General features: G+C 59.3%; 47 protein-coding genes, 2 tRNA genes, 2 pseudogenes and 1 riboswitch (1 of these 52 only partly in view). Of the genes and pseudogenes, 39 read left to right on the forward strand and 12 right to left on the reverse strand.

Annotated elements, in window-relative coordinates; genetic code table 11:
• Positions 1-707, forward strand: partial view of an exodeoxyribonuclease V subunit alpha gene (gene recD, locus ACK5JN_RS03840; RefSeq protein ID WP_416868943.1) — the 3' portion only. It extends 1,132 nt beyond the left edge of the window; only the last 707 of its 1,839 coding nucleotides appear in the window; the start codon falls outside the window, past its left edge; it ends in the stop codon at positions 705-707.
• Between the two features lie 133 nt (positions 708-840).
• Here recD and argA read toward each other — a convergent pair whose 3' ends face one another.
• Positions 841-2,172 (reverse strand): amino-acid N-acetyltransferase, encoded by a 1,332-nt coding sequence (gene argA, locus ACK5JN_RS03845; RefSeq protein WP_416868944.1) that lies wholly within the window; start codon positions 2,170-2,172, stop codon positions 841-843.
• 230 nt (positions 2,173-2,402) lie between these two features.
• Between argA and amiC the strand changes: the two genes are divergently transcribed.
• Both amiC and cobD read left to right on the forward strand, forming a co-directional pair.
• A complete protein-coding gene (gene amiC / locus ACK5JN_RS03850) occupies positions 2,403-3,653 on the forward strand; it encodes an N-acetylmuramoyl-L-alanine amidase AmiC (RefSeq protein ID WP_416868945.1) in 1,251 nt (416 codons plus the stop codon).
• 6 nt (positions 3,654-3,659) lie between these two features.
• Positions 3,660-4,736: a threonine-phosphate decarboxylase CobD gene (gene cobD / locus ACK5JN_RS03855; protein WP_416868946.1), complete on the forward strand. Its 1,077-nt coding sequence runs from the start codon at positions 3,660-3,662 to the stop codon at positions 4,734-4,736.
• On the opposite strand, the gene ACK5JN_RS03860 is transcribed toward cobD, so the two are convergent.
• On the reverse strand, positions 4,721-5,590 hold the full coding sequence (locus ACK5JN_RS03860) for an L-threonine kinase (RefSeq protein ID WP_416868947.1): 870 nt from the start codon (positions 5,588-5,590) through the stop codon (positions 4,721-4,723). The genes cobD and ACK5JN_RS03860 overlap by 16 nt on opposite strands.
• Positions 5,591-5,724: 134 nt before the next feature.
• Positions 5,725-5,904, forward strand: a riboswitch (cobalamin riboswitch).
• A gap of 95 nt (positions 5,905-5,999) precedes the next feature.
• Here ACK5JN_RS03860 and ACK5JN_RS03865 point away from each other — a divergent pair.
• From ACK5JN_RS03865 to ACK5JN_RS03945, 17 genes are read left to right on the forward strand one after another with little or no spacing between them, the layout of a single operon-like run.
• The gene (locus tag ACK5JN_RS03865) at positions 6,000-7,373 is read left to right on the forward strand and encodes a cobyrinate a,c-diamide synthase (protein WP_416868948.1); all 1,374 of its coding nucleotides are present in this window, start codon (positions 6,000-6,002) and stop codon (positions 7,371-7,373) included.
• Positions 7,370-8,329: an adenosylcobinamide-phosphate synthase CbiB gene (gene cbiB / locus ACK5JN_RS03870; RefSeq protein WP_416868949.1), complete on the forward strand. Its 960-nt coding sequence runs from the start codon at positions 7,370-7,372 to the stop codon at positions 8,327-8,329. Before ACK5JN_RS03865 ends, cbiB begins: the two co-directional genes overlap by 4 nt.
• A 10-nt stretch (positions 8,330-8,339) precedes the next feature.
• Positions 8,340-8,975: a cobalt-precorrin-8 methylmutase gene (locus tag ACK5JN_RS03875; protein WP_416868950.1), complete on the forward strand. Its 636-nt coding sequence runs from the start codon at positions 8,340-8,342 to the stop codon at positions 8,973-8,975.
• Complete coding sequence (gene cbiD, locus ACK5JN_RS03880; protein ID WP_416868951.1) at positions 8,972-10,111, forward strand: cobalt-precorrin-5B (C(1))-methyltransferase CbiD; 1,140 nt, start codon at positions 8,972-8,974, stop codon at positions 10,109-10,111. Before ACK5JN_RS03875 ends, cbiD begins: the two co-directional genes overlap by 4 nt.
• On the forward strand, positions 10,105-10,710 hold the full coding sequence (locus ACK5JN_RS03885) for a cobalt-precorrin-7 (C(5))-methyltransferase (protein ID WP_416868952.1): 606 nt from the start codon (positions 10,105-10,107) through the stop codon (positions 10,708-10,710). Before cbiD ends, ACK5JN_RS03885 begins: the two co-directional genes overlap by 7 nt.
• Complete coding sequence (locus ACK5JN_RS03890; RefSeq protein WP_416868953.1) at positions 10,700-11,269, forward strand: decarboxylating cobalt-precorrin-6B (C(15))-methyltransferase; 570 nt, start codon at positions 10,700-10,702, stop codon at positions 11,267-11,269. Before ACK5JN_RS03885 ends, ACK5JN_RS03890 begins: the two co-directional genes overlap by 11 nt.
• Complete coding sequence (locus tag ACK5JN_RS03895; protein WP_416868954.1) at positions 11,262-12,035, forward strand: cobalt-precorrin-4 methyltransferase; 774 nt, start codon at positions 11,262-11,264, stop codon at positions 12,033-12,035. The genes ACK5JN_RS03890 and ACK5JN_RS03895 overlap by 8 nt, the downstream gene beginning before the upstream one ends.
• Positions 12,016-13,077 (forward strand): cobalt-precorrin 5A hydrolase, encoded by a 1,062-nt coding sequence (gene cbiG / locus ACK5JN_RS03900; protein ID WP_416868955.1) that lies wholly within the window; start codon positions 12,016-12,018, stop codon positions 13,075-13,077. Before ACK5JN_RS03895 ends, cbiG begins: the two co-directional genes overlap by 20 nt.
• Entirely contained in the window at positions 13,071-13,796 is a 726-nt protein-coding gene (locus tag ACK5JN_RS03905; protein ID WP_416868956.1) for a precorrin-3B C(17)-methyltransferase, read from the forward strand. The genes cbiG and ACK5JN_RS03905 overlap by 7 nt, the downstream gene beginning before the upstream one ends.
• Positions 13,793-14,587, forward strand: a complete 795-nt coding sequence (locus ACK5JN_RS03910; RefSeq protein ID WP_416868957.1) for a cobalt-precorrin-6A reductase — start codon at positions 13,793-13,795, stop codon at positions 14,585-14,587. Before ACK5JN_RS03905 ends, ACK5JN_RS03910 begins: the two co-directional genes overlap by 4 nt.
• A gap of 1 nt (position 14,588) precedes the next feature.
• Complete coding sequence (cbiK, locus tag ACK5JN_RS03915) at positions 14,589-15,368, forward strand: sirohydrochlorin cobaltochelatase (RefSeq protein ID WP_416868958.1); 780 nt, start codon at positions 14,589-14,591, stop codon at positions 15,366-15,368.
• Positions 15,365-16,078, forward strand: a complete 714-nt coding sequence (locus ACK5JN_RS03920) for a cobalt-factor II C(20)-methyltransferase (protein WP_416868959.1) — start codon at positions 15,365-15,367, stop codon at positions 16,076-16,078. Before cbiK ends, ACK5JN_RS03920 begins: the two co-directional genes overlap by 4 nt.
• Positions 16,075-16,812 carry a cobalt ECF transporter S component CbiM gene (gene cbiM / locus ACK5JN_RS03925; protein ID WP_416868960.1) on the forward strand — a complete coding sequence of 246 codons (738 nt, stop codon included), beginning with the start codon at positions 16,075-16,077 and terminating at the stop codon, positions 16,810-16,812. Before ACK5JN_RS03920 ends, cbiM begins: the two co-directional genes overlap by 4 nt.
• Before the next feature lies 1 nt (position 16,813).
• Entirely contained in the window at positions 16,814-17,095 is a 282-nt protein-coding gene (locus ACK5JN_RS03930) for an energy-coupling factor ABC transporter substrate-binding protein (protein ID WP_416868961.1), read from the forward strand.
• A complete protein-coding gene (locus ACK5JN_RS03935) occupies positions 17,082-17,759 on the forward strand; it encodes an energy-coupling factor ABC transporter transmembrane protein (RefSeq protein ID WP_416868990.1) in 678 nt (225 codons plus the stop codon). The genes ACK5JN_RS03930 and ACK5JN_RS03935 overlap by 14 nt, the downstream gene beginning before the upstream one ends.
• Positions 17,760-17,767: 8 nt before the next feature.
• Entirely contained in the window at positions 17,768-18,574 is an 807-nt protein-coding gene (locus tag ACK5JN_RS03940) for an energy-coupling factor ABC transporter ATP-binding protein (protein ID WP_416868962.1), read from the forward strand.
• Positions 18,571-20,088 carry a cobyric acid synthase gene (locus ACK5JN_RS03945; RefSeq protein WP_416868963.1) on the forward strand — a complete coding sequence of 506 codons (1,518 nt, stop codon included), beginning with the start codon at positions 18,571-18,573 and terminating at the stop codon, positions 20,086-20,088. Before ACK5JN_RS03940 ends, ACK5JN_RS03945 begins: the two co-directional genes overlap by 4 nt.
• Before the next feature lie 84 nt (positions 20,089-20,172).
• On the opposite strand, the gene ACK5JN_RS03950 is transcribed toward ACK5JN_RS03945, so the two are convergent.
• Both ACK5JN_RS03950 and ACK5JN_RS03955 read right to left on the reverse strand, forming a co-directional pair.
• Positions 20,173-20,249 (reverse strand) — tRNA-Met (locus ACK5JN_RS03950).
• Positions 20,250-20,293: 44 nt separating this feature from the next.
• A tRNA-Met gene (locus tag ACK5JN_RS03955) sits at positions 20,294-20,370 on the reverse strand.
• A gap of 208 nt (positions 20,371-20,578) precedes the next feature.
• Here ACK5JN_RS03955 and mltA point away from each other — a divergent pair.
• Together mltA and tcdA are read left to right on the forward strand one after the other, a co-directional pair.
• Complete coding sequence (gene mltA / locus ACK5JN_RS03960) at positions 20,579-21,676, forward strand: murein transglycosylase A (protein WP_416868964.1); 1,098 nt, start codon at positions 20,579-20,581, stop codon at positions 21,674-21,676.
• Positions 21,677-21,799: 123 nt separating this feature from the next.
• The gene (gene tcdA, locus ACK5JN_RS03965) at positions 21,800-22,612 is read left to right on the forward strand and encodes a tRNA cyclic N6-threonylcarbamoyladenosine(37) synthase TcdA (RefSeq protein WP_416868965.1); all 813 of its coding nucleotides are present in this window, start codon (positions 21,800-21,802) and stop codon (positions 22,610-22,612) included.
• Here tcdA and csdE read toward each other — a convergent pair.
• Both csdE and csdA read right to left on the reverse strand, forming a co-directional pair.
• The gene (gene csdE / locus ACK5JN_RS03970) at positions 22,597-23,046 is read right to left on the reverse strand and encodes a cysteine desulfurase sulfur acceptor subunit CsdE (RefSeq protein WP_416868966.1); all 450 of its coding nucleotides are present in this window, start codon (positions 23,044-23,046) and stop codon (positions 22,597-22,599) included. The two genes, tcdA and csdE, sit on opposite strands and share 16 nt — an antisense overlap.
• Complete coding sequence (csdA, locus tag ACK5JN_RS03975) at positions 23,046-24,251, reverse strand: cysteine desulfurase CsdA (RefSeq protein ID WP_416868967.1); 1,206 nt, start codon at positions 24,249-24,251, stop codon at positions 23,046-23,048. The genes csdE and csdA overlap by 1 nt, the downstream gene beginning before the upstream one ends.
• A gap of 191 nt (positions 24,252-24,442) precedes the next feature.
• Here csdA and ACK5JN_RS03980 point away from each other — a divergent pair, with 191 nt between their 5' ends.
• From ACK5JN_RS03980 to rlmM, 4 genes are all read left to right on the forward strand, one after another.
• Positions 24,443-24,670 carry a YgdI/YgdR family lipoprotein gene (locus tag ACK5JN_RS03980; protein ID WP_416868968.1) on the forward strand — a complete coding sequence of 76 codons (228 nt, stop codon included), beginning with the start codon at positions 24,443-24,445 and terminating at the stop codon, positions 24,668-24,670.
• Between the two features lie 352 nt (positions 24,671-25,022).
• On the forward strand, positions 25,023-25,940 hold the full coding sequence (gcvA, locus tag ACK5JN_RS03985) for a glycine cleavage system transcriptional regulator GcvA (RefSeq protein WP_064543054.1): 918 nt from the start codon (positions 25,023-25,025) through the stop codon (positions 25,938-25,940).
• 22 nt (positions 25,941-25,962) lie between these two features.
• A complete protein-coding gene (locus ACK5JN_RS03990) occupies positions 25,963-26,358 on the forward strand; it encodes a DUF423 domain-containing protein (protein WP_049850475.1) in 396 nt (131 codons plus the stop codon).
• The gene (gene rlmM, locus ACK5JN_RS03995) at positions 26,351-27,451 is read left to right on the forward strand and encodes a 23S rRNA (cytidine(2498)-2'-O)-methyltransferase RlmM (protein WP_416868969.1); all 1,101 of its coding nucleotides are present in this window, start codon (positions 26,351-26,353) and stop codon (positions 27,449-27,451) included. The genes ACK5JN_RS03990 and rlmM overlap by 8 nt, the downstream gene beginning before the upstream one ends.
• A gap of 71 nt (positions 27,452-27,522) precedes the next feature.
• Here the strand turns inward: rlmM and xni are convergent, their stop codons facing one another.
• From xni to queF, 5 genes are all read right to left on the reverse strand, one after another.
• Positions 27,523-28,278: a flap endonuclease Xni gene (gene xni, locus ACK5JN_RS04000; protein ID WP_416868970.1), complete on the reverse strand. Its 756-nt coding sequence runs from the start codon at positions 28,276-28,278 to the stop codon at positions 27,523-27,525.
• A gap of 114 nt (positions 28,279-28,392) precedes the next feature.
• The gene (locus ACK5JN_RS04005; RefSeq protein ID WP_416868971.1) at positions 28,393-29,760 is read right to left on the reverse strand and encodes an L-serine ammonia-lyase; all 1,368 of its coding nucleotides are present in this window, start codon (positions 29,758-29,760) and stop codon (positions 28,393-28,395) included.
• 53 nt (positions 29,761-29,813) lie between these two features.
• On the reverse strand, positions 29,814-31,103 hold the full coding sequence (locus tag ACK5JN_RS04010) for an HAAAP family serine/threonine permease (RefSeq protein ID WP_416868972.1): 1,290 nt from the start codon (positions 31,101-31,103) through the stop codon (positions 29,814-29,816).
• 502 nt (positions 31,104-31,605) lie between these two features.
• A complete protein-coding gene (gene ppnN / locus ACK5JN_RS04015; protein WP_416868973.1) occupies positions 31,606-32,970 on the reverse strand; it encodes a nucleotide 5'-monophosphate nucleosidase PpnN in 1,365 nt (454 codons plus the stop codon).
• Positions 32,971-33,087: 117 nt separating this feature from the next.
• A complete protein-coding gene (queF, locus tag ACK5JN_RS04020; protein WP_416868974.1) occupies positions 33,088-33,933 on the reverse strand; it encodes an NADPH-dependent 7-cyano-7-deazaguanine reductase QueF in 846 nt (281 codons plus the stop codon).
• Between the two features lie 69 nt (positions 33,934-34,002).
• Here queF and syd point away from each other — a divergent pair, with 69 nt between their 5' ends.
• From syd to ACK5JN_RS04060, 8 genes are all read left to right on the forward strand, one after another.
• A complete protein-coding gene (gene syd / locus ACK5JN_RS04025; protein ID WP_416868991.1) occupies positions 34,003-34,548 on the forward strand; it encodes a SecY-interacting protein in 546 nt (181 codons plus the stop codon).
• 633 nt (positions 34,549-35,181) lie between these two features.
• Positions 35,182-35,511 carry a YqcC family protein gene (locus ACK5JN_RS04030; RefSeq protein WP_416868975.1) on the forward strand — a complete coding sequence of 110 codons (330 nt, stop codon included), beginning with the start codon at positions 35,182-35,184 and terminating at the stop codon, positions 35,509-35,511.
• Positions 35,511-36,293: a tRNA pseudouridine(65) synthase TruC gene (truC, locus tag ACK5JN_RS04035; protein ID WP_416868976.1), complete on the forward strand. Its 783-nt coding sequence runs from the start codon at positions 35,511-35,513 to the stop codon at positions 36,291-36,293. The genes ACK5JN_RS04030 and truC overlap by 1 nt, the downstream gene beginning before the upstream one ends.
• Before the next feature lie 15 nt (positions 36,294-36,308).
• The gene (locus tag ACK5JN_RS04040; RefSeq protein ID WP_416868977.1) at positions 36,309-36,752 is read left to right on the forward strand and encodes a flavodoxin; all 444 of its coding nucleotides are present in this window, start codon (positions 36,309-36,311) and stop codon (positions 36,750-36,752) included.
• A gap of 472 nt (positions 36,753-37,224) precedes the next feature.
• The gene (gene gudP / locus ACK5JN_RS04045; RefSeq protein ID WP_416868978.1) at positions 37,225-38,580 is read left to right on the forward strand and encodes a galactarate/glucarate/glycerate transporter GudP; all 1,356 of its coding nucleotides are present in this window, start codon (positions 37,225-37,227) and stop codon (positions 38,578-38,580) included.
• Positions 38,580-39,920, forward strand: coding sequence for an enolase C-terminal domain-like protein (locus ACK5JN_RS04050; RefSeq protein ID WP_416868979.1), 1,341 nt, complete (start codon positions 38,580-38,582; stop codon positions 39,918-39,920). Before gudP ends, ACK5JN_RS04050 begins: the two co-directional genes overlap by 1 nt.
• Positions 39,921-39,939: 19 nt before the next feature.
• Positions 39,940-41,280: a glucarate dehydratase gene (gene gudD / locus ACK5JN_RS04055; protein ID WP_416868980.1), complete on the forward strand. Its 1,341-nt coding sequence runs from the start codon at positions 39,940-39,942 to the stop codon at positions 41,278-41,280.
• Positions 41,281-41,366: 86 nt separating this feature from the next.
• Complete coding sequence (locus ACK5JN_RS04060) at positions 41,367-42,506, forward strand: glycerate kinase (RefSeq protein WP_416868981.1); 1,140 nt, start codon at positions 41,367-41,369, stop codon at positions 42,504-42,506.
• A 79-nt stretch (positions 42,507-42,585) separates the two neighbouring features.
• On the opposite strand, the gene barA is transcribed toward ACK5JN_RS04060, so the two are convergent.
• On the reverse strand, positions 42,586-45,339 hold the full coding sequence (barA, locus tag ACK5JN_RS04065; protein ID WP_416868982.1) for a two-component sensor histidine kinase BarA: 2,754 nt from the start codon (positions 45,337-45,339) through the stop codon (positions 42,586-42,588).
• A gap of 56 nt (positions 45,340-45,395) precedes the next feature.
• Between barA and rlmD the strand changes: the two genes are divergently transcribed.
• The 5 genes and pseudogenes from rlmD to eno all read left to right on the forward strand — a co-directional run bounded on the left by rlmD (position 45,396) and on the right by eno (position 53,068).
• Positions 45,396-46,694: a 23S rRNA (uracil(1939)-C(5))-methyltransferase RlmD gene (gene rlmD / locus ACK5JN_RS04070; RefSeq protein ID WP_416868983.1), complete on the forward strand. Its 1,299-nt coding sequence runs from the start codon at positions 45,396-45,398 to the stop codon at positions 46,692-46,694.
• A 50-nt stretch (positions 46,695-46,744) separates the two neighbouring features.
• Positions 46,745-48,976 carry a GTP diphosphokinase gene (gene relA, locus ACK5JN_RS04075; RefSeq protein ID WP_416868984.1) on the forward strand — a complete coding sequence of 744 codons (2,232 nt, stop codon included), beginning with the start codon at positions 46,745-46,747 and terminating at the stop codon, positions 48,974-48,976.
• A gap of 61 nt (positions 48,977-49,037) precedes the next feature.
• Positions 49,038-49,829 carry a nucleoside triphosphate pyrophosphohydrolase gene (mazG, locus tag ACK5JN_RS04080; protein ID WP_416868985.1) on the forward strand — a complete coding sequence of 264 codons (792 nt, stop codon included), beginning with the start codon at positions 49,038-49,040 and terminating at the stop codon, positions 49,827-49,829.
• A gap of 223 nt (positions 49,830-50,052) precedes the next feature.
• Positions 50,053-51,690, forward strand: a pseudogene (gene pyrG / locus ACK5JN_RS04085) (glutamine hydrolyzing CTP synthase).
• Positions 51,691-51,769: 79 nt separating this feature from the next.
• A pseudogene (eno, locus tag ACK5JN_RS04090) lies at positions 51,770-53,068 on the forward strand (phosphopyruvate hydratase).
• Positions 53,069-53,140: the final 72 nt, after the last annotated feature.

Below are 53,140 nucleotides of genomic sequence, written 5' to 3' on the forward strand. Positions count from 1 at the left end.
TAAACCGGGGGGATAAAAAGGCCGTTGGCGAGGTATTTGCCCGTGGCTTTAGCGATATTGAACTCAAACCGCTGCGCGCCACCGACGACTATGCCGCCATGCTCGACGACGCGCGCGTCGGCTACGCGCATTATTTACAGCGTCTGCGCGAACAGGCCGACCCGGCCGAGGTGCTGGCGGCGTTCGGTGAATATCAACTGTTGTGCGCGCTGCGTGAGGGGCCGTGGGGCGTCAGCGGGCTGAATGCGCAGTTTGAACAGCTGCTGGCGCGGCATCGGCAGATTCAGCCGCAGCGCCATTCGCGCTGGTACGAAGGTCGCCCGGTGATGATTAGCCGCAACGACAGCGCCTTAGGGCTTTTTAACGGCGATATTGGCGTGGCGCTGGATCGCGGGCAGGGGATGCGCGTCTGGTTCCCGATGCCGGACGGCAGCATCAAGTCGGTACAGCCCAGTCGCCTGCCGGAGCACGATACCGCCTGGGCGATGACGGTGCACAAATCGCAGGGTTCCGAGTTTAGCCACGCGGCGCTGGTGCTGCCGACGCAGCTGGTGCCGGTGGTCAGCCGCGAGCTGGTCTACACCGCCATTACCCGCGCGAAGTCGCGGCTGTCGATGTATGCCGATGAAAACCTGCTGGCGCAGGCGATTGCTACCCGCACCGAACGGCGCAGCGGGCTGTCGGCGATATTTGCGGAGATGGCATAGCGGTAAGCGTGGGCACAATGTGCTCCCTCTCCCTTTGAAGGGAGAGGACTGGGGTGAGGGTTAGGGGCTCCGTGCAGGTATTCCCCTCACCCTAACCCTCTCCCCAAAGGGGCGAGGGGACCGCTCGGCGCAGCTAGACTAAATCCGCCATCAGTACCTTCGAGCGGCGCTGGTAGTTATACAACTGCTTCTTACTCTCCGGCAGCAGCTCGACGTCCACCGGCTTAAACCCGCGCTCCTGGAACCAGTGGATGCTGCGGGTGGTCAGCACGAACAGATGATTCAGCCCCATCTGCTTCGCCTGAGCGGCAATGCGGTCGAGCAGCACTTCGCCGCGCGAGGAGCTGCGGTAGTCCGGGTGGACCGCCACGCAGGCCATCTCGCCAATCTTCTCTTCCGGGAACGGGTAGAGCGCGGCGCAGGCGATGGTAGTGTTATCGCGCTGAATAATCGTGAATTTATCGATCTCCATCTCCAGCTGCTCGCGGGAGCGGCGCACCAGAATACCCTGCTGCTCCAGCGGGGCAATCAGATCGAGAATGCCGCCGATATCGTTGATGGTGGCGCGGCGAATCTGCTCGGCGCTCTCCATCACAATCTGCGTACCGATACCGTCGCGGGAGAACAGCTCCTGCAACAGCGCGCCGTCTTCCTGATAGCTGATCAGGTGGCTGCGGCGCACGCCGCTGCGGCAGGCCTTCACCGCGCCGCGCAGGAAGCGTACGGTGCCGGAAAGGTAGTCGCCTTCCTGCTCCAGCTCTTCAATGCGCGCCTGCGCTTCGTTGGGGAACAGCTCGGGAACAATATCGCCCGCGCTGTTGTAGACCCCCTGCGAGGAACAGAAGCCAATCATTTTTTCGGCCTTGAGCTTGATCGCCAGCTGGGTGGCAATTTCTTCGGAGGTCAGGTTAAAGCTCTCGCCGGTGACGGAAACCGCAACCGGCCCCATCAGCACGATCGCGCCGCTGTCGAGCTGGCGGTGGATCGCCTCTTCATCAATACGACGAATGCGCCCGCTGTGGCAGTAGTCGATACCGTCGTCCACGCCCAGCGGCTGAGCGATAATAAAGTTACCGCTCACCACGTTAATATGCGCCCCCTGTAGCGGGGTATTGTTCAGGCTCATCGACAGCCGCGCGGTGATATCCAGCTGTAGCTGACCCGCCGCTTGCTTAACCAGTTCAAGAGTTTTGCTATCGGTAACGCGAATATGCTTATGATAGGTCGGCTGGTGGTGATGCTGCGCCAGGTTAGCGTCAATCTGCGGGCGCGCGCCATAAACCAGCACCAGACGAATGCCCAGACTGTGCAGTAGCCCTATGTCATTGACGATACTGGAAAAATTTTCATGCTCAATGGCTTCGCCGCCAAGCATGATGACAAACGTCTTCCCCCGGTGAGCGTTAATATAGGGGACAGAATGACGAAACCCCTCGACCAGTTCGGTTCTACGTTCCTTCACCACAGCGTAACCCTCAATGCATGATTATTCGTAATAAGTGTATTTTTATTCTGTTTTGGCCGTAAACGCAAGCCGCAATTTACCCTGCCAGGCGAAAAAAACGCCGCGAATTTCGCTTAACCAACGAATGTTTACCCTTTTATAGATGACAGTTTATTCGCCTTTGGTTAAAGTTTTCGGTCAATCGTATTTTGCTTAATTTTTAAATCGTCGTTATTTGCCTGGGATGGAGCATGTCGGGAAGTCAGTCGTTGAGTCGCCGCCGCCTGTTAAAAGGGGCGGGCGCCATGTGGTTGTTAAGTGTCAGTCAGGTTGGTCTTGCTGCCGTCAGTCAGGTGGTGGCCGTCCGCATCTGGCCTGCGTCCAGCTACACGCGCGTTACGGTCGAGTCCAACCGCGTACTCAAGTACCGGCAGTTTGCCCTGAGCAATCCCGACCGCCTTGTGGTGGACCTCGAAGGGGTGAACCTCAACTCGGTGCTGAAAGGCATGGGGGCGCAGATTCGCGGCGACGATCCGTTTATCAAATCCGCGCGCGTGGGCCAGTTTGACCCGCAAACCGTCCGGATGGTGTTTGAACTGAAGCAGGACGTTAAACCGCAGCTGTTTGCCCTCGCTCCGGTCGCCAGTTTTAAAGAGCGTCTGGTGATGGACCTCTATCCCGCGAACGCTAACGATGTGCAGGATCCGCTGCTGGCGCTGCTGGAAGAGTACAATAAAGACGGCCTCGAAAAGCAGGTTCCGCCCGCCGAAAGCGGCCCGAAACCGGGCAAAGCCGGCCGCGATCGCCCGATTGTGATTATGCTTGACCCCGGCCACGGCGGCGAAGACTCCGGCGCGGTGGGGCTGCACAAGACGCGGGAAAAAGACGTGGTGCTGCAAATCGCCCGCCGCCTGCGTGCGCTGATTGAGAAAGAAGGCAACATGAAGGCCTACATGACGCGCAACGAAGATATCTTTATTCCGCTGAAGGTGCGCGTCGCCAAAGCGCAGAAACAGCGCGCCGACCTGTTTGTCTCCATTCACGCGGATGCCTTCACCAGCCGCCAGCCGCGCGGCTCATCGGTGTTTGCGCTCTCCACCAAAGGGGCCACCAGTACCGCGGCGAAATATCTCGCGCAAACCCAGAACGCCTCGGATCTCATCGGCGGGGTGAGCAAAAGCGGCGACCGCTACGTCGACCACACCATGTTTGATATGGTGCAGTCGCTGACTATCGCCGACAGCCTGAAGTTTGGTAAAGCGGTGCTCCAAAAGATGGGGCAGATTAACAACCTGCATAAAAACCAGGTCGAGCAGGCGGGCTTTGCGGTGCTGAAAGCACCGGATATCCCGTCGATCCTCGTCGAAACGGCGTTTATCAGTAACGTTGAAGAAGAGCGCAAGCTGAAAACCGCGAAGTTCCAGCAGGAAGTGGCCGAGTCAATCCTTGCCGGGATTAAGGCCTACTTCGCCGACGGCGCGACGCTGGCGCGGCGCGGTTAATCCGGTATGACGCGTCTGAAAAGCGCCCACGGCGGCAACACCCGCGAAGCGGCGGCGCTGATGGGCCTTACCGCCGACCAACTGCTGGATTTCAGCGCCAACATCAATCCGCTGGGCATGCCCGAGAGCCTGAAGCAGGCGATCGTTGCCCAGCTCGCCTGCGCCGAGCGCTACCCCGACGTTGAGTACCTGCAGCTGCATCAGGCGCTGGCGGCGCACCACGGCGTGCCTGCGGCGTGGGTGCTGGCGGGCAACGGCGAGACGGAGTCCATTTTCACCCTTGTTCAGGGGCTGCAGCCGCGCCGGGCGATGGTCGTTGCCCCCGGGTTTGCCGAATATCGTCGGGCGCTGGAAACGGTTGAATGCGCCATCGACACCTTTTTCCTGCGCGAAGAGGATGGCTGGCAGTTGACCGATCGTTTGCTCCCGGCACTGACCGCGGAGCTGGACTGCCTGTTTCTGTGCACGCCGAATAACCCAACCGGCCTCCTGCCGGATCGCGCGCTGCTGACGGCGATCGCCGAACGCTGCCGGGCGCTGAATATCGCGCTGATCCTCGACGAAGCCTTTCTCGATTTTCTTCCCGACGAACCGGGCTTTATCCCGCAGCTGGCGCACTCTCCGCACGTCTGGGTACTGCGATCGCTCACCAAATTCTACGCCATTCCCGGCCTGCGGCTGGGCTATCTGCTGAACAGCGATGAACAGGCGGTGGCCAGGCTACGCCAGCGGCAGATGCCCTGGGCCATCAACGCCTTTGCCGCGCTGGCGGGCGAGGTGGTGCTCAACGACCTTGCCTATCAGCAGGCGACCTATCGCTGGTTACGCGAGGAAGGCGCGCGCTTTTATCAGGCGCTGGGCGAGATTGCGGGGCTGAAGGTTTATCCGGGGCGGGCCAACTATCTGTTTTTACGCTGTGAACGGCCGGACGTCGAGCTTCAGTACGCGCTGTTAGAAAAGCAGATTTTGATTCGCAGCTGCGCGAACTATCCCGGGCTGGACGCGCGTTACTTCCGCGTGGCGATCCGCAGCCGTGAAGAAAACCAGCGGCTGTTGACGGCCCTGCGTCAGGCGCTGGCCTGAACCCCACCCGCCACCGAGGCGAGCAGATGCCGCTGCGGCCAGTGCGCCGCCAGTTTCTGCTGGCTCAGCGCCCAGTGCAGATAATCCACATCGTGATAACGCCGGTCGAGCATCAGCCCGACCACGCTGCCGCTGTGCGCCACCGTCAGGCCGTACAAGCCGCAGGATTCCACCAGCGCGAGCAGCGCCGCAAACGCTGGCTTTGGCAGTAGCGTCTGGCTGGCGACGGCGCTGAGCGTCGCCGCTTCGCCCAGCAGGCTGGCGTCAGTGCGGGTACAGGCGCTTTGCACCTTTTCCCACGCGCGTTGCATCACCCCGGCGTTGGCTTTTAGCGCCGCGCGGCGCGGCAGGCGGTGATAATCGGCGGTGCGTAGCTGAAGCGGGCTTTCCAGCACCAGCAGGTCAAAATGCGGCGCGGCGGCGCAGGCTATCTGCGTTTGCGCGTGATGGTGGTCGAAGAGCGTCAGGGCGCGAAACAGGGTGCTGTCCGTGGGTTCAAGCGCGACGCACTGCGCCGCCAGTTCAGATTCACTAAGTGAATGCCCCAGATGATGCGCGGTGGCGACGGCGGTGGCGGCAATGTCGGCGGTGCTGCTGGCCATCCCTTTCGCCAGCGGAATGGTGGAGTCAATCTCAATGCGCAGCGCCTGGCTGAACGTCGGCGGATAGCCCCAGCGCGCCAGCAGCGCCTTGAGCATCGCGCGGGCCAGCGGGCGTTCATCCGCCAGCGGCGTGCCTTCGCGCACCTCGACCGTGCTGTACCAGTCTACCGGGCACGAGATAAGCTTTTCACTGCCCAGGATCCAGCCCTGAATGAGTTCCCCACCGGAGGCGGGACAGCGCGCCACGCTCATTGATTTTCCTTGCCTTGCTGAACGAGATATAACTACCGTAAATAAATCTGCCGGTATTGTCATAGCGCAACGAATTCCTTCTTTGGCGGCGCTAGAGTAACCTGCTTTTATTTTATGCGGGCCTGTGTGCTGGCATAAATCTGCAACCAACAGGTTTGGCATAGATTATGTGCCAGGGAAGGAGGTGTAAACCCTCCGCAGCCCCCGCTGCTGTGATGCTGACGACCCCGTAAAGACCACTGATCGTGACGATTGGGAAGGACGGGTGAGGATGACGCTAAGCCAGAAGACCTGCCTGTTGGCCATTCACAACAACTTCGGTGGGAAGTGGGTTGCTTTGAGTCGCACAGTCTTCGGACTGGGCGCACGCACGGCTATACCCGAAGACCACCCTGAATAGGGTCAGGGTATGGCAGCCAGACAGCACGCATTTCTCCTCGCAGGCACCGGCAGCGGCTGTGGTAAAACCACGGTCACGCTCGGCCTGCTGACGCTGTTTCAGCGGCGCGGTCTGCGCGTCCAGCCCTACAAAGTGGGCCCCGACTACCTCGATACCGGCTGGCACTCCGCGCTGTGCGGGGTTACGTCCCGCAATCTCGACGCTTTTATGCTGCCCGCCCCCACGCTTAACGCCCTGTTCTGCGACCACCTGCAGCAGGCCGATATCGCCGTGATTGAAGGCGTGATGGGCCTGTATGACGGCTACGGCACCGACCCCAACTATTGCAGCAGCGCGGCGATGGCCAAACAGCTGGGCTGCCCGGTGATTCTGCTGGTCGATGGCAAAGCGGTCTCTACCTCGATTGCCGCGACGGTGCTGGGCTTCCAGCATTTCGACCCGAGCCTGAATATTGCCGGTGTCATCGTTAACCGCGTCAACAGCGACGGCCACTATCACCTGCTGAAAAGCGCCATTGAGCGCTACTGCAGCCTGCCGGTGCTCGGCTACGTGCCGTGTGCGGAGGGCGTATCACTACCGGAACGTCACCTTGGTCTGGTCACCGCCAGAGAATCGCTCATCGATGCGCAGCCATGGAAGGATTTCGCCGCGACGCTGGAACGGACGTTGGATGTTGATCGCCTGCTGGAACTGAGCGCTTTGAACATGTTACCGCCGGGCGAGTGGCCACCGATGCCGGCCAGCGGCGAGGGGCTAACCCTCGCGGTCGCGGATGATGAAGCGTTCAATTTCTACTACCCGGATAACTTCGCGTTACTGGAACGCGCGGGCGTGACTCTTGTCCGCTTTAGCCCATTGCATGACGCGGAACTTCCCGACTGCCAGATGATCTGGCTCGGCGGCGGCTACCCGGAACTGCACGCCCGAGCGCTTGCCGCCAACGCGCCGATGCTGGCGCAGCTGCGAGCGGCGCATCAGCGCGGCGTGGCCATTTACGCTGAATGCGGCGGCCTGATGTATCTCGGCAGCACGCTGGAAGATGCGCAGGGCGAGGTGCACGCGATGGCGGATATCCTCCCCGGCGACAGCAAAATGGGCCAGCGGCTGACCCGCTTTGGCTACTGCGAAGCGCGGGCCGAGCGGCAGACGCTGCTCGCCGCCCCCGGCGAAGCGCTGCGCGGCCACGAGTTCCACTACTCCGATTTCACCGCGCGCATCCCACCGGCGATGGCCTGCCGCAAAACCCGCGACGGTGAAATTCTGGCGCAGTGGCAGGGCGGCTGGCAGCTTGGCAACACCTTCGCCAGCTATCTCCACGTTCACTTCGCCCAACGCCCTGAGATGCTCAACCACTGGTTTGCGGCGGCAAGGAGCGTGCTATGACGCTGCTGGCCTGGTGCGTTGCGTGGTTGCTCGACGTCGCGATTGGCGACCCGCAAAACTGGCCGCATCCGGTACGCTGGATAGGCAACCTGATTACCCTCGTCCAGCGCGCCGTGCGCCGCGCATGCCGTAGCGACCGCGCCCTGCGCGTCGGCGGCGGCGTGATGTGGCTGGTGGTGGTCGGGCTGACCTACGGCATCGCCTGGGGCGTGCTGCATCTGGCGACGTTGATTCACCCGTGGTTGGGCTGGGGCATTGAGGTGTGGATGATTTTCACCGTGCTGGCCGGGCGCTGCCTCGCCCGCTCGGCGCAGGACGTTGAGCGCCCTCTGCGCGCGGGCGAGCTGGCTGAAAGCCGCCTCAAGCTGTCGTGGATTGTTGGCCGCGATACCTCGCAGTTACAGCCGGAACAGATTAACCGCGCGGTGGTGGAGACGGTGGCGGAAAACACCGTCGACGGCATTATCGCGCCGCTGTTTTTCCTGCTGCTCGGCGGCGCGCCGCTGGCGATGGCCTATAAGGCGGTCAACACCCTCGATTCAATGGTCGGCTACAAGCATGAAAAGTACCGCGCCATCGGCATGGTCAGCGCCCGGCTGGATGACGTCGCGAACTACATTCCCGCGCGCCTGAGCTGGCTGCTGATTAGCGCCGCCGCGTTGCTCTGCCGCCTTGACGCCCCGCGCGCGCTGCGCATCGGCTGGCGCGACCGTTATCACCACAGCAGCCCGAACTGCGCGTGGTCAGAGGCCGCCGTCGCCGGGGCGCTGGGCATCCGCCTTGGCGGCCCGAACGACTATTTTGGCCAGCGCGTGGAGAAGCCGTGGATCGGCGACGCCCGCCGCGCGATCGCCATTGATGATATTTCCCGAACGATACGACTGATGTGGGTGGCATCCACGCTGGCCCTGCTGCTGTTTATGGCGGTCAGGTACTGGCTGGTGGGCGCGGCCTGAGGAGAACGGCATGAACTATATCCAGCAACCGCAAGCGATTGAGCGCAAAAGCTTCGAGATAATCAGCGAGATTATCGCGCAAACTCGCCCGGCGTATCGCTTCGACAGCCCGCTGCACGAGGCGATAATCAAACGGGTGATCCACACCACCGCCGACTTCGACTGGCTGGATATTCTGTGGTTCGCCCCGGACGCGCTCGACCGCCTGAGCGAGGCGCTCAGCCGCCCGTGCACGCTGTACACCGACACCACCATGGCGCTGTCCGGCATCAATAAAAACCTGCTGGCGACCTTCGGCGGCGAATGCCGCTGCTACATCAGCGACCCGCGGGTGGTGCGTGAGGCCAAAGCGCAGGGCATCACCCGTTCGATGGCGGCGGTGGATATCGCCGTTAAAGAAGAGGGCGACAAAGTGTTTGTCTTCGGCAACGCGCCAACCGCGCTGTTCCGTCTACTGGAGCATAAAGGCTTAGCGGTCGGCGGCGTGGTGGGCGTACCGGTCGGTTTTGTCGGCGCGGCGGAGTCGAAAGAGGCGCTAAGCCACAGCGGGCTGCCGGGCATTGCCGCGCTGGGGCGCAAGGGGGGCAGCAACGTCGCGGCGGCGATCGTCAACGCCATCCTCTACCACTTGCAGGCCGCGCAATGAGCGACGCCGCCTTCGACGCCCCGGTCTGGCATAACGGCAAAGCGCTGCGCAAAGGCTATACCACCGGTTCCTGCGCCACGGCGGCGGCGAAAGTTGCCGCGCTGATGGTGATGCGTCAGCACCTGATTCACCAGGTGTCGATCGTCACGCCGTCGGGCGCCACGCTGAATATGAACGTCGAGTCGCCGCACGTTGAGGGGCAGCAGGGCATCGCCGCCATTCGTAAAGACGGCGGCGATGACGTCGACGCCACCCACGGGATGCTGATTTTCGCCCGCGTCACCCTTAACGACGGCGGGGAAATCGTCCTGCGCGGCGGCGAGGGCGTGGGCACCGTTACCCGTAAAGGTATCGGCTTGCCCATCGGCAGCGCGGCGATCAACCGTACCCCGCGCCACACCATCGAAAGCGCGGTACGCGAGGCGATTGGTCCGGCGCGCGGCGCGGAGGTGGAAATCTTTGCCCCGGAAGGGGAAGAGCGGGCGAAAAAAACCTACAACGCGCGGCTCGGCATTATCGGCGGGATCTCGATTATTGGCACCACCGGCATCGTCACGCCGATGTCGGAAGAGAGCTGGAAGCGCTCGCTGGCGCTGGAGCTGGAGATGAAGCGCGCGGCGGGGCTGGAGCGGGTGATTCTGGTGCCGGGCAACCACGGCGAGCGCTTCGTGCGCGAGCAGCTGGGCCTCGACCCGCAGAGCGTAGTGACGATGAGTAACTTCGTTGGCTACATGATTGAAGAGGCGGTACGCCTCGGCTTTCGCCAGATTGTGCTGATCGGCCACCCCGGCAAGCTGATTAAAATCGCTGCCGGGATTTTCCACACCCATAGCCATATCGCCGATGCGCGAATGGAAACGCTGGTCGCCCATCTGGCGCTGCTCGGCGCGCCGCTTGAGCTGCTGAAGCGGGTGAGCGACTGCGACACCACCGAGGCGGCAATGGAGCATATCGAGGCCTGCGGTTTTCAGCACATCTACAACCACCTTGCCGAGCGCATCTGCCAGCGCGTACAGCAGCGCCTGCGCTTTACGCAAAATCCGCCACGCTGCGACGCGATTATGTTCTCGTTCGATAACCAGATCCTCGGCAGCAGCCGCCCGGTCGCCGAGATTGTGGGGGACGGGCCATGTTAACCGTCGTGGGGATGGGACCGGCGGGCACGCAGCTGATGACCCCGCAGGCCAAAGAGGCCGTTGCCCGCGCCGACGCGCTGGTGGGCGGCGCGCGCCATCTGGCGCAGTTCCCGGACTTTGCCGGCGAGCGCTGCCCGCTGGGGGCCAATATCCCACAGGTGCTGGCGTGGATTAGCGCAAGGGCGGCGCAGAACGTGGTGGTGCTGGCCTCCGGCGACCCGCTGTTTTACGGCATCGGCACGCGGCTGATTGCCCACTTTGGCCGCGACAACGTGCAGGTGATCCCCGGCATCAGCGCGGTGCAGTACCTGTGCGCGCGGGCGGGCATCGACATGAATGACATGTGGCTGACCAGCAGCCACGGGCGCGACGTGTGCTTCGACGCGCTCGCCGCGCATCGCAAGGTGGCGATGGTCACCGATCGACGCTGTGGGCCAAAAGAGATTGCCGCCGCGCTGGTCGCGCGCGGCAAAGGCCATCGCTGGATGGTGATTGGCGAAAATCTGGCGCAGGACAATGAACGGATCCACTGGCTACCGGTCAGTGCGGTCCACCAGGACTATGACATGAACACGGTGGTGATCCTCGATGAAAGATGAGCTGTTTCTGCGCGGCGAAAAGGTACCGATGACCAAAGAGGCGGTGCGCGCGCTGGCGCTGGCGAAGCTGGAGCTGCACTGGGCCAGCCACCTGATTGATATCGGGGCCGGGACCGGCAGCGTGTCGATTGAAGCGGCGCTGCAAAAACCGACGCTGGCGGTGACGGCGATTGAGCGCAACCCGGCGGCGCTGCGCCTGCTGGCGGAGAACTGCCAGCGCTTTGCCTGCGGCAACGTATCGATTGTGGGCGGCGAAGCGCCGGACGTCAGCGTGGATCAGGCCGACGCCATCTTTATGGGCGGCAGCGGCGGCCATCTCTGCGCGCTGATTGACTGGTCGCTACAGCACCTGCGCCTCGGCGGGCGGCTGGTGATGACCTTTATTCTGCAGGAAAACCTGCATTGCGCCCTCGAGCACCTCCAGCAGGCGGGCGTGACGGCGATTGACTGCCAGCAGTTGAACGTATCGACGCTCACCGCGCTCGGCAGCGGCCATTACTTCAAACCGCATAATCCCGTTTTTGTGATTGCCTGTCAGAAGGAAGAAATCCATGAGTGATGCTTTTGATTCACGCTGTGTCTGGTTCGTCGGTGCCGGGCCGGGCGATCGCGACCTGATCACCCTGAAGGGCTACCGCCTGCTGCAACAGGCGCAGGTGGTGATTTACGCCGGTTCGCTGATTAATACCGAACTGCTGGATTACTGCCCGCCAGAGGCCGAATGCCACGACAGCGCCGAACTGCATCTGGAACAGATTCTCGACCTGATGGAAGCCGGCGTGAAGGCCGGGAAAACGGTGGTGCGGCTGCAAACCGGCGACGTGTCGCTGTACGGCTCGGTGCGCGAGCAGGGCGAAGAGCTGACCCGTCGCGGCATTCGCTGGCAGGTGGTGCCGGGCGTCAGCGCGTTTCTCGGCGCGGCGGCGGAGCTGGGCGTGGAGTACACGGTGCCGGAAGTGTCGCAGAGCCTGATTATCACCCGGCTGGAAGGACGCACGCCGGTGCCGGAGCGCGAACAGCTGGAGTCATTTGCCCGGCACCAGACTTCGATGGCCATTTACCTTTCGGTACAGCGTATCCATAAAGTGGCCGAACGGCTGATCGACGGCGGCTACCCGGCCAGCACGCCGGTGGCGGTGGTCTACAAGGCCACCTGGCCGGAAAGCCAGACGGTGCGCGGCACGCTGGCGGACATTGGCGATAGGGTGCGCGACGCGGGCATTCGCAAAACGGCGCTGATTCTGGTCGGCAATTTCCTCGGCGAGGAGTACCACTACTCGCGGCTGTACGCGGCGGATTTCAGCCATGAATACCGTAAAGCCTGAGCGTATAGCGCTGTTCTGCCTGACCCCCGGCGGCGTGGCGCTGGCCCGACGGCTGCACGTGGCGCTGCCGATGACCTGCTATACCCGCGAGACGCTGGTTGAACCGGGGTTTCTCCCTTTCGACGGCAGCTTTGCCCACACCGTGCAGCAGGCGTTTACGCGCTATCCGGCGCTGATTTTTATCGGCGCGACCGGCATTGCGGTGCGCGTACTGTCGCCGCTGCTGGTCGATAAGCTCAGCGACCCGGCGGTGGTGGTGATTGATGAGCGCGGCCAGCACGTGATCAGCCTGCTCTCCGGCCACGTTGGCGGCGCGAATGCGCTGGCGCGCGAGCTGGCGGCCATTCTTGGCGTTAAGCCGGTGATCACCACCGCCACCGACGTTAACGATGTCGCGGCGCTGGATACGCTGGCCTGCCAGCTCAACGGGCGCATTGACGATTTTCGCACGGCGGTGAAAACCGTCAACCAGATGCTGGTCAGCCAGCAGCGCGTGGGGCTGTGGTGGGACGAGGAATTTAGCGATGAGATCAGCCGCTGTGACCGACGCGGGTTTATCAGCGTTGCCGACCTGAACGCGCTGCCCGAACTGGACGCGCTGGTGTGCATCACCCTGCGCGCTGCGCTGCCTGAACTGCCGCTTCCGCACTGGAAGCTGGTGCCGCGGCGGGTGGTGGCGGGTATCGGCTGTCGGCGCGGCACGCCGTGCGGGCAGATAAGTGAACTGTTGCATCGCCAGCTGGCGCTACAGGGGCTGGACCCGCTGGCGCTGAAGGCTATCGGCAGCATTGTCCTCAAGCAGGACGAACTGGGGCTGATTCAGCTGGCGAGCGACCTTGATGTGCCGTTTGAGATTTTTAGCGTGGCCGCCCTGCGCGAGCATGAGCACCGTTTTCCCTCGTCGCTGTTTGTGAAACAAACGGTGGGCGTCGGCAGCGTCTCCGGCCCGGCGGCGTGGCTGCTGAGCCAAGGACACGTGATTGGCGAGACGCTGCGGGAGCAGGGAACCACTATTACTTTGGGAGTGACACACAGATGTTAAGCGTAATTGGAATTGGCCCTGGCTCGCAGGCGATGATGACCATGGAGGCGGTCGAGGCGTTGCAGGCGGCGGAAATCGTCGTCGGCTATAAAACCTATACCCACCTGGTCAAAGCCTTTACCGGCGACAAGCAGGTGATCAAAACCGGGATGTGCAAAGAGATTGAACGCTGCCAGGCCGCCATTGAGCTGGCGCAGGCCGGGCACAACGTGGCGCTGATCAGCAGCGGCGACGCGGGCATCTACGGCATGGCCGGGCTGGTGCTGGAGCTGGTCAGCAAGCAGAAGCTGGACGTCGAGGTACGCCTGATCCCGGGGATGACCGCCAGCATCGCCGCCGCGTCGCTGCTCGGCGCGCCGCTGATGCACGATTTCTGCCATATCAGCCTCAGCGACCTGCTGACCCCGTGGCCGGTGATTGAAAAACGCATTATCGCCGCCGGGGAAGCCGACTTCGTTATCTGTTTTTACAACCCGCGCAGCCGTGGCCGTGAAGGGCATCTGGCTCGCGCCTTTGAACTGCTTTCCGCCGTGAAAAGCGCCGACACCCCGGTAGGCGTGGTGAAATCCGCCGGGCGCAAGAAACAAGAAAAATGGCTGACCACGCTCGGTGAAATGGACTTCGAACCGGTAGACATGACCAGCCTGGTTATCGTCGGCAACAAAACCACCTACGTGCAGGACGGCCTGATGATTACCCCGCGAGGCTACGTGCTGTGAGCTTTGGCGAAGTTCTGGTGGTGGGCGGCACCAGCGATGCGCGGGCGATCTGCCAGCAGCTTGACGCCGCGAACGTGCCGTACACCGTGTCGGTCGCCACGCCCACCGGCGAAGCGCTGGCGGGCGATATTCAGGGGCAGGTGCGCTGCGGGCGGCTGGATCGCGCTGAGCTGGCGGCCTGGCTGCGGGCGCACGGTACCCGCTGGGTGATTGACGCTTCGCATCCGTACGCCGAAGCGGTGAGCCGTAACGTGGTGGACGCCTGTGCGCAGACGGGCGTGCTGCTGAGCCGCTATCAGCGCCCGGAGCAGCTTGATGCGCTAGAGCATCCGCTGCTGCATTACGTCGCTAGTATTGACGAGGCCTGCGCGCTGATTACTGGCCTGGGCCAGCGCGTTCTGTTGACCACCGGCAGTAAGGACCTGGCGAAGTGGCGTGAGGGGCTGCCCGATAAAACCCTGCTCGCGCGGGTGCTACCGGTGGCGGAGGTGGTGCAGCAGTGTACCGATCTCGGCTTTGGCGTCGGCGAAATCTTCGCCATTTGCGCGCCGTTCAGCGCCGGGTTTAACGCCGCCTTTTACCGTCACTGCCGCGCCGACGTGGTGGTGACCAAAGCCTCCGGCGCGGAGGGCGGCTATCAGCAGAAAGTGCAGCCGTGCCTCGACGCCGGTATCCCTTGCGTAGTGATAACCCGCCCCGCGCCGCTGGTGCGCGGCGAAGAGTTACTGGAAAGTTTATCTGCTTTTGCCGGGCGCCTGGCGCGCTGGCAGGCCTCGGCATCAGGAAAATAAGATGAAAAAAGCCCTTTTGGTGGTCAGCTTTGGTACCAGCTACCACGACACCTGTGAAAAAAATATTGTCGCCTGCGAACGCGAACTGGCGGCAAGCTGCCCGGATCGCGATCTGTTTCGCGCGTTTACCTCCGGGATGATTATCCGCAAGCTCAAACAGCGCGATGGCCTCGACATCGACACGCCGCTGGAGGCGCTGCAAAAGCTGGCCGAGCAGGGCTATGACGATGTCGCCGTGCAGTCTTTGCACATTATCAACGGTGACGAATACGAGAAAATCGCCCGTGAAGTGCAGAGCCTGCGCCCGTTGTTCAAACGCCTGACGCTGGGCACGCCGCTGTTGAGCGGCCACGATGACTACGTGCGCCTGATGCAGGCGCTGGAACAGCAGATGCCAGCGCTGAACGCCAACGAAAAGGTGGTGTTTATGGGCCACGGTGCCAGCCACCATGCTTTCGCCGCCTACGCCTGTCTGGACCACATGATGACCGCCCAGCGTTTCCCGGCGCGCGTTGGCGCAGTGGAGAGCTACCCGGAAGTTGACGTGCTGATTGAGAGCCTGCGCAACGAGGGCGTGCGGGCTGTCCATCTGATGCCGCTGATGCTGGTGGCGGGCGACCACGCCATTAACGACATGGCCTCTGACGAAGACGACTCGTGGAAAACCTTATTCACCGCCGCCGGTATTACCGCCACGCCGTGGCTGCGCGGGCTGGGCGAGAACCCGGTGATTCGGGCCATGTTTGTCGAACATCTACACCAATCGCTGGAGGCGGCATGAGCGGAAAACTGTATGCCCTGAGCACCGGTCCCGGCGCATCTGACCTGATTACCGTGCGCGCCGCGCGCATCCTTGGCTCGCTGGACGTGCTGTACGCCCCGGCGGGGCGCAAAGGCGGCGACAGCCTGGCGCTCTCCATCGTGCGTGAATACCTCGGCGAGCAGACGGAAGTGTGCTGCTGTCACTTCCCGATGAGCGCCGACAGTGCGGAGAAAGAGGCGGTGTGGGACGACGTCTCCGGCGCGATGGTGCGCGAAGTGGAAGCCGGTAAACGCGTGGGATTTATCACCCTCGGCGACGCGATGCTGTTCAGCACCTGGGTCTTTTTGCTCCAGCGCATCGGCAGCCCGGCGTGGCTGGAGATTGTTCCCGGCGTCACCTCATTCGCCGCCATTGCCGCCCGCGCGCAGATGCCGCTGGCGATGGAACAGCAGTCGCTGGCGGTCGTTGCCTGCACCGCGCCGGAAGCGGACATTGAACGCGCGCTGGCGCAGCACGATAGCCTGGTGCTGATGAAGGTGTACGGGCGTTTCCCGCGCATCAAGGCGCTGCTGGCGAAGGCCGGGTTGCTGGACCACGCGCTGCTGATGGCCGAAGCCACGCTCCCCGGCGAGCAGTGCTGGCGCAATCTGGCAGAGGTCAGCGACGAGCAGCCGCTGCCCTATTTCTCGACCATTCTGGTCAACAAGCAATGGGAGGCGAAACGATGAAAGCAGAACAGCAGTTGAAAAAGCTGTCGTTAAGCGGCCTGGCGGCGGCGCTGTTGCTGCTGGTGGTACCGGAGCAGGCGTTCGCCATGCACATTATGGAAGGCTTTCTGCCGCCGGTGTGGGCGCTGGCCTGGTGGCTGCTGTTTTTACCCTGCCTGTGGTACGGGCTGGTGCGCCTGCGCCGCATCGTGCAGGACGATAGCAACCAGAAGGTGCTGCTGGCGCTGTGCGGGGCGTTTATCTTCGTGCTGTCGGCGCTGAAAATTCCGTCGGTGACCGGTAGCTGCTCGCACCCGACCGGCGTTGGCCTGGCGGTGATTCTGTTCGGGCCGGGCGTGGTGGCGATCCTCGGGGCGATCGTGCTGCTGTTCCAGGCGCTGCTGCTGGCGCATGGCGGCCTGACGACGCTTGGCGCTAACGGCATGTCGATGGCGGTGATTGGGCCGATCGTCGGCTATCTGGCGTGGAAAATGGCCTGCAAGGCGGGATTTCGTCGTGATGTGTCGGTGTTTCTCTGCGCGATGCTGGCGGATCTGGCGACCTATTTTGTCACCTCGCTACAGCTGGGCGTCGCCTTCCCGGACCCGCAGGCGGGGGCGGTCGGATCGAGCCTGAAGTTTATGGCGATCTTTTGCCTGACGCAGATCCCGATCGCCATTGCGGAAGGGCTACTTACGGTGATGATCTACGATCAGCTGACCAAGCGGCAACTGATCCCGGCGCGAGGGCATTAAAATGAAAAAAACGTTGATCCTGCTGGCGCTGGTGATTGCGCTGATGATCCTGCCGATCTTTATCAACCACGGCGGCGAATACGGTGGTTCCGACGGCGAAGCGGAAAGCCAGATTCAGGCCATCGCGCCGCACTATGAGCCGTGGTTCCAGCCGCTGTATGAACCGGCGAGCGGGGAAATTGAGAGCCTGCTGTTCACCCTGCAGGGCTCGCTCGGTGCGGCGGTGATTTTCTATATTCTCGGCTACTACAAAGGGCGTCAGCGTCGTGATGACCGGCCTTGACCGACTGAGCTACCAGAGCCGCTGGCTGCACGTCGCGCCGGAGCGCAAGTTCCTGCTCTGGCTGCTGCTGATGGTGCTGGCCTTTAGCCTGCCGCCGCTGGGGCAGGCGCTGCTGATGGCCGGCACCGCCGCCTTTACCTGCTGGCTGCTGCGCCTCTCTTTCTGGCGCTGGTGTCGCTGGATGGCGCTGCCGCTCGGTTTTCTGCTGGCGGGGGTGGTGACGATCGTGTTTAGCGTCAGCCGCGACCCGCAGGCGCTGCTGGCTGGTGTGCACATTGGGCCGTACTGGCTGGGCGTTACCGCGCAGGGAATCGCGACCGCCAATGCGACCTTCTGGCGCAGCCTTGCCGCACTTTCAGCCACTTTCTGGCTGGTGCTCAACCTGCCGTTTCCGCAGCTGATTGTACTGCTGAAGCGGGCGCGGGTGCCGCGTCTGCTCACCGAGCAGATCCTGCTGACCTGGCGCTTTATCTTTATCCTGATTGACGAAGCGGTGGCCATTCACCGCGCGCAGACGCTGCGCTTTGGCTACCGCAACGTACGCCTCGGCTACCGTTCGCTGGCGATGCTGGTCAGCCTGCTGTTTACGCGGGTGCTGATGCGCTATCAGCAGATGAGCACCGCGCTGGATCTCAAACTGTATCAGGGTGATTTTCATCTCTAAGGAACGCAATGCTTGCCACCTCTGACCTCGGGTTTCGCTACCAGGATGCGCCCATTCTTAAAGGCTTAACGCTGGATTTTTCCCGCCAGGCGGTCACCGGGCTGGTGGGGGCGAACGGCTGCGGCAAATCGACGCTATTTATGAACCTCAGCGGTCTGCTGCGCCCGCAGCAGGGGGCGGTGCTGTGGCAGGGTAAACCGCTGGACTACAGCAAACGCGGGCTGCTGGCGCTGCGCCAGCAGGTGACGACGGTCTTTCAGGACCCGGACCAGCAGATTTTCTATACCGACATCGACAGCGATATTGCCTTCAGCCTGCGCAATATCGGCGTGGCGGAGGCGGAGATTGCGCGGCGTATCGACGAGGCGCTGACGCTGGTCGACGCTCAGCATTTTCGCCAGCAGCCGATTCAGTGCCTGAGCCACGGGCAAAAAAAACGCGTGGCGATTGCCGGCGCGCTGGTGATGCAGGCGCGCTACCTGCTGCTGGATGAACCCACCGCCGGGCTGGACCCGTCCGGCCGCGCGCAGATGATTGACATCATCAAGCGTATCGTCGCGCATGGTAATCATGTGGTAATTTCCAGCCACGATATTGATTTGATTTATGAAGTCAGCGACGCGGTGTACGTACTGCGCAGCGGCGAAGTGCTGGCGCAGGGCTGCCCTGGCGCGGTGTTTGCCCAGCGCGAGCTGATGGAGCAGGCTGGCTTGAGCCAGCCGTGGCTGGTGAAGCTGCACGCGGAGCTTGGGCTGCCGCTATGTAAAACCGAGGCGGAATTTTTCCGCCGGATGCGTGAAAAAGGAACCGTATGACACAGGCCATTATGTTGCAGGGCACCGCCTCCGACGTCGGCAAAAGTATGCTGGTGGCGGGGCTGTGCCGGATTTTCTATCAGGATGGCCTGCGCACCGCGCCGTTTAAATCGCAGAATATGGCGCTGAACTCCGGCATCACCCCGGACGGCAAAGAGATGGGGCGGGCGCAGATTTTCCAGGCCGAAGCGGCGGGCATTGCGCCGGACGTGCGCATGAACCCGATTCTGCTCAAGCCCACCAGCGACCGCAAAGCGCAGATTGTGCTGATGGGCGAAGTGGCCAGCGACATGGACGCCGTCAGCTATCACGACTATAAGCCGCGGCTGCGCGAGCAGATCCTCAGCGTCTACCACAGCCTGGCGCAGCAGTACGATGTGCTGGTGCTGGAAGGGGCGGGCAGCCCGGCGGAAATCAACCTTCGCGACCGTGATATCGTCAATATGGGAATGGCGGAGATGGCGCAGTGCCCGGTGATCCTGGTGGCGGATATCGATCGCGGCGGCGTTTTTGCCGCTATTTACGGCACGCTGGCGCTGCTGCACGACCACGAACGGGCGCGGGTGAAAGGGGTGATCATCAATAAGTTTCGCGGTGACGTGACGCTGCTGCACTCGGGCATTACGCAAATCGAAGCGCTGACCGGCGTACCGGTGCTGGGGGTGATGCCGTGGCTGGAGGTCGAGCTGGAAGATGAGGATGGCGTCGCCTTGCAAAAGGGCAAGTACCGCAGCACGGGCGAGCGTGATGTGGAGATTGCCGTCGTGCAGCTGCCGCATATCTCTAACTTTACCGACTTTAACGCGCTGGCTGCCCAGCCGGACGTGCGCGTGCGCTACGTACGCCATGCGGAAGAGCTGGCGGGCGCGGACCTGATTATTCTACCGGGCAGTAAAAATACGCTGGGCGATCTGTTGTGGTTGCAGGATAACGGGCTAGCGCACGGGATTCTTGAGGCGCACCGGCGGGGCGTGCCGGTGCTGGGTATTTGCGGCGGCTATCAAATGCTTGGCGATACGCTGATTGACGAGGTGGAATCCGGTCTCGGTACGCTACCGGGGCTGGGGCTGCTTGCTACCGTAACCCGTTTTGCGCCGCAGAAAACCACCACCCGCGCCACGGCGACGCTCAACGCCGCGCTGCCGGGCTGGCTGGCGGCGGTGTCCGGAATGGCGCTACAGGGCTATGAAATTCATATGGGCGAGACGGCGCTAACGGACAACACGCTGCCGTTAATGCAGCTATGTAAAAACGGCCAGCATCAAGCGGATGGCGCGGTTAGCGCAGACGGTCTGGCGTTTGGCACCTATCTGCACGGTTTGTTCGATAGCGATAGCTTTACGCGTGCGCTGGTCAATGGGCTGCGTGAACGTAAAGGGCTGCCGCAGAGAGATAATGATTTTCACTATGCGGCGTATAAGGCGCAGCAGTTTGATATCCTGGCGGAATCAATGCGTCAGCATATTGATATTGAAAAGATTTATACGATTATGCGCGAGCATAAAGAAGGGTAGGAAAGCGGCGCGCCATTCGAGAGGATGGCGTACTTTCGCTGGATAACAGGCAAAAAAAAACACCCTGGCGGGTGTCATTTTAATTGGTTGCGGGGGCCGGATTTGAACCGACGACCTTCGGGTTATGAGCCCGACGAGCTACCAGGCTGCTCCACCCCGCGTCCGTCTTTACTCTTCATCGAGTAAACTTGCATCAGATTTTAATTGGTTGCGGGGGCCGGATTTGAACCGACGACCTTCGGGTTATGAGCCCGACGAGCTACCAGGCTGCTCCACCCCGCGTCCGTGGATGCGCACTATACTCTGCTGAGCATTTGTTGCAACCCATTTTTGATATAAAGCTCTCATTTTTTTATATGTTGTCCGTATTAGGTAAAATCTGAACATTTTTTGTTCAAAATTATGACGGAGCAGCGCAATCGCATTTCAATACCCCTGGCGGTTTGTTATCTTCAGCGGGCACTTTCGATAATGCGGAATACAGAACACCATGAAAGGACGTTGGGTAAAATATGTGGCAACGGGCGCAATGCTGGCAATGCTGGCCGCCTGTTCGTCAAAGCCGACCGATCGCGGTCAACAGTATAAAGACGGGAAATTCACCCAGCCTTTCTCTTTAGTCAACCAGCCTGATGCCGTCGGCGCGCCGATAAACGCGGGCGACTTTTCTCAGCAGGTGGGCCATATTCGTAGCGCGTCGCCGCGCCTGTACGGTAACCAGAGCAACGTTTACAACGCCGTGCAGCAGTGGTTGCTCTCCGGGGGCGATACTCGCACCTTGCGCCAGTACGGTATCGATGCCTGGCAGATGGAAGGGACCGATAACTACGGCAACGTGCAGTTTACCGGTTACTACACCCCGGTTGTTGAGGCGCGCCATACGCGCCAGGGCGAATTCCAGTATCCTATCTACCGGATGCCGCCGAAGCGCGGCAAGCTGCCTTCTCGCGCCGGGATTTACGCCGGTCAACTGAGCGATGCCTATATTCTTGCCTACAGCAACTCGCTTATGGATAACTTCATCATGGATGTGCAGGGCAGCGGCTACATCGATTTCGGCGACGGCTCGCCGCTGAACTTCTTCAGCTATGCCGGGAAAAACGGCTGGGCGTATAAGAGCATCGGCAAGGTGCTGATCGACCGCGGTGAAGTGAAACGCGAAGATATGTCGATGCAGGCCATTCGCCACTGGGGCGAAACCCACAGCGAAGCGGAAGTTCGCGAGCTGCTGGAGCAGAACCCGTCGTTCGTCTTCTTTAAACCGCAGTCCTTCGCGCCGGTGAAAGGCGCCAGCGCCGTGCCGCTGGTGGGCCGCGCGTCGGTGGCGGCGGATCGTAACGTGATCCCACCGGGCACCACGCTGCTGGCGGAAGTGCCGCAGTTGGATAACAACGGTAAATTTAACGGCCAGTACGAGCTGCGCCTGATGGTGGCGCTGGACGTGGGCGGCGCGATTAAAGGCCAGCACTTTGATATCTATCAGGGTATCGGTCCGGATGCCGGACACCGTGCGGGCTGGTATAATCACTACGGCCGCGTGTGGGTGCTGAAGTCATCCGGCAGCGCGGGTAACGTATTTAGCGGCTAGTGGCCCGATGGCGTATCCGGCCTGCACATTAGCGCGTAGGCCGGATAAGCGAAGCGCCATCCGGCAATGAAATGCGCTCAGGGCGGCATTGTCCGCTCTTTTTGTTTTTAACTCTGAGGTTCTATGTCTGTGGTTATCAGTGACGCCTGGCGTCAGCGTTTTGGCGGCACGGCGCGTTTATACGGCGAAAAAGCGCTACAGGTTTTCGCCGACGCGCACGTTTGCGTGGTGGGCATCGGCGGCGTGGGCAGCTGGGCGGCGGAAGCGCTGGCCCGTACCGGCATCGGTGCGATTACGCTTATCGATATGGATGATGTGTGCGTGACCAACACCAATCGCCAGATCCATGCGCTTGGCGGCAACGTCGGCCTGGCAAAGGCCGAGGTGATGGCGGAGCGCATTCGCCTGATTAACCCGGAATGCCGCGTCACCGTGGTGGATGATTTCGTTACTCCTGATAACGTCGCGGAGTATATGAGCGCGGGTTACAGCTACGTGGTAGACGCTATCGATAGCGTGCGCCCGAAAGCCGCATTGATTGCCTACTGCCGCCGCTATAAGGTGCCGCTGATCACCACCGGCGGCGCGGGCGGGCAAATCGACCCGACGCAGATTCAGGTGAGCGATCTGGCGAAAACCATCCAGGATCCGCTGGCGGCCAAGCTGCGCGAACGGCTGAAAAGCGATTTTGGCGTGGTGAAGAACAGCAAAGGTAAGCTCGGCGTGGACTGCGTGTTTTCGACCGAAGCGCTGGTGTATCCGCAGTCGGACGGTTCAGTCTGTGCGATGAAAAGCACGGCGGAAGGCCCGAAACGGATGGACTGCGCCTCAGGCTTTGGCGCGGCGACGATGGTCACCGCGACCTTCGGCTTTGTCGCGGTGTCCCATGCGCTGAAAAAGATGCTCGCGAAAGCGGAGCGTCAGGCCAGCGCCTGACGCGCGGCGTCGGTAATGGCTTCGCCAAGGGCCGCCAGGCCCTGGCTGCGCGAAGCGCTTAGCTGACCGCGTAGCCCCAGTTCGTCGAAGAAGTCGAGCGGGCTGGTGGCCAGAATCTCTGCCGGGCGTTTCCCTTCTACGGCGGTCAGCAGCACCGCCAGCAGGCCGCGCACGATCCTCCCCTCGCTATCGCCAAAGAAATGCAGCGACCCATCTGCCGCCTGCGAATAACCCAGCCAGACGCGGTTTTCGCAGCCGGGGATCTCTTTCGCCTGGGCTTTAAGATCGTCTGCTAACGCGGGAAGCTGCTTGCCGAGCAGAATCAGCTGCCGGTACTTCTCTTCCCACTGGGCGAGCGCGCCAAACTGTTGCCGCAACGCGTCGGGCGTTACGGTGGTGCCGAACGGGTGTCCGGCGAGTGAAGGAGTCGTCATTAATCCACCAGAAGTTCGAGCGCACGGTCAACGGCGTTAACCAGCGCGTGTACATCGTCTTGCGTATTGTAGGGGGCAAACGAGGCGCGCAGCGTGCCGCTAACGCCCAGTGCCGCCAGTAGCGGCTGCGCGCAGTGCTGACCGGCGCGCAGGGCGATACCGTATTCCGCCAGCAGCGTGACCATATCGCTGTGGTGAACCCCCGCAAAATCAAAGGATAACAGGCTGGAATCCTGACAGCGGAAAGAGCGGAAGCCCGGACGTTTCGCCAGCTCATCTTCCGCCAGCGTCGCGAGACCGCGGCTCCAGGATTCGGCCTGCACCATATCCAATTCAGACAGCCACTCCAGCGCCGCGCTCAGGCCAATCACCCCCGCCACGTTCGGCGTGCCGGCTTCCAGGCGATACGGTACCGGCTGGGTGGTAAAGCCGTCGAAGGTCACTTCGCTGATCATCTTACCGCCGCCAAGCCAGGGGCTCATGGCGTCCAGCAGTTCATGCTTACCATAAAGCACGCCGATGCCGGTCGGCCCGTAGAGCTTGTGGCCGGAAAAGGCATAGAAATCGATATCCAGCGCCTGCACGTCCGCCGGGAAGTGCACCGCGCCCTGCGCGCCGTCGACCATCACCACCATTCCCGCCCGGTGGGCGAGGGCGATGGCGCGGGCCAGATCCGGGCAGCCGCCGGTGACGTTCGACATTTGCCCCAGCGCCAGAAAACGGCTGCGCGGGGTGATGAGCGTTGTCAGGCGTTCAACGTCCGGCAGACGGTCGGCGCCCAGCGGAAGCGGGACGATCTTCGCGCCGGTTTGTTCGGCAACCATCAGCCACGGCACCAGGTTGGCGTGATGTTCCGCGGCGCTGACGATAATTTCGTCGCCGGGCTGCAGGCGCGGGCGCGCGTAGCACTGGGCCACCATATTGATGGCTTCGGTGGTGCCGCGCGTCCAGACGATATCTTTCCCGCTCGGGGCGTTCAGCCAGCGGGCGACCTGGTCGCGGGCGGCCTCGTAGCGCGCGGTCAGGCGCTGGGCTTCGGCAAACTGGCTGCGATGGACGTTCCCCGCGCTCAGCGAGTAGAACTGATTTGTCGCCTCGATAACCGCCTGCGGTTTTAACGCGGTGGCGGCGCTATCCAGGTAAACCCCGGCATCGTGCAGGGCGGGAAACTGCGCGCGAAACTGCGCGGGATTGAAAGCGTTCATGGTATTCCTCGGTTCAATCCACCGATCGTGGCGCAAAATGGGCGCTGATACAAGGTTTGTGCCAACCATCGGAATCGTCTGGTTATCCTGGCGCTTTCCGGGCAGTGTCTTATGCTAAATAACGTTAGGCAAATGTTTTCGCCTGTTAAGAAGTGAGTTTTAAATAGTATAAATCGCTAAAGGAGAAGAAGATGAAAAAGACTGCCGCAATCATTTCCGCCTGTATGCTGACGTTTGGCCTGAGCGCCTGCTCCAGCCCAAACTACGTCATGCATACCAACGATGGCCGTAGCATTGTTTCCGAGGGGAAACCGCAGACTGATAACGACACCGGTATGATTTCCTACACCGATGCCAACGGCGTGAAACAGCAAATCAACCATAGCGATGTGAAAGAGATGGTGGCGCTGGAGAAATAGCGCGCCGAATCGCAGGCAAAAAAAAGCACCGCAATAAGGCGGTGCTACATTAATCACTATGGACAGACAGGGTAAATGTACAGGAAGTGAAAAAGGGTAGCTTCGCTACCGTGATCTGAATTGCAGACCAATTGCAAACACAACAACACAACATCACAACCGTAAGCCAAAAGCCCTTCAGAACACGCATTCCAAAAAAAGCTTCTCGTTCCGGCTCAGGAAGTGCCGCCATCATAGGTATTTGCTGGTAGAAGCTCAACGGACAAATTATAATGTCTCAGATAAAAAAAACTAATAGGTTAACTGTTGTTTCCTATTTGTTAAATTCAGTTAACAATTGGGTTCTGGGACCATGTCAAAGCGTTTGCCACCTCTTAATGCATTACGTGTATTTGATGCAGCCGCGCGTCATTTAAGCTTCACCCGCGCGGCCGATGAGCTTTTTGTGACGCAGGCCGCAGTAAGCCACCAAATCAAGTCTCTCGAGGATTTTCTGGGGTTAAAGCTGTTCCGTCGACGCAATCGTTCGCTGCTGTTGACCGAAGAGGGGCAGAGCTATTTTCAGGATATCAAAGAGATCTTTTCGCAATTAACAGAGGCAACGCGTAAACTACAGGCGCGCAGCGCGAAAGGGGCGCTTACCGTCAGTTTATTGCCCAGTTTTGCGATTCAGTGGCTGGTGCCGCGCCTCTCAAGCTTTAACTCAGCTTATCCGGGAATCGACGTCAGAATCCAGGCGGTGGACCGTCAGGAAGATAAGCTGGCGGACGATGTCGACGTGGCGATTTTCTACGGTCGCGGCAACTGGCCGGGGCTGCGCGTTGAAAAACTGTACGCTGAGTATTTGCTCCCGGTTTGCTCCCCTCTGCTGCTGACCGGCGATAAGGCGCTGAAGACACCCGCCGACTTAGCGAAACACACGCTGCTGCACGATGCTTCTCGCCGCGACTGGCAAACGTATACGCGCCAGCTGGGGCTCACCCATATCAACGTACAACAGGGACCGATCTTCAGCCATAGCGCCATGGTGCTACAGGCTGCCATCCACGGACAGGGGATTGCGCTCGCCAACAACGTGATGGCGCAGTCCGAGATTGAGGCAGGCCGTCTGGTGTGCCCGTTTAATGATGTTCTGGTCAGTAAGAATGCGTTTTATCTGGTTTGTCATGACAGTCAGGCAGAACTGGGTAAAATAGCGGCCTTTCGTCAGTGGATTCTGGCGAAAGCGGCCCATGAGCAAGAAACTTTTCGTTTTCGTTACGAACAATAAATGAATTTAGGGTAATACCATCATGACCAGCCGTTTTATGCTGATTTTTGCCGCCATCAGCGGCTTCATTTTTGTGGCACTGGGCGCGTTTGGCGCGCACGTGCTGAGCAAATCGCTCGGCGTTGTGGAAATGGGCTGGATCCAGACCGGTCTGGAGTACCAGGCGTTTCACACGCTGGCGATTTTTGGCCTGGCGGTAGCGATGCAGCGCCGCATTAGTATCTGGTTTTACTGGAGCAGCGTATTCCTGGCGCTGGGTACCGTGCTGTTCAGCGGTAGCCTGTATTGCCTGGCGCTCTCTCATTTACGCCTGTGGGCGTTTGTTACCCCGGTGGGCGGCGTGAGCTTCCTCGCCGGTTGGGTTTTAATGTTAATTGGTGCCATTCGACTTAAGCGTAAGGGTGTTGTTCATGAATAAGGTTGTGCTGTATTGCCGCCCTGGGTTTGAGAAAGAGTGTGCTGCGGAAATCACCGACAAGGCCGGGCGTCGCGAGGTGTTTGGCTTTGCGCGCGTTAAAGATAACTCGGGCTACGTGATTTTCGAATGCTATCAGGACGGCGATGCCGATAAGCTGGCGCGCGAGCTGCCGTTTAGCTCGCTCATCTTTGCGCGTCAGATGATCGTCGTCGGCGAACTGTTAAAAGATTTACCGCCGGAAGACCGCGTCACGCCGATCGTCGGCATGTTGCAGGGCGTGGTGGAGAAGGGCGGCGATCTGCGCGTGGAAGTAGCGGATACCAACGAAAGCAAAGAGCTGATGAAGTTCTGCCGCAAGTTGACCGTGCCGCTGCGCGCGGCGCTGCGCGAAGCGAAGGTGCTGGCACCGTACGAAACGACTAAGCGCCCGGTGGTGCACGTGTTCTTTATTGCGCCGGGCTGCTGCTATACCGGGTATTCCTATAGCACCAACAACTCGCCGTTCTATATGGGCATTCCGCGTCTGAAGTTCCCGTCCGACGCGCCGAGCCGCTCCACGCTGAAGCTGGAAGAGGCGTTCCACGTCTTTATCCCGGCCGACGAGTGGGACGAGCGTCTGGCGAACGGCATGTATGCGGTTGACCTGGGTGCCTGCCCGGGCGGCTGGACCTATCAGCTGGTGAAGCGCAACATGTGGGTCTCCTCGGTGGATAACGGCCCGATGGCGCAGAGCCTGATGGACACCGGCCAGGTGACCTGGCTGCGCGAAGACGGTTTCCGCTATCGCCCGACCCGCAACAACATCTCGTGGATGGTGTGCGACATGGTGGAGAAGCCGGCGAAGGTGGCGGCGCTGATGGCGGAGTGGCTGGTCAACGGCTGGTGCCGTGAGACGATCTTTAACCTGAAGCTGCCGATGAAAAAGCGTTATGAAGAGCTGTCGCAGAACCTGGCGCACATCCAGGCGAAGCTGGACGAGCACGGTATTAACGCCCAGATTCAGGCCCGCCAGCTGTACCACGATCGCGAAGAAGTGACCGTACACGTGCGTCGCCTGTGGGCGGCGGTCGGTGGGCGTCGCGACGAGCGTTAATCACGCATAACGCGGTCGAATGCGATTTGTAGAGTGGATAGGCGAAGCCTTATCCACCCTACGTTATTACGCTATCTGTTAAGCCTGAGCTGCTGCAAATTGCCATCAATATGCAAGTCGGTTTGCAGGCGCGCAATATCCCGGCATAAGAATGCCATCTCCCGATGCTCTTCCAGCTTCTTGCGCCACTTCTCCGGCACCTCATCCAGATGTTCGTACAGCGCTTCCAGCGTGGGGAACTGCGCCAGCAGCTGGGTGGCGCTTTTCGGGCCAATTCCGGCGACGCCCGGCACTTTCGAGCTGCTAATTCCGGCCAGCCCCCAGTAGTCCGGCAGCTGCTGCGGCTGCACGCCGAACTCTTTTTCAATAAATGGCACGTCGAGCCAGCGCTTCTGGAAATAGTCGCGGATGCGCAGCGTCGGCGACAGCAGCTGACAGTAGCCTTTGTCGGTAGAGACGATGGTCGCCTGATGCCCGGCGCCAGCGACTTTCACCGCCAGCGTGGCCGCTAAATCGTCAGCCTCGTTACCCTGGGATTCCCAGCAGCGCACGCCGCGCAGCTCAAAGGCGGCGCGCAGGGCGGGCATTTCGGCGTGCAGATCGTCCGGCATCGGCGGGCGTCCCGCTTTGTAATCGGGCAAGCGCTGATGCCGCCAGCCGCTGTTGCGCGCTTCATCGTCAAATACCGCCACCGCGTGGGTGGGCTGGCTGTGCGCAATCAGCAGATCCAGCGCGTGCTGGCAGGTTTCTACGCAGGGAGAGCCCTGAACGGCATGAATACGACGGATTAAGTTGAGTGCGTCAACGATAAGCAAATGGACGGCCACGGGCGTTCTCCCTAACTGATTGGGTGCTAAGGGTAACATTCAGGGGCGAGTGAGGCTATTGGCGGGGGATAAAACGGGAAGAGGCCTCGCAAAACGAGGCCTCTGAGGCGTGCGTTAGTCGCAGGCAACCACTTTCATCGCCAGGCCACCGCGCGAGGTTTCGCGGTATTTGGCGTTCATGTCTTTGCCGGTTTCGTACATGGTCTCGATCACTTTATCGAGACACACGCGCGGCACACTGGTACGGCGCAGGGCCATACGCGCGGCGTTGACCGCCTTCACCGAGGCAATGGCGTTACGCTCGATGCACGGCACCTGAACCTGGCCGGCAACCGGGTCGCAGGTCAGGCCGAGGTTGTGTTCCATGCCGATTTCCGCCGCGATGCACACCTGCGCCGGGCTGCCACCCAGCAGTTCAGCCAGACCGGCCGCTGCCATGGAGCAGGCGACGCCCACTTCACCCTGGCAGCCCACTTCGGCACCGGAGATGGAGGCGTTCATCTTGTAGAGCGAGCCAATAGCGCTGGCAACCAGCATATAGCGGGCCAGCGAGTTGGCGTTCACTTCGCGGATAAACTTATCGTAGTAAGCCAGCACCGCCGGAACGATACCGCAGGCGCCGTTGGTCGGCGCGGTGACAACGCGGCCACCGGCGGCGTTTTCTTCGTTTACCGCCAGCGCGAACATGTTAATCCAGTCAACCACCGCCATCGGGTCGCTGCTGATTTTGTCCTGGCTGACCAGCATCCGGCGCAGCGCGGCGGCACGACGCGGCACGCGCAGTTTGCCCGGCAGTACGCCTTCGGTAGTGGTGCCGTGCTCGATTCCGCCCTTCATCACCGCCCAGACGTCAGCGAAGTGCTTTTCCAGCTCTTCTTTGCTGTGCAGCGCGAGTTCGTTCTGCATCATCAGGCCGGACAGCGACAGGCCGGTTTCGTTGCAGTGACGCTGCAGGTCGGCCGCGCTGTTGTACGGATAAGGCACCGCAACCGGCGCTTCAGTCTGCTGGCCAAAGTGCTCTTCGTCGACGATAAAACCGCCGCCGATGGAATAGTAGGTTTTGCTGTAAACGGCTTTGTCGCCCGCCAGCGCGGTGATGCGCATGCCGTTTTCGTGCAGCGAGAGGTTGTCGGCATGGAAGTTCATGCACTGGTCAACCGGGAACTCCACTTCGTGCTGACCGTTAGCCAGCATCAGGCGGCCATGGGTATTCACGTCCTGGATAAACGCCGGAATGGCGTCGATATCAACCGTATCCGGCAGGTTACCCGCCAGACCCATAATGATGGCGATATCCGTATGGTGACCTTTACCGGTCAGAGAGAGTGAGCCGTAAACATCGACGACTACGCGAGTGATATCATTCAGGATCCCACGCGCAATCAAGTCGTCCGTGAATTGTTTGCCTGCTTTCATTGGCCCGACGGTGTGTGAGCTGGAAGGACCAATGCCGATTTTGAAAATATCGAATACGCTAATCATGAGGCGTCCATTGTGTATCGAGGTGCGCCGCCCCGAGAGGCGGCGCAGGGGGATTAACTAAACAGAGAGTAGGAAATTGCGGAGATAGCGATGAGACCCATCAGAACAACGAAGACGTTGCTGATGTGACCGCTGTACTTACGCATTGCCGGTACTTTCTGAATTGCATACATCGGCATCAGGAACAGAATCATCGCGATGATTGGGCCGCCCAGGGTTTCAATCATGCCCAGGATGCTTGGGTTCAGGGTTGCCACAATCCAGGTGGTAACCAGCATGAACAGCGCGGTGATTTTGTTCAGTTTGTTGACTTCGATGGATTTGCCTTTGCTACGCAGAGACTTGATAACCATCCCGTTGAAGCCTTCACGTGCGCCCAGGTAGTGGCCCAGGAAGGACTTGGTGATAGCGATAATCGCGATGATCGGCGCCATCCAGGCGATAACCGGTGCGTTAAAGTGGTTCGCCAGGTAAGACAGAATAGAGATGTTCTGCTCTTTCGCCGCCGCCAGGTCCGCCGGGGACAGGCTCAGTACGCAGCTGAAGACGAAGAACATCACGGTCAGCACCATCATTACGTGGGCACGTGCCAGAATAGAGGAGCACTTCTTCTCTGCGTCCTGGCCGTATTCTTCACGCTTCGCTACCGCGAAAGAAGAGATGATTGGCGAGTGGTTAAAGGAGAACACCATGACCGGAATCGCCAGCCACAGGGTCATCCACAGGCCGTTGCCGGTAGAGGCTGCGCTGCTAAAGGACAGCGTTTCCAGCGCCGCACCGCTCCACTGCGGGATCAGGTACAGAGCCAGCACCATCAGGGCCGCCACGAACGGGAACACCAGGATGCTCATCGCTTTCACGATCATCTGCTCGCCGAAGCGCACGATAGTCATCATGCCAACAATCAGAATCAGCGACAGGATAGCGCGCGGCGGTGGCGTCATGTGCAGCTGGTGCGCCAGGAAGCTTTCCACGGTGTTGGTGATAGCCACGCTATAAACCAACAGGATTGGGTAGATAGCGAAGAAGTAGAGCAGGGTAATCAGCTTACCTGCGCCTACGCCGAAGTGTTCTTCAACCACTTCCGTGATGTCTTCGCCCGGGTTTTTACCGGACAGCACGAAGCGGGTCAGGCCGCGGTGTGCAAAGTAAGTCATCGGGAAGGCAAGGATAGCCATGATGATCAGCGGGATCATCCCGCCGACGCCGGCGTTGATCGGCAGGAATAGTACGCCCGCGCCAATGGCGGTGCCGTAAAGACCCAGCATCCACATTGTATCTGTTTTGCGCCATCCGCTAGCAGATTCTGCTGTGACGACCGTGCTGGTTTGAGTGTTTTCCATCTGTATCTCCTGGAGGAAGGAAAAATGCTAATTTTTTAGTCAAATAAAGTGAAAAAAATAAAAAACGTAATATTAAATTTTAGAAGTGTTGGTTTTTTTGTGATTTTTACCCAACACCCTTTTCGACGAGCGCAAATGTACATTTAACTGGTAAATGTATCAGTGATCATGATCCCAAATGTAATAATTCACTTTTAGCAGGGGTAATTGCAGGTGTTTTTCCTGTAATTACCTTTTAAGCGAAAATTTATGGTCGCGAAGGCTAGCATTAGCAGTATGTGTGGTAAATGGGGGAGGGGGTAAATACGATGTTTTTGCTGATAAAAATGACGAAAATGGCGTTTTTTAGCGCTCAATCATAATTATTGCTAATAATATGCGGCCGAATCTTGTACGCAAACGATTGGCTGTAGGGCGATAGTGTGTCATTGGGTATGATTTTTTGTGGAAACCCGGCGGAGAAACCCGCCGGGGGAATAGCGAATTACGCTGCGTCTGGGCGTCAGGCGCAAATTTCGTAGCAGGGGATGTACGCGGAGCCGGGCAATTTCATGCGGTGCTGGGCCACAAAGCCCTGCAGCAGTTCGTCCATCCGGCGCATCATCTCTTTATCGCCGTGAATTTTGTACGGACCGAACTCTTCAATGGCGCGAATGCCCACTTCTTTAACGTTACCCGCCACGATGCCTGAGAAGGCGCGGCGCAGGTCGGCGGCCAGTACTTCAACCGGCTGGTCCGGGTAAAGCTTGAGGTTAGCCATGTTCTCGTGCGACGGCTCAAACGGCATCTGCAAGTCCGGCGCGATGCGCATCGACCAGTTGAAGCTGTAGGCATCGCCGGTGTCACGACGGTTCTCTTTCACCAGCGGCATCGCTTTTTTCATCTGGCGCGCGACTTCTACTTCATCGTCAATGATGATCTTATAGTGACGACGCGCGCCTTCGCCCAGCGTGTGAACCACGAACTCGTCGAGCACGCGGAAGTAGTCGGCGCTCTCTTTCGGGCCGGTGAGGATCAGCGGCAGCACCTGGTTTTTATTGGCCGGGTTCATCAGGATGCCCAGCAGATACAGCAGTTCTTCCGCCGTGCCCACGCCGCCCGGGAAGATAATAATGCCGTGGGCGATACGCACGAACGCTTCGAGGCGTTTTTCGATATCCGGCATGATGATCAGCTCGTTGACCAGCGGGTTAGGCGGCTCGGCGGCAATAATGGAGGGCTCGGTCATGCCGATAAAACGCCCTTCTTTATAGCGCTGCTGTGCGTGACCCACCGCGGCGCCCTTCATTGGCGCTTCCATCGCGCCCGGGCCGCAACCGGTGCAGATGTTCAGCTCGCGCAGGCCAAGCTGGTTGCCCACGCGACGGGCGTACAGGTATTCATTTTCGTTGATGGAGTGGCCGCCCCAGCATACCACCATGCTCGGCGCTTCGCCGACGTGCAGCGCGCGCGCGTTGCGCAGAATGGAAAAGACCAGGTTGGTGATGTGGGTAGAACTTTCCAGATCCAGATTTGGGAAACGGACGGTGTTATGAATCTGCCCGTAGACGAACAGAATATCGCGTAGCACCGCAAACAGGTTGGCCTGCAATGAGCGGATGATGCGCCCGTCAACGAACGCCTCTTCCGGCGGATTTATCAGCTCCAGCTTCACGCCACGTTCGCGGCGCAGCACGTTAATATCGAAGCTTTCGAAGCGGGACAGCAGTTCTTTACTGTTGTCGGTCAGGCTGCCTGAATTCAGTACGGCCAATGAGCAGTTACGAAACAATTGATACAGGTCGGTGCTGGCCGTGCGTTTAAGCATGTCGACTTCCAGCTGCGACAACATATCCATCGAGCCAAGCGGGCTAATATGTGTAATCAAGTGAACTCCTTAACGGGACGAAAATCGTCTTCCCTGTTGATTACAATAGCCTCGCTGGCTTGCTTACGACAACCTCAGACGCGGAACAATGTGCGCAATATTGATAAATTGTTCAGGTTACTGGCGCACCAGGCGGCCAATGGCCGGCACAAATTCACCGTTTGCCCGCCATGGGTTGATGTCCAGACCGCCGCGGCGAGTGTAGCGCGCGTAGACGCTGAGGCTTTCCGGCGCGCAGAAACGCAGGATATCGTTAAAGATGCGCTCGACGCACTGCTCGTGGAACTCGTTGTGGTGACGGAAAGAGACCAGATAGCGCAGCAGCTTTTCACGATCGATCTGCGGGCCGCGATACTGAATTTGCACTGAGCCCCAGTCCGGCTGGTGGGTGATCAGGCAGTTGGATTTCAGCAGGTGGCTGACCAGCGTTTCCTGCACGACCTTCTGACCGGCCGCGCCGTCGAGGTAGTCGGCGTTGAACTGATAGTTATCAATCTCGATATCCTGGTCGTCAATGCAGCTGCCGTGGAAGTGGGCGATAGGCTGGCCTTCGATCTCATCAAGGCGATACAGCGCCACGCTAACGTTGCCCTGCGCGCAGGCGCTCAGGTCACGTTGCAGCGTCTCCTGTACGGCTTCCCAGCTGGCAAAGCGCGTCTGGTTGAAGCTGTTGAGGTAGAGCTTGAAGCTTTTCGACTCCACCAGGTTCACCGTATCGTGGCTCAGCTCGACGTGGCCGACCGCTACCTGCGGCAGCCCTTTGGCGTTAAGCCAGGAAAGCTCGTACAGCGTCCAGATGTCCGCGCCGTGGAAGGGCAGGGAATCGGCGTGCAGACCGAGCGGGTCGCGGTTGAGGCTGCGCGGAACGCCCTGTAACAGGCTGGCGTCGTAGGTATCGCGGTAATCCGTGGTTTTACCGAGCGTCAGGCCGGCAAGCGCCTGATGGTTATCATAAGAAGACATGTTTCACCGTTATAAAGCAGGTACACTATGGCTTCTAGTGTATCCTGGCTAACCAGAAGAGAGAAATTCGTGGATCAGCAGACTGCAGACGCATTACACGCCTTTACCCAACGCTATTGCGATGCCTGGCAGCGCACCTACAACAGCCTGCCGCGCAGCGAAGAGCTTTACGGCATTCCGTCGCCGTGCCAGGTTTCGACCACCGGCGAGGCGGTCTTCTGGCAGCCGCAGGATTTTGACGGTGAACAGAATGTAAATGGCGTTGAACGGGCGATGGATATTGTGGTACAACAACCCATTCACACCTATTATACCACTCAGTATGCGGGTGATATGCAAGCGCTTTTCATGGGGGAAGCCCTGACGCTGCTGCAGGTGTGGAGCCCCGACGACTTCCGCCGCGTGCAGGAAAACCTGATTGGTCACCTGGTGACGCAAAAGCGCCTGAAGCTATCGCCAACGCTGTTTATCGCTACGCTGGACAGCGAGCTTGACGTGATTTCCGTCTGCAACGTGACCGGTGAAGTGGTCAAAGAGACGCTCGGAACGCGTAATCGTCTGCCGCTGGCCTCCTCCCTTGCGAGTTTCCTGACTCAACTTCAGCCGATTCTGTAAGACAGTTTGCCCATCCCTTTGTGAGAGATCTCTTACACGCACTGTGAGAGATCGCCAGATTATAAGTAAGACTCTTATCCCTGCGTTTTAGTAATTACCTTTTATATCAATAATATAGTTATTTTAAATGGCATATTTCCCGTCTGTAAGCCTTAAGGGTTTGCCTGAGAGGCGCTTGTAAGACGAAGCGAAATAGCGGATTCTATCTACGTCGACAGGGAGTCGCACAATGAAGTGAACATCAGGATGATGACGCTTCATAGGACACACCGGGAAGGTGATTCAAGGAAAGGCTTCAGGATGAAGCAAGAGGATAGCGCAGGAACGCGTTAAAGGACACCTCCAGGACGGAGAACGAGAGCCAGACAGGATATCTGGTGGATCAGGAAGATCGGGACACACTCAAGGATTGGGTGAAATCACATCGGGGTGGTGTGATGCAGGATGCAACCGTTTAGGGACGAACAGGTCAGGAGACCATAGGAAAAGTTGTCACGGACGAGCAGGGAGCACCAAAAGTAGCTGGATTGCTGCGAAACGAACCGGGAGCACTGTTTTTACAGTGCTCCCTTTTTTTTGTTTCCCGCCAACAAGTGATATCCTGCGCGCGATTTTGTTTCCTCTGAGGTTTCCATGACACGCCACGACAGCCTACGCGACCAACTACTGCTTATTGAGACTCTGCTCCGGGAGCATCAGCACTGGCAGGATACCGCGCCGCACGACAGCGCCTTTGCCAGCGACCAGCCGTTCTGTATGGATACCCTGGAGCCGCTGGAGTGGCTGCAATGGGTGCTGATCCCGCGCATGCATCAGCTGCTGGACAGCGAAATGCCGCTGCCGAAAGATTTTGCTATCGCCCCGTATTACGAGATGGCGCTCGACGCCGCGCACCCGCTGCGCGCCATTATCCTGCCGCCGCTGGAGCAGCTGGATGCCTTCTTTACGAGCGACGCCGACTGATGCTGGAAATTATCTACCAGGACGAGTGGCTGGTGGCGGTCAATAAACCGTCCGGCTGGCTGGTTCACCGCAGCTGGCTCGACCGCGATGAAAAAGTGGTGGTGATGCAGACGGTGCGCGACCAGATTGGCCAGCACGTCTTCACCGCCCATCGCCTCGACCGCCCGACCTCCGGCGTGCTGCTGATGGGGCTGTCCAGCGAGGCTGGGCGTCTGCTGTCGCAGCAGTTCGAACAGCACCAGATTCAAAAGCGCTACCACGCCATCGTGCGCGGCTGGCTCACCGATGAGGCGGTGCTGGATTACCCGCTGGTGGAAGAGCTGGATAAAATCGCCGATAAGTTTGCCCGTGAGAATAAAGACCCACAGCCGGCGGTGACGCACTACCGCGGTATGGCGATGGTGGAAATGCCGGTGGCGACGGGCCGCTACCCGACCACCCGCTACGGGCTGGTTGAGCTGGATCCGAAAACCGGCCGCAAGCACCAGCTGCGCCGCCATCTGGCGCACCTGCGTCATCCGATTCTCGGTGACAGCAAGCACGGCGATCTGCGCCAGAACCGCAGCGCGGCAGAGCATTTTGGCTGCAACCGCCTGATGCTGCACGCCAGCGAACTCTCGATGACCCATCCGTTTACCGGCGAGCCGCTGACGATTCGCGCCGGGCTGGACGACGTCTGGATGCAGGCGCTATCACATTTCGGCTGGCGCGGACTTCTCCCTGAGAATGAAAGGGTTGAGTTTGTCGCCGACTGCGGTCAGGATGAAGCTATCCAGAAGTAAACAGGGAGTTAAATCATGGCTGAAGTAGGGATTTTTGTCGGCACCATGTACGGCAATTCGCTGTTGGTGGCGGAAGAAGCGGAAACCATTCTCGGCGGACTTGGGCATCAGGCGAAAGTGTTTGAAGACCCGACCATCGCCGATTGGGAGAGCTACACCGGAAAATACGCGCTGGTGGTCACCTCGACCACCGGGCAGGGCGATCTGCCGGATAGCATCGTGCCGCTGTTTAACGATCTCCAGGATATGTACCAGCCGCATCTGCGCTACGGCATTATCGCGCTGGGCGACAGCACCTACGCTAATTTTTGCGGCGGCGGCAAGCGCTTTGATGCGCTGTTGCAGGAGCAGGGCGCGCAGCGTATTGGCGATATGCTGATGATTGATGCTTCAGAAGACCCGGAACCGGAGAGCGTCTCCAATCCTTGGGTTGAGCAGTGGGCGACGTTGCTAAAATAACAGGGCTGCCCTCTCCCTACGTAGAGGGCCTCCTTGCGCTTGCTGCCAGCCAATCCTTTGTATATCAACGACCTTTAAGATCATAACAAGCCGCGTCCGGCTGCACTTCGTGCTTTTGCCCGCAAAATAACGTCTTCTTCCGCGCTTTTCCCTGGCGTTTACACAACGTCAAGTGAACCGTTTCACGCTCCTGTCTTCCTGCCTTAATCCGCGCGCTGAGTTTTTCAGTTTCGTGAGCTGATATCCAGTCGATTAGGCGAATGCTTAAAATACATCGATTTTTCAGCGTAAATGCTGTGCGTTTGAACGGTGAGTCAGCGTAATCCTCTTTTTATACTTTTCCTGCCAGTTACAAAAAAGCAGCAGCGCAACGACCTGCTGCAAAAAAACACAAATACGTCATTCTGATTACCCTACAGGTTGTGCTGTTCAGAATGGATGTAGCGAAAAGCTATAATTCAGGAGTACAACAATGAGTTCATTAAGTCATTCCGCGAGCGCCGTTGAAAAACGGACTAACGCCCGCTACTGGATTGTGGTGATGCTGTTTATCGTCACCTCTTTCAACTACGGCGACCGCGCCACCCTCTCGATCGCTGGCTCGGAAATGGCCAAAGATATCGGGCTGGATGCGGTTGGCATGGGTTACGTTTTTTCCGCTTTCTCATGGGCTTATGTCATCGGCCAGATCCCCGGCGGCTGGCTGCTTGACCGCTTTGGCTCTAAGCGCGTCTACTTCTGGTCCATTTTCATCTGGTCAGGTTTCACCCTGTTACAGGGCTTTGTCGATATCTTCAGCGGCTTTGGCATTATTATCGCGCTGTTCACCCTTCGCTTCCTGGTAGGACTTGCTGAATCGCCATCCTTCCCCGGCAACAGCCGTATCGTTGCGGCCTGGTTTCCGGCGCAGGAGAGGGGCACGGCGGTGGCGATTTTTAACTCCGCACAATATTTCGCGACCGTGATTTTCGCGCCAATTATGGGTTGGCTGACCCACGAGGTGGGCTGGTCGCACGTCTTCTTCTTTATGGGCGGGCTGGGGATTGTGATCAGCTTTATCTGGCTGAAAGTGATCTATGAGCCAAACCAGCATCCCGGTGTTAACAAGCAAGAGCTGGAGTACATTGCCGCGGGCGGCGCGCTGATCAATATGGATCAGAAAGCTGGCGCGGCGAAGGTCCCGTTCAGCGTGAAGTGGGGGCAGATTAAGCAGCTGCTCGGCTCGCGCATGATGATTGGCGTGTATATCGGCCAGTACTGCATTAATGCGTTAACCTACTTCTTTATCACCTGGTTCCCGGTTTACCTGGTACAGGCGCGCGGTATGTCGATTCTGAAAGCCGGCTTTGTTGCTTCGGTTCCGGCAGTGTGCGGCTTTGCGGGCGGCGTGCTCGGCGGGATTATCTCAGACTGGCTGATGCGCCGTACCGGTTCGCTCAACGTGGCGCGTAAAACGCCTATCGTGCTGGGGATGCTGCTGTCGATGGTGATGGTGTTCTGCAACTACGTTAACGCGGAATGGATGATTATCGGCTTTATGGCGATGGCCTTCTTCGGTAAAGGCATCGGCGCCCTGGGCTGGGCGGTGATGGCGGATACCGCGCCGAAAGAGATCAGCGGCCTGTCCGGCGGCCTGTTCAATATGTTCGGCAATATTTCCGGCATCGTCACGCCTATCGCCATTGGCTATATCGTCGGCACCACCGGCTCCTTCAACGGCGCGCTGATTTATGTGGGGGTGCATGCGCTGGTGGCGATCCTCAGCTACCTGGTGCTGGTTGGCGATATCAAACGTGTGGAACTTAAACCCGTAACAGGACGCGCATAATGAATACGCAATCAAGCCCCGTCGTCACCGACATGAAGGTGATCCCGGTCGCCGGGCACGACAGTATGCTGCTGAATATCGGCGGCGCGCATAACGCTTACTTTACACGCAATATCGTGGTTCTCACCGACAGCGCCGGTCATACCGGCGTCGGGGAAGCGCCGGGCGGCGAGGTTATCTACCAGACGCTGGTCGACGCCATTCCGCTGGTGCTGGGCCAGGAGATCGCCCGCCTTAACAAAGTGGTGCAGCGGGTGCACAAGGGTAACCAGTCGGCGGACTTTGACACCTTCGGCAAAGGCGCGTGGACCTTTGAGCTGCGCGTTAACGCGGTGGCGGCGCTGGAAGCGGCGCTGCTCGACCTGCTGGGCAAGGCCCTGAACGTTCCCGTCTGCGAACTGCTGGGGCCGGGCAAGCAGCGTGATGCGGTCACGGTGCTGGGCTATCTGTTCTATATCGGCGACCGCACGAAAACCGATTTGCCGTATCTGGAAAGTACGCCGGGCAGCCACGAGTGGTACCATCTGCGCCACCAGGAAGCGCTGAGCAGCGATGCGGTGGTGCGCCTGGCGCAGGCGGCGCAGGATCGCTACGGCTTCAAAGACTTCAAGCTGAAGGGCGGCGTGCTGCCGGGCGAGCAGGAAATTGAATCCGCACGGGCGCTGAAAAAGCAGTTCCCGGATGCGCGTATCACGGTTGACCCCAACGGCGCATGGCTGCTGGACGAGGCTATATCGCTGTGCAAAGGCCTTAGTGACGTGCTGACTTATGCGGAAGATCCGTGCGGTGCGGAACAAGGCTTTTCGGGCCGCGAAGTGATGGCGGAATTCCGTCGTGCCACCGGCCTGCCGGTGGCAACCAATATGATCGCCACCAACTGGCGCGAGATGGGCCACGCGGTGATGCTCAACGCCGTCGATATCCCGCTGGCCGACCCGCACTTCTGGACACTCTCCGGGGCCGTGCGCGTGGCGCAGCTGTGCGACGAGTGGGGCCTGACCTGGGGCTGCCACTCCAATAACCATTTTGATATTTCCCTGGCGATGTTTACCCACGTCGGCGCCGCCGCGCCGGGTAACCCGACCGCCATCGATACGCACTGGATTTGGCAGGAAGGCGACGCCCGCCTGACCCGCAATCCGTTACAGATTAAGGACGGCAAAATTGCCGTACCCGACGCGCCCGGCCTGAGTGTGGAACTGGACTGGGAACAGATCCATAAGGCGCATGAAGCCTATAAAAAGCTGCCCGGCGGCGCGCGCAATGACGCGGGCCCGATGCAGTATCTGATTCCTGGCTGGACTTTTGACCGCAAACGTCCCGTTTTCGGCCGCCGCTAATTTAATAAAGGATTGAACAATGACCATTCATACTTCAACGCCCGTTGTGACTTCCATGCAGGTGATCCCGGTAGCCGGCCACGACAGCATGCTGATGAACCTGAGCGGTGCCCACGCGCCGTTTTTCACCCGTAATATCGTGGTGATCAAAGACAACGCGGGCCATACCGGCGTCGGCGAAATCCCGGGCGGCGAAAAAATTCGCACCACCCTGGAAGACGCGATCCCGCTGGTGGTGGGCAAAACCCTCGGCGAGTACAAAAATGTGCTCAACGGCGTGCGTAACACTTTCGCCGATCGCGATGCGGGCGGCCGCGGTTTGCAAACCTTCGACCTGCGTACCACCATTCACGTAGTGACCGGTATCGAAGCGGCGATGCTTGACCTGCTGGGTCAGCACCTGGGGGTTAACGTCGCCTCGCTGCTCGGTGACGGTCAGCAGCGCAGCGAAGTCGAAATGCTCGGCTATCTGTTCTTTGTCGGTAACCGCAAGGCCACGCCGCTGCCGTATCAGAGCCAGCCGGATGAGCAGTGCGACTGGTACCGCCTGCGCCACGACGAGGCGATGACCCCGGACGCGGTGGTGCGCCTGGCGGAAGCGGCGTATGAAAAATACGGCTTCAATGACTTCAAACTGAAGGGTGGCGTGCTGGCGGGTGAAGAAGAGGCGGAATCAATCGTCGCGCTGGCGAAACGCTTCCCGCAGGCGCGCGTGACGCTGGATCCGAACGGCGCATGGTCGCTGGATGAGGCGATCAAGATCGGTAAGTACCTGAAAGGATCGCTGGCCTACGCGGAAGATCCGTGCGGCGCCGAGCAGGGCTTCTCCGGCCGTGAAGTGATGGCGGAATTCCGCCGCGCCACCGGTCTGCCGACCGCCACCAACATGATCGCCACCGACTGGCGTCAGATGGGTCATACTTTGTCGCTGCAATCGGTGGATATTCCGCTGGCGGATCCGCACTTCTGGACCATGCAGGGCTCGGTGCGCGTGGCGCAGATGTGCCATGAATTCGGCCTGACCTGGGGCTCACACTCCAATAACCACTTTGATATTTCGCTGGCAATGTTTACCCACGTGGCCGCCGCCGCGCCGGGCAAAATCACCGCCATTGACACCCACTGGATTTGGCAGGAAGGTAACCAGCGACTGACCAAAGAACCGTTTGAAATCAAAGGCGGTATGGTGCAGGTGCCGAACAAACCGGGTCTGGGCGTCGAGCTGGATATGGACCAGGTGATGAAGGCCAACGAGCTGTACAAAAAGCACGGCCTTGGCGCGCGTGACGATGCGATGGGTATGCAGTATCTGATCCCGAACTGGACCTTTGATAACAAGCGTCCGTGTATGGTGCGCTAAGCATGATGCCGACTCCGTGGGAGTCGGCAGTTTTCTGCGTATTGCGGTGCGTAGAACACTGCCGCTACTTTGCGTAAGGACGACCTATGAAGATTGTGATTGCCCCGGACTCGTACAAGGAAAGCCTGAGCGCCCTTGAGGTCGCCAGCGCGATAGAAGCGGGTTTTCGGGAGATTTACCCGGATGCCGAGTACATCAAGCTGCCGGTTGCTGACGGCGGTGAAGGGACCGTTGAGGCCATGGTGGCGGCAACCCAGGGCCGCGTGATTGAGGTTGAGGTGACCGGCCCGCTCGGCGAATCGGTGGCGGGCTTTTACGGTATTTCTGGCGATGAACGCTGTGCGTTTATTGAAATGGCGGCGGCCAGCGGGCTGGAGCTTTTACCGCCAGCACGGCGTAACCCGCTGAAAACCACTTCGTGGGGCACCGGCGAGCTGATTCGCCATGCGCTGGATCGCGGCGTCACGCGGATCATCATCGGCCTTGGCGGCAGCGCCACCAACGACGGCGGTGCGGGCATGGTGCAGGCGTTAGGCGCGAAGCTGCTCACCGCCGAAGGGCAGGCCATCGCGCCCGGCGGCGCGGGGCTGGCGACGCTGGCGAAGATTGATATCAGCGGCCTGGACTCACGCCTGGCGCGCTGCCAGATCGACGTTGCCTGTGACGTCACCAATCCGCTTATCGGTGATGAAGGGGCCTCGGTGGTGTTTGGCCCGCAGAAAGGGGCGACGCCGGAGATGGTGAAACAGCTCGATGAGGCGCTGGCGCACTATGCCGAGCGTATTGCCCAGGATTTGGATCTCGACGTGCTGGCGCTGGAAGGCGGCGGCGCGGCGGGCGGTATGGGCGCGGCGCTGTATGCATTCTGCGGCGCGAAGCTGCGCCCGGGAATTGATATTGTGACGGAAGCGCTGCATCTGGATACGCTGGTGGCAGATGCCGATTTGGTGATCACCGGTGAAGGGCGTATCGACAGCCAGACCATTCACGGCAAGGTACCGGTGGGGGTGGCGCGGGTGGCTAAACGCTATCAGATTCCGGTGATTGGTATTGCCGGTAGCCTGACGGCGGACGTCGGCGTCGTGCACCAGCACGGGCTGGATGCGGTATTCAGCGTGATTTATCGCATTTGTTCCCTCGACGAGGCGCTGGCGGAAGCCGGGGCTAACGTACGAATGGCGGCGCGGAATATCGCGGCGGTGATGCAGATGGGGCAGCGGATGTAAGTTTCCCGGCGTCGCTGCGCTCGGCCGGGCTACTGTAAAAATGACCCGGCGAGGCGTTTACGCCGACCCCGGGGCCACACTAACCCAACATTTTGCGCGTTTCGCGCGTCACGTTGTCCATCTCATCCAGCAGTTCCAGCAGCTCCGGCTCTAGCTCTTCCGCCGGGGTGCCGCTGCGCAGCTGGCTTTCAATCAGTTGGCACAGATGCTTAAGACGCGGGACGCCGCTGTAGCCGCAGCTACCGTGCAGTTTGTGGATCGCATCCACCAGGTTCTCCGGCTCTTCGCCGACCAGCTGTTCTTCCACTTTGTTGCGCACTTCCGGCAGGAAGTTGATCAACATCTGCAGCATTTCCCGCGCCAGATCCGGCTTGTAGGCGGCCTGACGCAGCGCCAGCTGCCAGTCCAGCGTGGCGTTAAGATCGACCGGCGGCTCGACCGGCTCGGACTTCACCGGACGCGGAGGCGAAATCACCCCCGGCTTATAGCGCAACAGCAGGTCGTGCAGGCGGCTCTCTTCAATCGGTTTCGCCAGATAATCGTTCATCCCGGCGGTCAGCAGCTTCTCTCTCTGCCCGGCCAGCGCGTGGGCGGTGACCGCGATCACCGGCGTTTGCTGCTGGTGCGGCAGCTGGCGAATCAGCTCACAGGCGCGGATACCGTCGATATCCGGCATCTGGATATCCATCAGAATCAGGTCGAACTTCATCTGTTTGGCGCACTCAATGGCCTGTTGACCGCTTTCACACAGCTCGACGTGCTGCACCTGATCGTCCAGCAGCGCGCCAATCAGCTTCAGGTTGGCCGGGTTATCGTCAACCGCCATGACCGTCATCGGCAGGCGATGCTCGGTCACCGGTAGCGTCACCTGGGTGGGGGTACTGCGGCTGAACTGCAGCAGTACCGGCAACAGGCGGGTGACGGTGAGCGGCTTCAGCAGGCAGGCCGCCGCACCATTTTTCTTCAGCGACTCGGCGTCAACCTGCGCGTGGCACGGTAGCGCCAGCACCAGATGATCGGTCATGCCGAGGGCAGTATTGAGCTTGTCGCGGTGAATGCTGAGGTCGCGCACCGAGACCGGCACCGCAACCAGCAGAATGTCGTAAAACTCTGCCGGCAGCGCGGCGATGCTCACCGCGTAGACCACTTCCAGCGGCGTGGTGGCCAGCATGTCCAGCGTCGCCTGCGCCGCGGCGGCGTTAGCCTCCACGTAGGCAATACGTTTACCCGCCAGGCTGCTGGTATCCGGCCCGTCGGTCATTACGTTCGGGTTAAGATCCAGGTTGATGTTAAACCAGAAGGTAGAGCCACGGTTTGGCTGGCTGTGGAAGGAGATATCGCCGCCCATCTCGCGCACCAGTTTTTGCGTGATCACCAGCCCCAGCCCGGTACCGCCGTGGCGGCGGGAGATGCTGGCGTCGGCCTGGCGGAAGGCCTGGAACAGCCGCGACTGATCGCGCTCCGGAATACCGATGCCGGTATCGCGGATCTGTACCTCAACCTGCACCTTGTTGTTACTGACCGCGCGCTGCTCGACCAGCACGTCAATGTTGCCGTTCTCGGTGAACTTGATGGCGTTGCCCACCAGGTTGGTGATCACCTGCTGCAAGCGCAGCGGGTCGCCGATGACGTTGTCCGGCACGTCGTTTTTAATATTCAGCGTCAGCTCCAGCCCCTTATCGTGGGCCGAATGCGCCAGCAGCGTCACCACTTCATCCAGCGAACTGCGCAGCGGGAACGGGATGCTCTCCAGCAGCAGCTTGCCCGCTTCCAGCTTGGAGAAGTCGAGCACGTCGTTGATGATGGCCAGCAGGTTGTTGGCCGACCGTTCGATGGTATTGAGGTGGTCGCGCTGGGTCGGGTTAAGCTCGGTTTTCAGCGTCAGGCGGGTAAAGCCAATCACGCCGTTGAGCGGCGTACGCAGCTCGTGCGACATGTTGGCGAGGAACTCGGACTTGATGCGCGCCGCTTCCTGGGCGCGCTTTTTGGCCAGATCCAGTTCGACGTTCTGAATCTCCATCTGCTCCAGCGTTTCACGCAGGTCCGAGGTGGCCTGGTCGACGTTGTGCTGCATCTCCTCGTGGTAGGCGGCCAGCGACATCGCCATCGAGTTGATGCCGTTTTTCAGCATGTCCAGCTCGCCGAGCATAAAGCCCTCGACGCGGCTGTCGAGCTGGCCGCGGCGGATGCGGTCAACGGTATTGACCATATTACGTATCGGCCCGGTGACGTCCTGCATCAGCCGCCAGCCGAAGATCAGCGCGATGCCGATACAGAACAGCATCATCACGCTGGAGATAAAAATCTCTTTGTACTGCTGAAGGCGTACCGATTTGAGATCCAGCTCCAGCGCCACGTAGCCGAGCATATTGACCGGCGTTTTGGCGTCCGACTGCGGCGATTCATCCGGCGAGTAGTGCTCGGAGATAATCGGCGTGCGCAGGATCATGATATCGCCATGGCGCGTCACGCTTAGCCTGCGTGGGAAAGGCATCCCGCGCGGCAGCTGCAGCTCGCCCGGATCTAACTGATAGTTTGAGGTGACGAACAGCTTGTTGTGTTCGTCATAAACGGAAATCGCCCGCACGATATCGGAATGGCGACGATGCAGCACGCTTATCAGCTGGCCTATCGACTCACGGTTTTGCAAATTCATACCGTATTCGCTGGAGACGGCAAGCGGCTCGATAATGCTGGCGCCAGCGTCTTCCAGTTGACGCTGCAGGTCGTTATAGCGGTGTACGACGAAGAAGATACTGAGCAGCAAACCGATGAGTACGGTCGGCGCCAGGATCAAAATCATCATTCTTGCACGCAGGCTGTAGTTGGTCATGGAGGTCCGTTGTGGGAGAATCAGGGCAATATATTTGATTGAGAAAAATCTCTACGATGGCGCAATTCTACTCTGCAAAACGGCGCGTGACGACGCGCCAGATCATAACCGTGACAGTCAACGATCTTGATCCCTTCGGGCAAGGGGTGGCGCGCCACAACGGTAAAGCATTATTCATCAATGGGTTACTGCCGGAAGAACGCGCAGAAATCACCCTGACGGAAGACAAAAAACAGTACGCGCGCGGGCAGGTAAAACGTCGGCTGAGCGACAGCCCGGAGCGCGTTGAGCCGCGCTGCCCGCATTTTGGCGTTTGCGGCGGCTGCCAGCAGCAGCATGCGTCGGTTGCACTACAACAGCGCAGCAAACGCGCGGCGCTAAATCGGTTAATGAAGCGCGAGGTCGAGGAGGTTATCGCCGGGGAAGCCTGGGGATACCGCCGCCGCGCGCGGCTAAGCTTAAATTATCAGCCAAAAAACCAGCGTCTGCAGATGGGTTTTCGTAAGGCCAACTCGAACGATATCATTGAAGTGGTGCAATGCCCCATTTTGGCGCCCAGTCTTGAGGCGCTACTGCCCGCAGTGCGTGAATGCCTGAGCAGCCTGAAAGGCCAGCGCCATCTGGGGCACGTTGAGCTGGTCAGCGCCGATAACGGCCCGCTGATGGTGCTGCGCCACACCGCGGCGCTTAACCACGAAGACAAAGAAAAACTGGAACGCTTTTCGCATTCTTCCGGCGTGGCGCTGTATCTGGCGCCGGAAAGCGACATACTTGAACGCGTTACCGGCGAAGCACCCTGGTATTCCTCAGACGGGCTACGCTTAACCTTCAGCCCGCGCGATTTTATTCAGGTCAACGACGGCGTGAATCAGCAGATGGCGGCGACGGCGCTGGCCTGGCTGGACGTGCAGCCCACCGATCGGGTGCTGGATCTGTTCTGCGGGATGGGCAACTTTACGCTGCCGCTGGCGAAACGCGCGGCCAGCGTGGTCGGCGTCGAGGGCGTGCCTGCGCTGGTGGCCAAAGGGCGTGAGAATGCCGAGCTGAACCACCTGCAAAATGTCACCTTCTTCCACGAGAATCTGGAAGATGATGTAACACTTCAGGCATGGGCGAAACACGGTTTTGACAAAGTTTTACTCGATCCTGCCCGTGCGGGCGCACCGGGCGTGATGCAGCATGTTATAAAATTAGCGCCGACGCGGGTGGTGTATGTCTCCTGCAATCCGGCGACGCTGGCGCGCGATAGCGAGGCGTTGCTGAAGGCGGGTTACCAGATTCAGCGTCTGGCAATGCTGGATATGTTCCCGCACACTGGGCACCAGGAATCTATGGTGCTGTTTGAGCGTAGGTAATAACGGTGGCTTGTCGACTTCGACAGGCCGGTCCCTGAAAGGAGAGGACAATGGTTGCGGTAAGAAGTGCACATCTCAATAAAGCTGGTGAATTTGACCCACAGAAATGGATCGCAAGTCTGGGTATTTCCAGCCAGCAGTCGTGTGAACGCTTAGCCGAGACCTGGGATTATTGTCGCCGCCAGACCGTGGGGCATGATGACGCCGAGCTGATGCTGTGGCGCGGGGTGGAGATGGTCGAAATCCTCTCCACGCTGAGTATGGACAACGACACGCTGCGCGCGGCGCTGCTGTTCCCGTTAGTCGACGCCAACGTGGTGAGCGAAGAGGTGCTCAGCGAGAGCGCCGGGCAGTCGGTGGTGACGCTGATTCACGGCGTGCGCGACATGGCGGCTATTCGCCAGCTGAAAGCCACCCATACCGACGCGGTTTCCTCCGAACAGGTGGACAACGTGCGCCGCATGCTGCTGGCGATGGTTGACGATTTCCGCTGCGTGGTCATTAAGCTGGCCGAGCGCATTGCCCATCTGCGTGAAGTGAAGGACGCGCCGGAAGATGAACGCGTGCTGGCGGCGAAAGAGTGTACCAACATCTACGCGCCGCTCGCTAACCGTCTCGGCATCGGCCAGCTCAAATGGGAGCTGGAAGACTACTGCTTCCGCTATCTGCACCCGGCGGAGTACAAACGTATTGCCAAATTGCTGCACGAGCGTCGTATCGACCGTGAGCATTACATCAATGAGTTCGTCGGCCACCTGCGCAGCGAAATGAAAACCGAAGGGGTCAAAGCCGAGGTTTACGGGCGTCCGAAGCATATCTACAGCATCTGGCGCAAAATGCAGAAAAAACACCTCGCATTTGACGAGCTGTTTGACGTGCGTGCGGTGCGCATCGTCGCCGAGCGTTTACAGGACTGCTACGCCGCGCTGGGGATAGTGCACACTCACTATCGCCACCTGCCGGACGAGTTCGACGACTATGTGGCTAACCCGAAACCGAACGGCTATCAGTCTATCCACACCGTGGTGCTGGGGCCGGGCGGCAAAACGGTCGAGATCCAGATTCGTACCAAACAGATGCATGAAGATGCCGAGCTGGGCGTCGCCGCGCACTGGAAGTACAAAGAAGGCACCGCCAGCGGTCCGCGCTCCGGCCATGAAGATCGCATCGCCTGGCTGCGTAAACTGATTGCGTGGCAGGAAGAGATGGCCGACTCGGGCGAAATGCTCGACGAAGTGCGCAGCCAGGTCTTCGATGACCGGGTTTACGTGTTTACGCCAAAAGGCGACGTGGTGGATCTGCCGGCCGGCTCCACGCCGCTGGATTTTGCCTACCACATCCACAGCGACGTCGGCCACCGCTGCATCGGCGCGAAGATTGGCGGGCGCATTGTGCCGTTCACCTATCAGCTGCAGATGGGCGACCAGATTGAAATCATCACCCAGAAGCAGCCGAACCCAAGCCGCGACTGGCTGAACCCGAACCTGGGCTACGTGACGACCAGCCGCGGGCGTTCGAAAATTCACGCCTGGTTCCGTAAACAGGATAAAGACAAGAACGTGCTGGCCGGGCGGCAGATCCTCGACGACGAGCAGGAGCATCTGGGCATCAGCCTTAAAGAAGCCGAAAAGCACCTGCTGCCGCGCTACAACTTTAACGACGTGGAAGAGCTGCTGGCGGCCATCGGCGGCGGCGATATTCGCCTCAACCAGATGGTGAACTTCCTGCAGGCGCAGTTCAACAAGCCGAGCGCCGCCGAGCAGGACGCCGCGGCCCTCAAACAGCTGCAGCAGAAATCGTACACGCCGCAGAACCGCAGCAAAGACAATGGTCGCGTGGTGGTGGAAGGGGTTGGTAACCTGATGCACCACATCGCCCGCTGCTGCCAGCCGATTCCGGGCGACGAAATCGTCGGCTTTATCACTCAGGGGCGCGGGATCTCCGTGCACCGTGCGGACTGTGAACAGCTGGCGGAGCTGCAGTCGCACGCGCCGGAGCGCATCGTGGACGCGGTGTGGGGCGAAAGCTACTCGGCGGGCTACTCGCTGGTGGTACGGGTGCAGGCCAACGATCGCAGCGGCCTGCTGCGCGACATCACCACCATTCTCGCCAACGAGAAGGTGAACGTGCTGGGCGTCGCCAGCCGCAGCGATACCCGCCAGCAGATGGCCACTATCGACATGACGATTGAAATCTACAACCTGCAGGTACTGGGCCGCGTGCTCGGCAAGCTGAACCAGGTGCCGGACGTCATCGACGCACGTCGACTGCACGGCGGTTAATCTCCCTTTTACCCTCTCCCAACCGGGGGAGGGTAACGCGTTATTTTTGCAAGGAAACACCATGAATCAAATCGACCGACTGCTCGGTATTATGCAGCGCCTGCGCGACCCGGAAAACGGCTGCCCGTGGGATAAAGAGCAGACGTTCAGCTCCATCGCGCCCTACACCCTTGAAGAGACCTATGAAGTGCTTGACGCCATTGCCCGCGAAGATTTTGACGATCTGCGCGGCGAGCTGGGCGATCTGCTGTTCCAGGTGGTGTTTTACGCCCAGATGGCCCAGGAAGAAGGGCGCTTCGATTTTAACGATATTTGCGCCGCCATCAGCGACAAGCTGGAACGTCGTCATCCGCACATCTTTGGCGACGCCAGCGCGGGCAATAGTGAGGAAGTACTTACTCGCTGGGAGCAGATTAAAACCGCCGAGCGTGCCGAAAAGGCGCAGTACTCCGCGCTGGACGACATTCCCCGCGCGTTCCCGGCACTGATGCGGGCGCATAAAATTCAGAAGCGCTGCTCGGCGGTAGGGTTCGACTGGACCACTCTGGGTCCGGTGCTGGACAAAGTGTACGAAGAGATTGATGAAGTGATGGACGAAGCCAGGCAGGCGGTCGTCGATGAAGCTAGACTGGAAGAGGAGATGGGCGATCTGCTGTTCGCTACCGTCAACCTGTCTCGTCATCTGGGCGTGAAAGCCGAGACCGCGCTGCAAAAAGCCAACGAAAAATTCGAGCGGCGTTTCCGTGAAGTTGAGCGAATTGTGGCGGAGCGAGGCCTGGAAATGACCGGCGTTGACCTGAATGTGATGGAAGAAGTTTGGCAGCAGGTAAAACAGCAGGAACATGATCTCTAAAGAATTTTTGCGATAAAGGGCGAAAAGTGCGAAATCTTAAATGACAAGCGCTTGATTTGCGTCAAAAACATTTACCCAAAAGGGGCTATTTTCTCACTCCCCATGTTTGTTTCTGCGGCGATTGAGGAGCGAGAATGAAAGTTTGTGGCGCTCGCCATGTTCGGGTATACTACTTTCCCGTCCTGGTTATTCCATCGTTTCACCCTAACTTCTCAGGTTCAGCATGACAACGAACTATATTTTTGTGACCGGCGGGGTCGTATCCTCTCTGGGTAAAGGCATTGCCGCAGCCTCCCTGGCAGCCATTCTTGAAGCCCGTGGCCTTAACGTCACCATGATGAAACTGGATCCGTATATCAACGTCGATCCTGGTACCATGAGCCCAATCCAACACGGGGAAGTGTTCGTTACCGAAGACGGCGCTGAAACCGACCTGGACCTGGGTCACTACGAGCGTTTCATCCGCACCAAAATGACTCGCCGCAACAACTTCACTACCGGCCGTATCTACTCAGACGTCCTGCGCAAAGAGCGTCGTGGCGACTATCTGGGCGCGACCGTACAGGTTATCCCGCATATCACCAACGCGATCAAAGAGCGCGTGCTTGCCGGTGGCGAAGGCCACGATGTGGTGCTGGTTGAAATCGGCGGCACCGTCGGCGATATCGAATCTCTGCCGTTCCTGGAGGCGATTCGTCAATTAGCGGTTGATATCGGTCGTGAGAACGCGCTGTTTATGCACCTGACGCTGGTGCCTTACATGGCTGCCGCGGGTGAAGTGAAAACCAAACCGACCCAGCACTCCGTTAAAGAGCTGCTGTCTATCGGTATTCAGCCAGACATCCTGGTCTGCCGCTCCGACCGCGCCATTCCGGCCAACGAACGTGCAAAAATTGCATTGTTCTGTAACGTCCCGGAAAAGGCTGTGATTTCTCTGAAAGACGTCGATTCCATTTATAAAATTCCAGGCCTGTTGAAATCTCAGGGGCTGGACGATTATATTTGTAAACGATTCAGCTTGAACTGCCCGGAAGCGAATCTGTCCGAATGGGAACAGGTTATCTACGAAGAAGCGAACCCGGCAGGCGAAGTCACGATTGGTATGGTCGGCAAGTACATTGAACTGCCGGACGCCTACAAATCGGTGATCGAAGCGCTGTAACACGGCGGTCTGAAAACCCGTGTCAGCGTCAACATCAAGCTGATTGATTCGCAGGATGTTGAAACGCGCGGCGTCGAAATTCTGAAAGATTTAGATGCTATCCTGATCCCTGGCGGCTTCGGCTACCGTGGCGTAGAAGGTAAGATCGCGACCGCGCGCTATGCGCGTGAAAACAATATTCCTTATCTGGGCATTTGCCTGGGTATGCAGGTTGCGCTGATCGAGTTCGCGCGCAACGTTGCGGGGATGGACAACGCCAACTCTACGGAATTTGTGCCAGACTGTAAGTACCCGGTTGTGGCGCTCATTACCGAATGGCGTGATGAAGAAGGCAATGTCGAAGTTCGTACTGAAAAGAGCGATCTCGGCGGCACCATGCGCCTTGGCGCGCAGCAGTGCCAGCTCAGCGATGACAGCCTGGTTCGCCAGATGTACGGCGCGCCGACTATCGTTGAACGTCACCGTCACCGCTATGAAGTCAACAACATGTTGTTGAAACAGATTGAAGCTGCAGGTCTGCGCGTTGCGGGCCGTTCCGGTGATGATCAGTTGGTCGAGATCATCGAAGTTCCGAATCACCCGTGGTTCGTTGCTTGTCAGTTCCATCCGGAGTTTACTTCCACGCCGCGTGATGGGCACCCGCTGTTTGCTGGCTTTGTGAAAGCCGCCAGCGAGTACCAGAAGCGTCAGGTGAAGTAAGAAAAGTTAGAACGGCAGCGCCCCACGAGGGGCGTTGTTTGTCTGGAGTTTTAGTTTAACTTGTACTGAGGAAAACCTAATGTCCAAAATCGTTAAAATCATCGGTCGTGAAATCATCGACTCCCGTGGTAACCCGACTGTTGAAGCAGAAGTACACCTGGAAGGTGGTTTCGTCGGTATGGCAGCTGCCCCGTCAGGTGCTTCTACTGGTTCCCGCGAAGCGCTGGAACTGCGCGATGGCGACAAATCCCGCTTCATGGGTAAAGGCGTACTGAAAGCTGTTGCTGCTGTTAACGGCCCGATCGCTGACGCTCTGCTGGGTAAAGATGCGAAAGACCAGGCTGGCATCGACAAGATCATGATCGATCTGGACGGTACTGAGAACAAATCCAACTTCGGCGCGAACGCAATCCTGGCTGTTTCCCTGGCGAACGCCAAAGCAGCTGCTGCCGCTAAAGGCCTGCCGCTGTACGCTCACATCGCTGAACTGAACGGCACCCCGGGTAAATACTCCATGCCGGTTCCGATGATGAACATCATCAACGGCGGTGAGCACGCTGACAACAACGTCGACATCCAGGAATTCATGATTCAGCCGGTTGGCGCGAAATCCCTGAAAGAAGCCGTACGTATGGGTTCTGAAGTGTTCCATAACCTGGCTAAAGTTCTGAAAGCTAAAGGTATGAACACTGCAGTTGGTGACGAAGGCGGCTACGCGCCGAACCTGGGTTCCAACGCTGAAGCACTGGCTGTTATCGCTGAAGCTGTTAAAGCTGCTGGCTACGAGCTGGGCACCGACATCACTCTGGCGATGGACTGTGCAGCATCTGAATTCTACAAAGACGGTAAATACGTTCTGGCTGGCGAAGGCAACAAAGCATTCACCTCTGAAGAATTCACTCACTTCATGGAAGAACAGACCAAACAGTACCCGATCGAGTCCATCGAAGATGGTCTGGACTAGTCTCACTGGGAAGGTTTCTCATACCAGACTAAAGTAAAGGGCGACAAAATCCAGATGGTTCGTGACTACCTCTACGTAACCAACACCAAGATCCTGAAAGAAGGCATCGAAAAAGGCATCGTTAACTCCATTCTGATCAAATTCAACCAGATCGGTTCGCTGACCGAAACTCTGGCTGCGATCAAAATGGCGAAAGACGCTGGCTATACCGCTGTCATCTCTCACCGTTCTGGCGATACTGAAGACGCTACCATCGCTGACCTGGCTGTTGGTACCTCGGCAGGCCAGATCACAAGAGGTTCTATGAGCCGTTCTGAGCGTGTTGCTAATTACAACAAGCTGATTCGTATCGTAGTAGCTCTGGTTGAAGTTGCACCGTACAACGGTCGTATAGAGAGCAAATGTCAGGCGTAATCCTGTTCTTTATCTCTTAAAGTAAAAACCCGCGGCGGCGTGTTTTTTTTATGCTCTTAAAGCAGTAGAGGA

This window comes from Kluyvera sp. (genome assembly GCF_047971185.1).
Lineage (GTDB): Bacteria > Pseudomonadota > Gammaproteobacteria > Enterobacterales > Enterobacteriaceae > Kluyvera.

Excerpts from the sequence above, each read along its gene's own strand:
- relA (WP_416868984.1), top strand. The coding sequence starts at position 46,745 with ATGGTTGCGGTAAGAAGTGCACATCTCAATAAAGCTGGTGAATTTGAC.
- truC (WP_416868976.1), top strand. The coding sequence starts at position 35,511 with ATGCTGGAAATTATCTACCAGGACGAGTGGCTGGTGGCGGTCAATAAA.
- ACK5JN_RS03875 (WP_416868950.1), top strand. The coding sequence starts at position 8,340 with ATGAACTATATCCAGCAACCGCAAGCGATTGAGCGCAAAAGCTTCGAG.
- ACK5JN_RS03990 (WP_049850475.1), top strand. The coding sequence starts at position 25,963 with ATGACCAGCCGTTTTATGCTGATTTTTGCCGCCATCAGCGGCTTCATT.
- ACK5JN_RS03920 (WP_416868959.1), top strand. The coding sequence starts at position 15,365 with ATGAGCGGAAAACTGTATGCCCTGAGCACCGGTCCCGGCGCATCTGAC.
- ACK5JN_RS03885 (WP_416868952.1), top strand. The coding sequence starts at position 10,105 with ATGTTAACCGTCGTGGGGATGGGACCGGCGGGCACGCAGCTGATGACC.
- ACK5JN_RS03905 (WP_416868956.1), top strand. The coding sequence starts at position 13,071 with ATGTTAAGCGTAATTGGAATTGGCCCTGGCTCGCAGGCGATGATGACC.
- ACK5JN_RS03945 (WP_416868963.1), top strand. The coding sequence starts at position 18,571 with ATGACACAGGCCATTATGTTGCAGGGCACCGCCTCCGACGTCGGCAAA.
- csdE (WP_416868966.1), bottom strand. The coding sequence starts at position 23,046 with ATGACGACTCCTTCACTCGCCGGACACCCGTTCGGCACCACCGTAACG.
- cbiD (WP_416868951.1), top strand. The coding sequence starts at position 8,972 with ATGAGCGACGCCGCCTTCGACGCCCCGGTCTGGCATAACGGCAAAGCG.
- rlmM (WP_416868969.1), top strand. The coding sequence starts at position 26,351 with ATGAATAAGGTTGTGCTGTATTGCCGCCCTGGGTTTGAGAAAGAGTGT.
- rlmD (WP_416868983.1), top strand. The coding sequence starts at position 45,396 with ATGGCGCAATTCTACTCTGCAAAACGGCGCGTGACGACGCGCCAGATC.
- ACK5JN_RS04040 (WP_416868977.1), top strand. The coding sequence starts at position 36,309 with ATGGCTGAAGTAGGGATTTTTGTCGGCACCATGTACGGCAATTCGCTG.
- ACK5JN_RS03940 (WP_416868962.1), top strand. The coding sequence starts at position 17,768 with ATGCTTGCCACCTCTGACCTCGGGTTTCGCTACCAGGATGCGCCCATT.
- gudD (WP_416868980.1), top strand. The coding sequence starts at position 39,940 with ATGACCATTCATACTTCAACGCCCGTTGTGACTTCCATGCAGGTGATC.
- cbiM (WP_416868960.1), top strand. The coding sequence starts at position 16,075 with ATGAAAGCAGAACAGCAGTTGAAAAAGCTGTCGTTAAGCGGCCTGGCG.
- ACK5JN_RS03890 (WP_416868953.1), top strand. The coding sequence starts at position 10,700 with ATGAAAGATGAGCTGTTTCTGCGCGGCGAAAAGGTACCGATGACCAAA.
- cbiB (WP_416868949.1), top strand. The coding sequence starts at position 7,370 with ATGACGCTGCTGGCCTGGTGCGTTGCGTGGTTGCTCGACGTCGCGATT.
- amiC (WP_416868945.1), top strand. The coding sequence starts at position 2,403 with ATGTCGGGAAGTCAGTCGTTGAGTCGCCGCCGCCTGTTAAAAGGGGCG.
- gcvA (WP_064543054.1), top strand. The coding sequence starts at position 25,023 with ATGTCAAAGCGTTTGCCACCTCTTAATGCATTACGTGTATTTGATGCA.
- ACK5JN_RS03930 (WP_416868961.1), top strand. The coding sequence starts at position 16,814 with ATGAAAAAAACGTTGATCCTGCTGGCGCTGGTGATTGCGCTGATGATC.
- queF (WP_416868974.1), bottom strand. The coding sequence starts at position 33,933 with ATGTCTTCTTATGATAACCATCAGGCGCTTGCCGGCCTGACGCTCGGT.
- ACK5JN_RS03935 (WP_416868990.1), top strand. The coding sequence starts at position 17,082 with ATGACCGGCCTTGACCGACTGAGCTACCAGAGCCGCTGGCTGCACGTC.
- mazG (WP_416868985.1), top strand. The coding sequence starts at position 49,038 with ATGAATCAAATCGACCGACTGCTCGGTATTATGCAGCGCCTGCGCGAC.
- barA (WP_416868982.1), bottom strand. The coding sequence starts at position 45,339 with ATGACCAACTACAGCCTGCGTGCAAGAATGATGATTTTGATCCTGGCG.
- tcdA (WP_416868965.1), top strand. The coding sequence starts at position 21,800 with ATGTCTGTGGTTATCAGTGACGCCTGGCGTCAGCGTTTTGGCGGCACG.
- ACK5JN_RS03895 (WP_416868954.1), top strand. The coding sequence starts at position 11,262 with ATGAGTGATGCTTTTGATTCACGCTGTGTCTGGTTCGTCGGTGCCGGG.
- ACK5JN_RS04060 (WP_416868981.1), top strand. The coding sequence starts at position 41,367 with ATGAAGATTGTGATTGCCCCGGACTCGTACAAGGAAAGCCTGAGCGCC.
- ACK5JN_RS04005 (WP_416868971.1), bottom strand. The coding sequence starts at position 29,760 with ATGATTAGCGTATTCGATATTTTCAAAATCGGCATTGGTCCTTCCAGC.
- ACK5JN_RS03980 (WP_416868968.1), top strand. The coding sequence starts at position 24,443 with ATGAAAAAGACTGCCGCAATCATTTCCGCCTGTATGCTGACGTTTGGC.
- ACK5JN_RS04050 (WP_416868979.1), top strand. The coding sequence starts at position 38,580 with ATGAATACGCAATCAAGCCCCGTCGTCACCGACATGAAGGTGATCCCG.
- cbiG (WP_416868955.1), top strand. The coding sequence starts at position 12,016 with ATGAATACCGTAAAGCCTGAGCGTATAGCGCTGTTCTGCCTGACCCCC.
- ACK5JN_RS03865 (WP_416868948.1), top strand. The coding sequence starts at position 6,000 with ATGGCAGCCAGACAGCACGCATTTCTCCTCGCAGGCACCGGCAGCGGC.
- ACK5JN_RS04010 (WP_416868972.1), bottom strand. The coding sequence starts at position 31,103 with ATGGAAAACACTCAAACCAGCACGGTCGTCACAGCAGAATCTGCTAGC.
- mltA (WP_416868964.1), top strand. The coding sequence starts at position 20,579 with ATGAAAGGACGTTGGGTAAAATATGTGGCAACGGGCGCAATGCTGGCA.
- cobD (WP_416868946.1), top strand. The coding sequence starts at position 3,660 with ATGACGCGTCTGAAAAGCGCCCACGGCGGCAACACCCGCGAAGCGGCG.
- csdA (WP_416868967.1), bottom strand. The coding sequence starts at position 24,251 with ATGAACGCTTTCAATCCCGCGCAGTTTCGCGCGCAGTTTCCCGCCCTG.
- ACK5JN_RS04030 (WP_416868975.1), top strand. The coding sequence starts at position 35,182 with ATGACACGCCACGACAGCCTACGCGACCAACTACTGCTTATTGAGACT.
- cbiK (WP_416868958.1), top strand. The coding sequence starts at position 14,589 with ATGAAAAAAGCCCTTTTGGTGGTCAGCTTTGGTACCAGCTACCACGAC.
- ACK5JN_RS03860 (WP_416868947.1), bottom strand. The coding sequence starts at position 5,590 with ATGAGCGTGGCGCGCTGTCCCGCCTCCGGTGGGGAACTCATTCAGGGC.
- gudP (WP_416868978.1), top strand. The coding sequence starts at position 37,225 with ATGAGTTCATTAAGTCATTCCGCGAGCGCCGTTGAAAAACGGACTAAC.